General features: G+C 67.8%; 40 protein-coding genes (1 of these 40 cut by a window edge). 25 read left to right on the top strand and 15 right to left on the bottom strand.

What is annotated here, in order from left to right; translation table 11 throughout:
- Window positions 1-392: the 3' portion of an exodeoxyribonuclease III gene (xth, locus tag JHD77_RS23740; RefSeq protein ID WP_003101332.1), read on the top strand. It extends 409 nt beyond the left edge of the window; the window shows 392 of its 801 coding nt (coding positions 410-801); its start codon lies beyond the left edge, outside the window; its stop codon occupies window positions 390-392.
- A gap of 31 nt (window positions 393-423) precedes the next feature.
- On the opposite strand, the gene JHD77_RS23745 is transcribed toward xth, so the two are convergent.
- Window positions 424-822, bottom strand: coding sequence for a RidA family protein (locus tag JHD77_RS23745; protein WP_003101334.1), 399 nt, complete (start codon window positions 820-822; stop codon window positions 424-426).
- 139 nt (window positions 823-961) lie between these two features.
- On the opposite strand from JHD77_RS23745, the gene JHD77_RS23750 reads away from it, so the two are divergent.
- Both JHD77_RS23750 and piv read left to right on the top strand, forming a co-directional pair.
- Window positions 962-1,885 carry a LysR family transcriptional regulator gene (locus tag JHD77_RS23750; protein ID WP_003101343.1) on the top strand — a complete coding sequence of 308 codons (924 nt, stop codon included), beginning with the start codon at window positions 962-964 and terminating at the stop codon, window positions 1,883-1,885.
- Window positions 1,886-2,419: 534 nt separating this feature from the next.
- Window positions 2,420-3,808 carry a protease IV gene (piv, locus tag JHD77_RS23755; RefSeq protein WP_003101348.1) on the top strand — a complete coding sequence of 463 codons (1,389 nt, stop codon included), beginning with the start codon at window positions 2,420-2,422 and terminating at the stop codon, window positions 3,806-3,808.
- Between the two features lie 218 nt (window positions 3,809-4,026).
- On the opposite strand, the gene JHD77_RS23760 is transcribed toward piv, so the two are convergent.
- Complete coding sequence (locus JHD77_RS23760; protein WP_003101349.1) at window positions 4,027-4,308, bottom strand: peptidylprolyl isomerase; 282 nt, start codon at window positions 4,306-4,308, stop codon at window positions 4,027-4,029.
- A gap of 142 nt (window positions 4,309-4,450) precedes the next feature.
- Here JHD77_RS23760 and JHD77_RS23765 point away from each other — a divergent pair, with 142 nt between their 5' ends.
- The 3 genes from JHD77_RS23765 (at window position 4,451) to JHD77_RS23775 (ending at window position 7,227) form a co-directional block, all read left to right on the top strand.
- Complete coding sequence (locus tag JHD77_RS23765) at window positions 4,451-4,852, top strand: GFA family protein (RefSeq protein WP_003101352.1); 402 nt, start codon at window positions 4,451-4,453, stop codon at window positions 4,850-4,852.
- Between the two features lie 99 nt (window positions 4,853-4,951).
- Entirely contained in the window at window positions 4,952-5,695 is a 744-nt protein-coding gene (gene eftM / locus JHD77_RS23770; protein ID WP_003101353.1) for a class I SAM-dependent methyltransferase EftM, read from the top strand.
- A 236-nt stretch (window positions 5,696-5,931) separates the two neighbouring features.
- Window positions 5,932-7,227, top strand: coding sequence for an OprD family porin (locus JHD77_RS23775; RefSeq protein ID WP_023085907.1), 1,296 nt, complete (start codon window positions 5,932-5,934; stop codon window positions 7,225-7,227).
- A gap of 42 nt (window positions 7,228-7,269) precedes the next feature.
- Here the strand turns inward: JHD77_RS23775 and JHD77_RS23780 are convergent, their stop codons facing one another.
- The gene (locus JHD77_RS23780; protein WP_003101357.1) at window positions 7,270-8,913 is read right to left on the bottom strand and encodes an acetolactate synthase large subunit; all 1,644 of its coding nucleotides are present in this window, start codon (window positions 8,911-8,913) and stop codon (window positions 7,270-7,272) included.
- A 284-nt stretch (window positions 8,914-9,197) separates the two neighbouring features.
- Here JHD77_RS23780 and JHD77_RS23785 point away from each other — a divergent pair, with 284 nt between their 5' ends.
- Both JHD77_RS23785 and JHD77_RS23790 read left to right on the top strand, forming a co-directional pair.
- Window positions 9,198-9,917, top strand: a complete 720-nt coding sequence (locus JHD77_RS23785) for a B3/B4 domain-containing protein (RefSeq protein WP_003101358.1) — start codon at window positions 9,198-9,200, stop codon at window positions 9,915-9,917.
- A 27-nt stretch (window positions 9,918-9,944) separates the two neighbouring features.
- On the top strand, window positions 9,945-10,583 hold the full coding sequence (locus JHD77_RS23790; protein ID WP_003101360.1) for an FMN-binding negative transcriptional regulator: 639 nt from the start codon (window positions 9,945-9,947) through the stop codon (window positions 10,581-10,583).
- Window positions 10,584-10,586: 3 nt separating this feature from the next.
- Here JHD77_RS23790 and JHD77_RS23795 read toward each other — a convergent pair whose 3' ends face one another.
- Entirely contained in the window at window positions 10,587-11,054 is a 468-nt protein-coding gene (locus tag JHD77_RS23795; protein ID WP_020989250.1) for a VOC family protein, read from the bottom strand.
- 25 nt (window positions 11,055-11,079) lie between these two features.
- Complete coding sequence (locus JHD77_RS23800) at window positions 11,080-12,102, bottom strand: GlxA family transcriptional regulator (protein ID WP_003118991.1); 1,023 nt, start codon at window positions 12,100-12,102, stop codon at window positions 11,080-11,082.
- 306 nt (window positions 12,103-12,408) lie between these two features.
- Here JHD77_RS23800 and JHD77_RS23805 point away from each other — a divergent pair, with 306 nt between their 5' ends.
- From JHD77_RS23805 to pqsL, 6 genes are all read left to right on the top strand, one after another.
- A complete protein-coding gene (locus JHD77_RS23805) occupies window positions 12,409-13,137 on the top strand; it encodes a GntR family transcriptional regulator (RefSeq protein ID WP_003101372.1) in 729 nt (242 codons plus the stop codon).
- Window positions 13,138-13,229: 92 nt separating this feature from the next.
- On the top strand, window positions 13,230-14,549 hold the full coding sequence (locus tag JHD77_RS23810) for an NAD(P)/FAD-dependent oxidoreductase (protein ID WP_003454371.1): 1,320 nt from the start codon (window positions 13,230-13,232) through the stop codon (window positions 14,547-14,549).
- 135 nt (window positions 14,550-14,684) lie between these two features.
- A complete protein-coding gene (locus tag JHD77_RS23815; protein WP_003101374.1) occupies window positions 14,685-16,013 on the top strand; it encodes an MFS transporter in 1,329 nt (442 codons plus the stop codon).
- 64 nt (window positions 16,014-16,077) lie between these two features.
- Entirely contained in the window at window positions 16,078-16,989 is a 912-nt protein-coding gene (locus JHD77_RS23820) for a dihydrodipicolinate synthase family protein (RefSeq protein ID WP_023132415.1), read from the top strand.
- Complete coding sequence (locus JHD77_RS23825; RefSeq protein ID WP_031756508.1) at window positions 16,982-18,472, top strand: aldehyde dehydrogenase; 1,491 nt, start codon at window positions 16,982-16,984, stop codon at window positions 18,470-18,472. The genes JHD77_RS23820 and JHD77_RS23825 overlap by 8 nt, the downstream gene beginning before the upstream one ends.
- 167 nt (window positions 18,473-18,639) lie before the next feature.
- Window positions 18,640-19,836 carry an FAD-dependent monooxygenase PqsL gene (pqsL, locus tag JHD77_RS23830; RefSeq protein ID WP_003101379.1) on the top strand — a complete coding sequence of 399 codons (1,197 nt, stop codon included), beginning with the start codon at window positions 18,640-18,642 and terminating at the stop codon, window positions 19,834-19,836.
- Window positions 19,837-19,876: 40 nt separating this feature from the next.
- On the opposite strand, the gene JHD77_RS23835 is transcribed toward pqsL, so the two are convergent.
- The 7 genes from JHD77_RS23835 to bfiS all read right to left on the bottom strand — a co-directional run bounded on the left by JHD77_RS23835 (window position 19,877) and on the right by bfiS (window position 27,023).
- Window positions 19,877-20,881, bottom strand: coding sequence for an isopenicillin N synthase family dioxygenase (locus JHD77_RS23835; RefSeq protein WP_003101381.1), 1,005 nt, complete (start codon window positions 20,879-20,881; stop codon window positions 19,877-19,879).
- A gap of 8 nt (window positions 20,882-20,889) precedes the next feature.
- Window positions 20,890-21,633, bottom strand: a complete 744-nt coding sequence (locus JHD77_RS23840; RefSeq protein WP_003101384.1) for an amino acid ABC transporter ATP-binding protein — start codon at window positions 21,631-21,633, stop codon at window positions 20,890-20,892.
- Window positions 21,630-22,334 carry an amino acid ABC transporter permease gene (locus JHD77_RS23845; protein WP_003101386.1) on the bottom strand — a complete coding sequence of 235 codons (705 nt, stop codon included), beginning with the start codon at window positions 22,332-22,334 and terminating at the stop codon, window positions 21,630-21,632. The genes JHD77_RS23840 and JHD77_RS23845 overlap by 4 nt, the downstream gene beginning before the upstream one ends.
- Window positions 22,331-23,029 carry an amino acid ABC transporter permease gene (locus tag JHD77_RS23850; protein WP_003101388.1) on the bottom strand — a complete coding sequence of 233 codons (699 nt, stop codon included), beginning with the start codon at window positions 23,027-23,029 and terminating at the stop codon, window positions 22,331-22,333. Before JHD77_RS23850 ends, JHD77_RS23845 begins: the two co-directional genes overlap by 4 nt.
- Window positions 23,030-23,113: 84 nt before the next feature.
- Entirely contained in the window at window positions 23,114-23,944 is an 831-nt protein-coding gene (locus JHD77_RS23855) for an ABC transporter substrate-binding protein (protein WP_003118170.1), read from the bottom strand.
- Window positions 23,945-24,099: 155 nt separating this feature from the next.
- Window positions 24,100-24,744 (bottom strand): two-component system response regulator BfiR, encoded by a 645-nt coding sequence (gene bfiR, locus JHD77_RS23860; protein WP_003101391.1) that lies wholly within the window; start codon window positions 24,742-24,744, stop codon window positions 24,100-24,102.
- A 2-nt stretch (window positions 24,745-24,746) separates the two neighbouring features.
- Window positions 24,747-27,023: a two-component system sensor histidine kinase BfiS gene (gene bfiS / locus JHD77_RS23865; protein ID WP_003123960.1), complete on the bottom strand. Its 2,277-nt coding sequence runs from the start codon at window positions 27,021-27,023 to the stop codon at window positions 24,747-24,749.
- A gap of 245 nt (window positions 27,024-27,268) precedes the next feature.
- Between bfiS and JHD77_RS23870 the strand changes: the two genes are divergently transcribed.
- The 3 genes from JHD77_RS23870 to JHD77_RS23880 all read left to right on the top strand — a co-directional run bounded on the left by JHD77_RS23870 (window position 27,269) and on the right by JHD77_RS23880 (window position 31,854).
- Entirely contained in the window at window positions 27,269-28,891 is a 1,623-nt protein-coding gene (locus JHD77_RS23870; protein ID WP_003093598.1) for an acyl-CoA synthetase, read from the top strand.
- A 117-nt stretch (window positions 28,892-29,008) separates the two neighbouring features.
- On the top strand, window positions 29,009-30,790 hold the full coding sequence (locus JHD77_RS23875; RefSeq protein ID WP_003159276.1) for an acyl-CoA dehydrogenase C-terminal domain-containing protein: 1,782 nt from the start codon (window positions 29,009-29,011) through the stop codon (window positions 30,788-30,790).
- Between the two features lie 197 nt (window positions 30,791-30,987).
- The gene (locus tag JHD77_RS23880; RefSeq protein WP_003093600.1) at window positions 30,988-31,854 is read left to right on the top strand and encodes an MBL fold metallo-hydrolase; all 867 of its coding nucleotides are present in this window, start codon (window positions 30,988-30,990) and stop codon (window positions 31,852-31,854) included.
- A 39-nt stretch (window positions 31,855-31,893) separates the two neighbouring features.
- Here JHD77_RS23880 and JHD77_RS23885 read toward each other — a convergent pair whose 3' ends face one another.
- Together JHD77_RS23885 and nmoA are read right to left on the bottom strand one after the other, a co-directional pair.
- Window positions 31,894-32,934, bottom strand: a complete 1,041-nt coding sequence (locus JHD77_RS23885) for a D-alanine--D-alanine ligase (protein WP_003118978.1) — start codon at window positions 32,932-32,934, stop codon at window positions 31,894-31,896.
- 95 nt (window positions 32,935-33,029) lie between these two features.
- Window positions 33,030-34,085, bottom strand: coding sequence for a nitronate monooxygenase (gene nmoA / locus JHD77_RS23890; protein WP_003111998.1), 1,056 nt, complete (start codon window positions 34,083-34,085; stop codon window positions 33,030-33,032).
- A 107-nt stretch (window positions 34,086-34,192) separates the two neighbouring features.
- On the opposite strand from nmoA, the gene nmoR reads away from it, so the two are divergent.
- From nmoR to opmD, 6 genes are all read left to right on the top strand, one after another.
- Window positions 34,193-35,047, top strand: coding sequence for a LysR family transcriptional regulator NmoR (nmoR, locus tag JHD77_RS23895; RefSeq protein ID WP_003104733.1), 855 nt, complete (start codon window positions 34,193-34,195; stop codon window positions 35,045-35,047).
- Window positions 35,048-35,126: 79 nt separating this feature from the next.
- The gene (gene ppgL, locus JHD77_RS23900; RefSeq protein ID WP_031756505.1) at window positions 35,127-36,293 is read left to right on the top strand and encodes a gluconolactonase PpgL; all 1,167 of its coding nucleotides are present in this window, start codon (window positions 35,127-35,129) and stop codon (window positions 36,291-36,293) included.
- A gap of 650 nt (window positions 36,294-36,943) precedes the next feature.
- Complete coding sequence (gene mexG / locus JHD77_RS23905; RefSeq protein ID WP_003093607.1) at window positions 36,944-37,390, top strand: multidrug efflux RND transporter inhibitory subunit MexG; 447 nt, start codon at window positions 36,944-36,946, stop codon at window positions 37,388-37,390.
- 7 nt (window positions 37,391-37,397) lie between these two features.
- Window positions 37,398-38,510, top strand: a complete 1,113-nt coding sequence (mexH, locus tag JHD77_RS23910) for a multidrug efflux RND transporter periplasmic adaptor MexH (protein ID WP_003104731.1) — start codon at window positions 37,398-37,400, stop codon at window positions 38,508-38,510.
- Window positions 38,511-38,522: 12 nt separating this feature from the next.
- Window positions 38,523-41,612: a multidrug efflux RND transporter permease MexI gene (mexI, locus tag JHD77_RS23915; protein WP_003114727.1), complete on the top strand. Its 3,090-nt coding sequence runs from the start codon at window positions 38,523-38,525 to the stop codon at window positions 41,610-41,612.
- Window positions 41,609-43,072 (top strand): multidrug efflux transporter outer membrane subunit OpmD, encoded by a 1,464-nt coding sequence (gene opmD, locus JHD77_RS23920; protein ID WP_003104727.1) that lies wholly within the window; start codon window positions 41,609-41,611, stop codon window positions 43,070-43,072. Before mexI ends, opmD begins: the two co-directional genes overlap by 4 nt.
- Window positions 43,073-43,082: 10 nt before the next feature.
- Here the strand turns inward: opmD and phzM are convergent, their stop codons facing one another.
- Window positions 43,083-44,087 carry a phenazine-1-carboxylate N-methyltransferase PhzM gene (gene phzM, locus JHD77_RS23925; protein WP_016852432.1) on the bottom strand — a complete coding sequence of 335 codons (1,005 nt, stop codon included), beginning with the start codon at window positions 44,085-44,087 and terminating at the stop codon, window positions 43,083-43,085.
- Window positions 44,088-44,783: 696 nt separating this feature from the next.
- Between phzM and phzA the strand changes: the two genes are divergently transcribed.
- Both phzA and phzB read left to right on the top strand, forming a co-directional pair.
- Window positions 44,784-45,272: a phenazine biosynthesis protein PhzA gene (gene phzA / locus JHD77_RS23930; RefSeq protein WP_003118957.1), complete on the top strand. Its 489-nt coding sequence runs from the start codon at window positions 44,784-44,786 to the stop codon at window positions 45,270-45,272.
- Window positions 45,273-45,301: 29 nt separating this feature from the next.
- Complete coding sequence (phzB, locus tag JHD77_RS23935; RefSeq protein ID WP_003123955.1) at window positions 45,302-45,790, top strand: phenazine biosynthesis protein PhzB; 489 nt, start codon at window positions 45,302-45,304, stop codon at window positions 45,788-45,790.
- The last annotated feature ends 57 nt before the right edge of the window (window positions 45,791-45,847 follow it).

Here is a 45,847-nt window from a genome sequence, read left to right on the forward strand (position 1 = left end):
AGCTGATGGAGAGCGGCCATCCGGTGGTGCTGGCCGGCGACTTCAACGTGGTGCCCAGCGACTTCGATATCTACGACACCCGCTCCTGGAAAAAGGACGCCCTGCTCCAGCCGGAGTCCCGCGAGTGCTTCGAGCGCCTCCTGCGGCAGGGCTGGGTGGACGCGCTACGCCAGCGTTTCCCCGACCGGCGCCTCTATACCTTCTGGGACTACTTCCGCCAGCACTGGCAACGCGACGCCGGGCTGCGCATCGACCACCTGCTGCTCAGCGCCAGCCTGGCGGACCACCTGGAAGACGCCGGGGTGGATCGCTGGGTGCGCGGCGAGGAGCACGCCAGCGACCACGCGCCGGCCTGGGTAAGCCTGCGGCGTCCCTCAGAGCCCCGGCGCTAGCCGAGCTGGCCCCGGCACTGCGCATCGGCTCTCACCGCCCCTCCGGCAACCTCGCCACCACCTTGATCTCGAAGCTGAAGCCATACAGCCAGTTCACCCCCACCGCCGTCAGCGTGGGGTACGGCGCCTCGCCCCAGTACTCCGGGACGATCTTCCAGATGCGCTCGAAGTTGGCCTCGGCGTCGACCATGAACACGGTGACGTCGAGCACATCGTCGAACCCGCAACCGGCCGCGGCGAGCACCGCATTCAGATTGTCGAAGGCGCGGCGGACCTGGGTCTCCAGCTCGGGTTCGGGAGAGCCGTCGTCGCGGCTGCCGACCTGGCCGGAGACGAACAGCAGGCCGTCGCTGCGGACCGCCGGGGAATAGCGGTTGCGCTCGTAGAGGGCCTGGCGGCCGGCGGGGAAAACCACGTCGCGTACAGTCATGCGATACCTCCATCCTGGGGCTCCGGCCCCGTCATCGTCGATGGAAGAACGGTAAGGTCGTGCGCGCCGTGGATAAACGCGCAACCCTGGCCATGACTGTTTGTAGAATCCAAACAATCCCCGACGACCCGGAGTCCCGATGGACCGTTTCGATGCGATGCAGGCCTTTGCCCGTGTGGTGGATACCGGCAGCTTCACCAAGGCGGCGGAGACGCTGCACATGAGCCGCACCAGCGTCACCCAGTTGGTCCAGCAACTGGAAGCGCGGCTGCGGGTACGCCTGCTCAACCGCACCACGCGCAAGCTCAACCTGACCGCCGACGGCGCCGCCTACTACGAGCGGGTGGTACGTCTGCTGGCGGAACTGGACGATGCCGAGACCAGCCTCTCCAGCGCCGCCCTGGCGCCCCGCGGGCGTCTCCGGATCGACGTACCGAGCCCGCTGGCGCGGCTGCTGCTGATCCCGGCGTTGCCCGAGTTCCATGCGCGCTATCCGGAGATCCAGATCGACCTGGGCGTGAGCGATCGGCTCGTCGACCTGATCGACGAGAACGTCGATTGCGTCATCCGCGGCGGCGAACTGCGCGACCAGTCGCTGATGGCGCGGCGGGTCGGCGACCTGCAACTGGGGGTCTACGCGGCACCGGCCTACTTGCAGCGCGCCGGCGTGCCGAGCCACCCGCGCGAACTGGAGGACAGCCACCAGCGTATCGTCGGCTTCCTCTGGGCGCGCACCGGCAAGGCCCTGCCCTACGCCATGCGCAGGGGCGAGGAATGCCTGCGGGTGGCGGGCCGTCATGTGCTGGCGGTGGACGACGGCAACGCCTACCTGGCGGCCGGGCTGGCCGGCCTGGGCATCCTCTGGCTGCCGCACTACATGGCGCGCGAGCCCCTCGCCCGCGGCGAGCTGCTGCCGCTGTTCGAGGACTGGAGCCTGGAGCCGATGCCGCTGTACCTGGCGTTCCCGCCGAACCGCCACGTCAGCGGCAAGCTGCGGGTGTTCATCGAGTGGGTCGCCGAACTGATCGCGCGGCATGCGCCGCCGTTGCATCCGCCGCTCTGAAACAAGGGCGGCGGCGTATCCTGGAAAACCCTGGAGTAATGGTAAGCGGCCAGGGCTCTATATATGCCCCGCGATTATAGAGATGACTTATACGACCATAAGCCGGATATCCTGGAATTCAACCAAGCCAACATCGGAACGGTTTCCGAGCGGTGAATGGAAGATTCACCCAGCCTTATATTCGGCAGTGGTCAAACCGGATAACTTGAAAATCAGGATTTCGTTAACCCGATCACATCGACAGCTGCACCAGTAAAGCACTCATGCACTACATCCTGCACCTCTCTGAAGCAAACCGAAGGCTCTGCAGAGCCACTCCAGACCAAACTTTAGTTGGTAGAGAGAGCAATCCAACATCAATGGCAAGTGAAGGAAATAGCTATCTATTCTGCTATCCACAAACGCTTCTTCATATTTAATAGCTAGCAGAAACGAATATAAAAAATATTTGAACGACTCCGTCACACCTGCATATCTTTCGCCACGCGAACGATTGAGGAAGTTGCCCTCCCAAAAAACTGAAGGAGTCGATTCATGCATAAGAGAACGTACCTGAATGCATGCCTGGTTCTGGCGTTGGCTGCCGGCGCGAGCCAGGCCTTGGCGGCGCCCGGTGCGAGCGAGATGGCTGGCGACGTCGCCGTGCTCCAGGCCTCCCCGGCGAGCACCGGTCACGCCCGCTTCGCCAACCCCAACGCGGCGATCTCGGCGGCCGGCATCCACTTCGCCGCGCCCCCCGCCCGCCGCGTGGCCCGCGCCGCGCCGCTGGCGCCGAAACCGGGTACGCCGCTGCAAGTGGGCGTGGGCCTGAAAACGGCGACTCCGGAAATCGACCTGACAACCCTCGAATGGATCGACACTCCGGACGGGCGCCACACCGCGCGCTTCCCGATCAGCGCTGCGGGTGCCGCCAGCCTGCGCGCCGCGATTCGCCTGGAAACCCGCAGCGGCTCGCTGCCCGACGACGTGCTGCTGCACTTCGCCGGCGCCGGCAAGGAAATATTCGAGGCCAGCGGCAAGGACCTCTCGGTCAACCGTCCCTACTGGAGCCCGGTCATCGAGGGCGATACCCTGACCGTCGAACTGGTGCTGCCGGCCAACCTGCAACCGGGCGACCTGCGCCTGTCGGTACCCCAGGTATCGTATTTCGCCGACTCCCTGTACAAGGCCGGCTACCGCGACGGCTTCGGCGCCAGCGGCAGCTGCGAGGTGGATGCGGTCTGCGCGACCCAGAGCGGCACACGGGCCTACGACAACGCCACCGCAGCGGTGGCGAAGATGGTCTTCACCAGCTCGGCGGACGGCGGCAGCTACATCTGCACCGGCACCCTGCTGAACAACGGCAACTCGCCCAAGCGCCAGTTGTTCTGGTCGGCCGCGCACTGCATCGAGGACCAGGCCACCGCCGCGACGCTGCAGACCATCTGGTTCTACAACACCACCCAGTGCTACGGCGACGCCTCGACCATCAACCAGAGCGTCACCGTGCTGACCGGCGGGGCGAATATCCTGCACCGCGACGCAAAGCGCGACACCCTGCTGCTGGAACTCAAGCGCACTCCGCCGGCCGGCGTGTTCTACCAGGGCTGGAGCGCCACGCCGATCGCCAACGGCTCGCTCGGCCATGACATCCACCATCCGCGCGGCGACGCCAAGAAGTACTCGCAGGGCAACGTATCGGCAGTGGGCGTCACCTACGACGGGCATACCGCCCTGACCCGCGTCGACTGGCCGTCGGCGGTGGTCGAAGGCGGCTCGTCCGGCTCGGGCCTGCTGACCGTCGCCGGCGACGGCTCCTACCAGCTGCGCGGTGGTCTGTACGGCGGCCCCTCGTACTGCGGCGCGCCCACCTCACAGCGCAATGACTACTTCTCCGATTTCAGCGGCGTCTATTCGCAGATCTCCCGCTACTTCGCGCCCTGAGGCCAGCCAGGCTATCGATCGCGCACCGGCGGATAACCGCGCAGCGGTTATTCGCCCTACGTCCGGATTGGCACCTGGAAGTGCGGCTTCTTTCGTCGTCCGGGACAGGTAGGGCGCATAACGCCAACGGCGTTATCCGCCGTCTATCCCGCGCAGCGGTTATTCGCCCCACGCCTGGATCGGCGCGTGGAAGAGGGGCGTTATGCGCCGCCGTACGTTCAGTCCTGGCGGCTGGTGACTTCCAGCAGGTGGTAGCCGAACTGGGTCTTCACCGGCCCCTGAACCACGTTCAGCGGCGCACTGAAGACCACCTGGTCGAACTCGCGGACCATCTGGCCGGGGCCGAACGAGCCCAGGTTGCCGCCGTCGCGGCCGGAGGGGCAGGAGGAATGCTCGCGGGCGACTTCGGCGAAGTCGGCACCGCCTTCGATGGCGGTCTTCAGTTCGTTGCACTTGGCTTCGCTGGAAACCAGGATATGGCGGGCAGTGGCTCGGGCCATGGGGAAATACTCCTAGGGTGAAACGGCAGAGCCTAGCAGACATCGACGCCCGCACCGACAGCCCGCGACCGGAGGAGGCGCTCGACAAGCGTGGCGAGGGTTGCTTGACTCGCCGCCTTTGCGAATCCGGGAACGCCCTCCGATGAGCCAGACCTTCCACGGCAGTTGCCTGTGCGGCGCGCTGCACTACCGACTGTCCTCGCCCCCGCGCGCACTCTCTCACTGCCACTGCGGCCAGTGTCGCAAGGCCCATGGCGCGGCATTCGCCAGCTATGGCAGCGTCCCCGTCGCGGACCTGCACATCGACCGCGGCGCCGACCTGCTCGCCGCGTTCCGCTCCTCACCCGCCGTGCTCCGGCGCTTCTGCTCGCGCTGCGGCTCGCCGCTGTTCTGGTCGAGGAGCGAAGGCGAGTTCGCCGACTGGGTATCGGTCGCCCTCGGCAGCCTGGACACGCCCTTCCCGGCGGCGAAACAGAAGCATGTCCAGGTCGCATCGATGGCCTGCTGGTGCAGGATCGCCGACGACTGGCCGCGTTTCGACTGAAGTCCGCCCGCGATCCGCCGGCCGGTGCCTGTTTTTTCGCCGGCAAGGCCCGGGCCTGGGGTACCATGCCGCGCCCTTCGCCGCCGGTCCTTGCCGCCCATGTCCGCCACCGCGCTGTACACCGACCTGTCCCACTATTACGACCTGATGTGCGCCGACATCGACTACCAGGCGCAGAGCCACTGCGTGCGTCGCCTGCACCAGTTGTTCGGCAACCAGGGCCGGCGGCACCTGGACCTGGCCTGCGGTACCGGCCCTCACGTGCGGCACTTCCTCGATTTCGGCTATCGCAGCGCCGGCCTGGACATCAACCAGCCGATGCTCGACCTCGCCCGACAGCGCTGTCCCGAAGCGCACTTCAGCCGGCAGGACATGGCCGGCTTCCAGGTGGACGAGCCGCTGGACCTGATCACCTGTTTCCTCTATTCCATCCACTACAACGCAGGGCTGGAGCGCTTGCGCGCATGCCTGGCCAGCGTGCATGGCGCACTGGCGGATGGCGGCGTGTTCTGTTTCAACACGGTGGACAAGGGGCAGATCGACAATCGCGCGTTCGTCCGCCATTCCGTGGAGCATCGAGGCAGCCGCTTCACCTTCGGTTCCGGCTGGTACTACAGCGGCGAGGGCGAGCGCCAGGCGCTGCGCCTCGGTATCGAGAAAACCACGGACGGAACGACCCAGACCTGGGAGGACGAACACCCCATGGTCGCCCTCGGCTTCGCCGAGCTGCAGCACCTGTTGCAGACGCATTTCGAGGTGCAGGTCTTCGAACACGACTACGAACGGATCACGCCCTGGGCCGGCAGCTCCGGGAATGCCCTGTTCGTCTGCGTGAAGCGCTAGCCTCCGGATATCCTGGCGCAAACGTGACGATCAGGCTGGCACGGGCGGGGCAGCGTTTCACAGGGGGCTGCGGAGGATTCTTCGTCGCTTTCGGCACGCTGCGTCCGACCCGCTAGAGGCCTGCCTGGCCGACGATCCGTGCGCGCCTTCTCGGCTAGACCAAGGTCGCAAAGACCCCGCCGGCCATCTGTGACACCTTCGCGCGCTTTTTTACCCCCGCTGTCGAGAGTCACCGCATGTCCTCCCCGTTTTCCCCCCGTTCGCCCCGCACCCTTCGCGGCCTGGGCGCCCTCGCCCTGTGCGGCGGATTCGTCGCCCCGGCCCCTGCCGCCTTCCTCGAGGACGGCAGCGCGCGCCTGGAAGCGCGCACCGTCTACTTCAACCGCGACTTCCGCGACGGCAGCTCGGCCAACCCGCAGGGCGCCTCCAAGCGCGAGGAAGCCGCGCAGGGCTTCATCCTCGACCTGCGCTCGGGCTATACCGAGGGCGCGCTGGGCTTCGGCGTGGATACCCTGGCGATGCTCGGGATCAAGCTCGACTCCAGCCCCGCGGACAGCAACAGCGGCCTGCTGCCTTCCAGCGGCCACGATCCGCGTCGCTCGGTCGACGAGTACGCCAAGGCCGGCGTTGCCGGCAAGATGCGCTTCTCGCAGACACAGTTCAGGTACGGGGCGATGCTGCCGGACATGCCGTTGCTGAAATACAACGACGGACGCCTGCTGCCGACCCTGTTCCACGGCGCCCAGCTGACCAGCGAGGAGATCGCCGGGCTCAGGTTCTCCGCCACCCGCCTGGAGCGCTACACCGCGCGGGACTCCAGCGACGCCCAGGACATCCGCCTGCACTGCAAGAACAAACGCTACGCCTGCGACACCACCGGCAACCGCTTCGACGCCTACCAACTCGACTACCAGGTCAACGACGGCCTGCTGCTGCAATACGCCCAGGGCGGCCTGCGCAACGTCTATCGCCAGCGCTACCTCGGTGCCGTGGGCAAGCGGCAGCTCGGCGCCGGCAAGCTGAGCGCCGACCTGCGCTGGTTCGACAGCGAGGACGCCGGCGCGGCCCGCGCCGGCAAGATCGACAACCGCGCCCTCAGCCTGCTGCTCGCCTACGCCCAGGGCGGCCACACGCTCAGCGCCGGCTGGCAGCGGATGAACGGCGCCAGCTCGATGCCCTACCTCGACGGCAGCAATCCGTACCTGGCCAACTACCTGCAGGTGAACGACTTCGCCAACCCCGAGGAACGCTCCTGGCAACTGCGCTACGACTTCGACCTGCGCAGCGTCGGCGTGCCCGGCCTGAGCTTCATGACCCGCTACGTCAACGGCGACCATATCCGCCTGGCCAACGGCGACGAGGGCAAGGAATGGGAGCGCGACATCGAGCTGAAGTACATCGTGCAGAGCGGCCGCTTCAAGGACCTCAGCCTGCGCCTGCGCAACGCCACCTACCGCACCGACTTCGAGCGCTCGGCGCGCGACGTGGACGAGGTGCGCCTGATCGCCAGCTACAACCTGTCGCTGTTCTGAGCCGTCGCGCCGGAACGCACGCCGGCGCGACGCTCCGGCGGTTCAGACCGCCAGGGCGCGTTCGCGCAGCTCGACGTTGAGGATGCGGTCGTTCTCCGAGTAATCCACCGGGCAATCGATCACATGCACCCCAGGCGTGCCCAGGCAGCGCTCCAGCAGCGGCAGGAAGCCCTCGGCACTGTCGACCCGGTGGCCGTGGGCGCCGTAGGCCTCGGCGTAGTGCACGAAGTCCGGGTTGCCGTAGTCCAGCCCGAAGTCGGCGAAGCCCATGTTCGATTGCTTCCAGCGGATCATCCCGTAGCCGTTGTCGCGCAGGATGATCACCGTCAGGTTCATCTTCAGCCGCACCGCGGTTTCCAGTTCCTGGCTGTTCATCATGAAGCCGCCATCGCCGCACACCGCGACGATCGGCCGGTCCGGGTAGACCAGGTGCGCGGCCATCGCCGAGGGCAGGCCGGCGCCCATGGTGGCGAGGGCGTTGTCCAGCAGCACGGTGTTGGGCATGTGTGCCTTGTAGTTGCGGGCGAACCAGATCTTGTACATGCCGTTGTCCAGGGCGACGATGCCCTGCGACGGCAACGCCCGGCGCACGTCGGCCACCAGGCGCTGCGGATAGAGCGGGAAGCGCGGGTCGTCGGCGCCTTCGGCGACCTGCGCCTCGTTGGCCTCGCGAATCGCCAGCAGGCGGGTGAAGTCCCAGTGCGCGGTATCGTCCAGCGCCTCGCCGATCTGCCAGATGGCGTTGGCGATGTCGCCCACCACTTCGATCTGCGGGAAATACACCGGGTCCACCTCGGCGGAACGGAAGTTCACGTGGATCACCTCGGTACCGCCGCGAACCATGAAGAACGGCGGCTTCTCGATCACGTCGTGGCCGACGTTGACGATCAGGTCGGCCGCCTCCACCGCGCGATGCACGAAGTCGCCGGCGGACAGCGCGGCGTTGCCGAGGAAGCGCGGGTGACGCTCGTCGACCACGCCCTTGCCCATCTGGGTGGTGACGAAGGGAATGCCGGTCTTGTCGATCAGTTGCTTGAGGACCTTGGCGGTCATCTTGCGGTTGGCCCCGGCGCCGATCACCAGGATCGGGCTGCGCGCGGCGCGCAGCTTCTCCACCGCGGCGCAGATCGCCTTGTATTCCGCCAGCGGCCGGCGGCTCAGGCTCGGCGGGATGGGCAGGCTGTCGGTCTGCTCGGCGGCGATGTCCTCCGGCAGCTCCAGGTGCACCGCGCCGGGCTTCTCTTCCTCGGCCAGGCGGAACGCCTCGCGGACCCGCGAGGGAATGTTGTCGGCGGAGGCCAGTTGGTGGGTGTACTTGGTCAGCGGCTGCATCATGCCGACCACGTCGAGGATCTGGAAGCGGCCCTGCTTGGACTTCTTGATCGGCTTCTGCCCGGTGATCATCAGCATCGGCATGCCGCCCAGGTAGGCGTAGGCGCCGGCGGTGACCAGGTTGGTGGCGCCCGGGCCGAGGGTCGACAGGCTGACCCCGGTCTTGCCGGTGAGGCGCCCGTAGGTGGCGGCCATGAAGCCGGCCGATTGTTCGTGGCGGGTGAGCACCAGCCGGATCTGCGACTTGCGCAGGGACTCCAGCAGGTCGAGATTCTCCTCGCCGGGAATTCCGAAGACGTACTGCACGCCCTCGTTTTCCAGGCATTGCACAACCACATCGGCTGCCTTGGCCATCTGCGTTCTACCTCGGGTGGTGGCGGTTCTGACCGCTCGAACACTGCGCCCCTCGCGTCTCGCTGTCCAGCCCCTCCCGGCCGGCGGAAGGCTCTGGCGCCGGCTTCGCCGGCAAGCGAACGTCGCTCCCGCCATTAGCGCAGCTGAACCCGACCACCCGATCATCAGCACAGCTAATAATTCATTCGCTGATTTCATGGTGAGGGCGGAGCCCGGATGGTAGAAATCCACCTACCGCTTTACGCGCCCCGCCCCCTCCATCTCACCGAACCCTGAAGACGACCATGCCCGAGCACGCCCCGATCCTCCCCGTCATCGCCGCCGAAGTGGCCGCCCTCGTCCCCGGTTTCCGCGCCCTGAGCCTCACCGTCGAGGCGGCGCCGATCGTTCGTCCGGAAATCGCCGGCCGCGCCGTAGAGCGCGCCTGCCAGGCGCTGGCGCGTGGCGAACCGGACTGGGCCGAGGCGCACCTGGCAGCCTGGGCCGAGGCGTTCCGCCGCTTCGGCGCCAAGCCGCAGCGTACCCCCTGCTCCGCCGAAGCCCTGCGCAAACGCGCGCTGCGCGACGGCGGGCTGCCGAGCATCGACCCGGTGGTGGACCTGTACAACGCCATCAGCGTGCAATTCGCCATTCCGGTAGGCGGCGAGAATCTCGCCGCCTATGCCGGCCCGCCGCGCCTGGTGGTCGCCGACGGCAGCGAGACCTTCGACACCCTGAAGAACGGCGAGGCGGTCGACGAATCCCCCGACCCCGGCGAGGTGGTCTGGCGCGACGACCTCGGCGTCACCTGCCGCCGCTGGAACTGGCGCCAGGGCGTGCGCACCCGCCTGGATGCCAGCGCCCGGCGCATGTGGTTCATCCTCGAGAGCCTGCCGGAAATGCCGCTGGCGGCCCTGCACGAAGCGGGCGGCCTGCTGCTCGACGAATTGCGCCTGATGATGCCCGGCATGCGCGCCGACTCGCGCCTGCTGTGCGTGGCGACGGAACCCACCGACAGCGTATAAGGGCCGAGTCCCCGAGGAGAACAGAACATGTACCTGCCTTCGCATTTCGAAGAGTCCGACCCGCAGGCGCTGCACGCGCTGATCCGGGACTATCCGCTGGGCCTGCTGGTCAGCCACGGCGAAGCGGGCCTGGACGCCAACCACCTGCCGTTCGAGCTGAGCCCGGAAAAGGGCGCGCAAGGCACCCTGGAAGCCCATGTCGCGCGCAACAACCCGGTTTGGAGCGAGCTGCGCGACGGCGACGAGGTGCTGGTGGTGTTCCGCGCCGGCGATGCCTACATCTCGCCGCAGTGGTACCCGAGCAAGCAGGAGCACCACCGCCAGGTGCCGACCTGGAACTACCGGGTGGTCCACGCCCACGGCCGGGTGCGGATCCGCGACGACGAACGCTATGTGCGCGGACTGGTGGCGCGCCTGACCCGCACCCACGAGGCGACCCAGGAAACGCCCTGGAAAATGACCGACGGCCCCGCCGACTACATCGACGAGATGCTCCGGCTGATCGTCGGCATCGAAATCGAGATCACCCGCCTGGTCGGCAAGTTCAAGCTCAGCCAGAACAAGGAAGCCCGCGATATCCGCGGCGCCAGCGCAGCGCTGCTGGCGCGCGGCGAACAGGCGATCGGCGCGGCCATGGACGATTGCGCCGCCCGGCGCGACGGCTGAGGTTCAGGCCTCGCCCGGCTGCGGCCGGTGGTGGACGAACTCGACCACCGTGCCGTCCGGCAGCAGCGCATTGAAGCAGGCGCCGGTGGGCGCGCGCGCCGGCCCGAAGATGATCTGCGCGCCGGCAGCCAGCAACCGCCGGTGATAGGGCTCGATGTCGTCCACCAGCAGGGTGCCAGTGGTGCTGCGGAACGGCGCCAGCGCCTCGTCGCTGCCCTCCAGCAGGAGGAAGGCGCCGACCGCGGCGAGTGTCAGGCGTTTCTCGGGAAAGTCGAAGCGCATGTCGTGGGCGACGCCCTGCAGGTCTTCGTAGAAAGCGATGGCCGCATCGATGCTGCCCGGTTCCAGGTAGACACGGATGAACACCCGCGGCTCGGCGAAACCGGACGAGTCGTTGATGCGACGCCAGAGAAAAGGCTGGGACATGGCGCAGGACCTCCGCAGGCCAGGGCGAAAGGTCCGTTCTAGCATGCCGGCCGCGTCCGGCGAAACGCCCTCATTTCGTCGAGCGGACGTTGCCGTAGCGCACTTCTTTCGACGGTGGGTAGCCGTAGAAGGCGGTGTAGCACTTGCTGAAGTGGCTGGGCGAGACGAAGCCGCAGGCGACCAGGACCTCCAGCATGGTCAGGTCGGAATGTTGCAGCAGGCGCCGGCACTCGGTGATCCGCAACTCCAGGTAGTAGCGCACCGGCGTGGTTCCGAGCTGCTGCTGGAACAATCGCTCGATCTGCCGCCGCGAGCGCCCCACGTAGTGGGCGAGCTGCTCCTGGCTGAGCGGTTCCTCGATATTCGCCGCCATCAGGTTGATCACTTCGCGCAGCGGCTCGCTCATCTTCTCGTGCAGGGCGGGGCGCACCCGCCGGTAGCGCGACTCCTCGAAGGCGAGGATATCCACCACCGCCTCCACCAGGTCGCGCCCGTGGCGCCGGGCGATCCACTCCAGCGCCAGGTTGAAGGCGCCGGTGGGGCTGGCCGCGGTCAGGCGGTCGCGGTCGACCATATAGCTGTCGCTGGTCACCTGGCTGTTGCGGGCGATCTCGGCGAGGGCGGCGCGGTGCTCGGGATGGATGCAGCAGCGGTAGCCATCCAGCAGGCCGGCGTCGCCGAGGAACCAGGCACCGTTCCACAGCCCGGCCAGGGCGACGCCGCGCGACGCCACGTCCTGCAACGCTTCCCGCAGCGCGGCGGACGAGCGCAGGGGCGTGCGCAAACCGCCGCAGACCACCAGCAGGTCGAGTCCTTGCAACGCCGCCGAGGCGAGCGCCAGGTCCGGGCAGATCAGCAACCCGAGGTCGCTGGTCACCGGCTCGCCGCTCAGGCTGAAGTTGCTCACCGCGAAGGACTCGCTGCGGATCAGGTTGGCGGTCACCAGGGTGTCCAGCGCCTGGGTGAAGGCCGGCAGGGAAAAGTGTTCGAGCAGCAGGAAGCCCACCCGCGCCCGTGCCGAGCCCCCCTCCCCGGCCCCGGTGAACCTGAGGTTCTGCCCTTGCAGGGCGGCGCTGAAACGCCTTCTTTCCATCGATTCGTGCCTCTTGTTCTTCTTGTTCCCGGCCAGCGGGCCGCGACGCCTGCCGTCACGGCGAAAACCCCGGGCGCTCCATCATATGCGCAAGCCATGTGACTTGGCGCCTCCCTGGCGCGCCAGGGGAATGTGCTCAAATACGCCCTCGGGGGGCTGCCCCTTTCACACGCCACGGCGTCAGCGGAAACAGCGCGGACGAACGGTGCGGAGACGCCCCGAAAACCTGTAGACATACTGTCTAACAGAACCCTATAGTCATTATACAAACTGTAGACAAAGCCCATGACAAGTAGAAAGGCCTCCATGAAAGCCCAACCCGACGTCGACTCGAACAGCGCCGATGCCCCCTTCGACCGCAAGGCGGTGCTGGGCGATGCGCTGCGCCGGCGGATCCTGAGCATGGAACTGGCGCCCGGCGCGGTCGTCGACGAACTCGCCCTGTGCGACGAGTTCGGCCTCTCGCGCCCGCCGGTGCGCGAACTGCTGCGGCAGATCGCCGCCGAGGGCTACATCGAACTGGAAGCCAACCGTGCGCCGCGCGTCGCGGCCATGAGCCACGACTCGCTGCACGCCTTCTTTCTCGCCGCGCCGCTGATCTACATCGCCACCACGCAACTGGCGGCCACCCATGCCAGCGAAGCGGAGATCGAGACGCTCAAGGCGATCCAGGAAGATTTCCGCAAGGCCATCGAAGAGAAGCATGTGGAAAACCGCGTCATCCACAACGACGCCTTCCACCTGGAGATCGGCAGGATGGCCCACAACGACTACCTCATGCCGAGCCTGCGCCGCTTGCTGATCGACCATGCGCGGCTGGGCAAGATCTTCTACCGCCATCCGACCACCGACGACATGCAACGCGACCTGGAACTCGCCTGCGACCAGCACGACCAGATCGTCGATGCCATCCAGCGGCGCGATCCGGATGCGGCGGCGGACATCGTCCGTGCGCATTTCGAGCTGTCGCGCCGGCGCATGGCCGAGTACGCGGCACCGGCCGGAGTGGAGGTGGCGCTGGTCTACGAGGGTTAGCGAGCCCCCGCGCCACGGCCCCGCCCGAGAAGCGGAGGCGGTCACGCAGGGGATGGTTACCGGGTTCCAATAACAAGAGTCAGGTCCCTGCGATGACGAAAGTAACCCACCTTCCGGCCGACGACCGTTCCTGCGGCTGGTATCACCTCAGCCCGCCGCGGCGGCCGAAGCCGGCCCACTACGGCAGGAGCGCCGCCCGTTGGGTGGTGGTCGGCGCCGGCTTCACCGGCCTCGCCGCCGCGCGCCAGCTGGCGCTGCATTTTCCCGACGAGGAGATCGTCCTGGTCGAGGCCCAGGAAGTCGGCTTCGGTACCGCCGGGCGCAACGCCGGCTTCGCCATCGACCTGCCCCACGACATCGGCGCCGACGACTACATCGGCGACATAGCGACCGCCCGGATCGGCCTGAAGCTCAATCTCGCCGGCCAGTCGCTGCTCCGCGAACAGGTGCAGCGCCATGCCATCGACTGCCAGATGAAGGCCTGCGGCAAGTACCAGGCGGCCGTCGAGGCGCGCGGCGTGGCTGTGCTCGACGCCTACCGGCGCGGCCTCGATCGGCTCGGCCAGGCCTACGAGGTGATCGAGGCGGACGACCTCCCGGGACACATCGGCACCGCTTTCTATCGCAAGGCCCTGTTCACCCCCGGTACCCTGCTGGTGCAGCCCTCGGCCCTGGTCAAGGGCCTGGCCGACAGCCTGCCGGGCAACGTCAGCCTCTACGAACACACACCGATCACCGCCGTGGAATATGGCGACAGGACCCTGCTGAGCCATCCCCACGGCAGCATCCTGGCCGACCGCCTGGTCCTCGCCAACAACGCCTTCGGCATGAGCTTCGGCTTCCTCCAGGGGCGGATGCTGCCGATCTTCACCTACGCCAGCCTGACCCGGCCGCTCGATGCCGAGGAGCAGGCCCGCCTCGGCGGGTGCCCCTACTGGGGCCTGATCCCGGCCGACCCTTACGGCACCACGGTGAGGCGTACCCCGGACAACCGCCTGCTGATCCGCAACAGCTTCAGCTTCAACCCTGACGGACGCAGCGCCGGGAAGTACCTTGAGCGCTTCGCCGTACGCCATCGCGCCTCGTTCCGCCAGCGCTTCCCGATGCTCCCGGAAGTCGGCTTCGACTACACCTGGGGCGGCTCGCTGGCGCTGTCGAGGAACCACATGGGGCACTTCGGCGAGCTGGCGCCCAACGTCTATGGCGCCCTGTGCTGCAACGGCCTGGGGGTAACCCGCGGGACCGTCACCGGGAAGCTGCTGGCCGACTGGCTGGCGGGCGAACGCAACGAGCTGATCGACTTCCTGCTGCGCGCGCCCGGTCCCAGCGGCAATCCACCCGAACCACTCCTTTCCCTTGGCGTGAACCTCAACCTGAGGTGGGGGCAGTATCGAGCAGGTAGAGAAAGCTAGGCATCCCTAGGAACGCGCCCGCGGGCGCCGACTTCGATTCAGACGGCCATTGAAGACCGGAGCTGGAGAGCGTTCCAGCCTCGCGGATTCGCTCGGCCCGAATTCACCGGCAGCGGTTAGAACCAGGAGACAATAATGACAAATCCTACGACCTCGATCGAAGACGTACCCCTCAACGCCTTCCACCGGCTGTTGACCCTGCGCTCCGGCGGCGGCTCCTTCGTCGACGGCTACGTGCTGAGCATCATCGGCGTGGCGATGCTGCAGATGACCGCGGCATTGCAACTGAGCAGTTTCTGGCAGGGCATGATCGCCGCCTCGGCGCTGGTCGGCATCTTCTTCGGCGGTTTCCTCGGCGGCTGGCTGACCGACCGCCTGGGCCGCCGCAGGCTGTTCTTCGTCGGCCCCAGCCTGTTCGTCCTCGCTTCCCTGGCGCAGTACGGGGTCGACTCGGCGGCGGCGCTGTTCGTCCTGCGCTTCCTGATCGGCGTGGCGGTGGGCATCGAGTACCCGGTCGCCACCGCCTTGCTGGTGGAGTTCCTGCCGAAGAAGTATCGCGGACCGCGCCTGGCCACCCTGACCATCCTCTGGTTCGCCGGCGCCGCCTTCGCCTACCTGGTCGGCGACCTGATCCTGCGCAGCGGCGGCGAGGACGCCTGGCGCCTGGTACTGGCCAGCACCGCGGCGATCGGTGCCGTGCTGTTCCTGCTACGCATCGGCACCCCCGAGTCGCCGCGCTGGCTGCTGAGCAAGGGCCGCGACGCGGACGCAGAGCGGGTCATCCGCCAGGTCTACGGAGAAGCCTTCTCGCTGGAGAACCTGCCCGAACAGGCGCTGGAACGGAAGGTCACCATCTGGCACCTGCTCTACGCCGGCTACGGCAAGCGCATGCTCTTCGTCACCCTGTTCTGGACCTGCTCGGTGATCCCCGTGTTCGCCGTCTACGCCTTCGCGCCCAAGGTGCTGCTGGCGCTGAACCTGAAGGGCGACTGGGCCTCCTACGGTTCGGTGGCGATCACCCTGCTGTTCGTCATCGGCTGCATCATCGCCACCCGCCTGATCAACCGCATCGGCCGGCGCTGCATGCTGCTGCACAGCTTCCTCTGGTCCGGCCTGGCGCTGCTCGGGCTGGGCGTCTTCCACGCCGGCTCGGAGGCGACCATCCTCGGCCTGTTCGGTGCCTACGCGCTGTTCATCGGCGGCGCCCAGGTGCTGCAACTGGTCTACCCGAACGAACTGTTCCCCACCGAGATCCGCGCCTTCGCGGTCGGCGTCGGCACCTCGTTATCGCGCGTCGGCGCCGCGGTGGGCACCTACCTGGTGCCGCTTTCCCTGGAAACCCTGGGTACCGCCCAGACCATGTACGCCGCCGCGCTGGTGACCCTGCTCGGGCTGCTCGTGACCTGGGCCCTGGCGCCGGAAACCCGTTCGCTGAACCTGCAGCAGGCGGCTTCGCTCACCTGAACCACCCGCCGCGGCAGCGTCCGCCGGGTGCGCCGCGGCCCAGCATCCCACAGGAGGAAACCCCGTGAAATTCGAAGGTATCTATACCCCCGCCATCACCCCGCTGAGCGCCGACGGCAGCATCGACACCCAAGCCTTCGCCGAGGTCCTGGAGTTTCTCGTCGAGTCGAAGGTGCACGGCATCGTGATCGGCGGCTCCACCGGCGAGTACTACGCGCACACCGCCGAGGAACGCCTGGCCCTCGCCGCCCACGCCAGCGAAGTCATCGCCGGGCGCCTGCCGCTGGTGGTGGGAACCGGCGCGATCCGCACCGAGGACTCGCTGGCCTACGCCGAAGCCGCCCGCGCCATCGGCGCCGACGCCATCCTGGTCGGCTCGCCGCCCTACGCGCTGCCGACCTCGCGGGAGATCGCCGAGCACGTGCTGGCGGTGGATCGCGCCGCCGGCCTGCCGATCATGCTCTACAACTATCCGGCGCGGATGGGCGTGGAGATGGACGAGGCGTTCTTCGCCGCCGTCGCCGGCTGCCGCAACATCGTCGCGATCAAGGAAAGCTCCGGCTCCACCGCGCAATTGCACCGCCTGGCCTGCCGCCACCCGCGGATCACCTTGTCCTGCGGCTGGGACGACCAGGCCCTGGAGTTCTTCGCCTGGGGCGCGCGCAGTTGGGTCTGCGCCGGCTCCAACTTCATCCCTGGCGAACACCTCGCCCTGTACCAGGCCTGCGTGGTCGAGAACGACTTCGCCAAGGGCCGGCGCATCATGGCGGCGATGATGCCGCTGATGGACTTTCTCGAAAGCGGTCACTTCGTCCAGTCGATCAAGCACGGCTGCGAACTGGCCGGCCTGCGCGCCGGCGGCGTACGTGCGCCGCTGAAGGCGCTGGACGAGGCCGGCAAGGCGGCACTGGCGGAGATCGTCGCCAGGCTCAAGGGCGAGGTCGCGCGGATCGTCGAGGGTGGCCGCCATGACTGAGCTGCTGAGCCGGGAGGAATACGCGGCCATCGCCGCGACGCTGGACCTTCCCCAGCGCGCCTTCATCGACGGAGGGTTCCGCGATGCCTGCGGCGGCCGCACCTTCGCCTCGACCAACCCGGCCACCGGCGAGCTGCTGGCGCAGGTCGCCGCCTGCGACGCGGAGGACGTCGGGCACGCCGTGGCCAGCGCGCGGCGGGCGTTCGAGGACGGCCGCTGGCGCTCGCGCACGCCCGCCGAGCGCAAGGCGGCGCTGCTGCGCCTGGCCGAGCTGCTGGAAGAGCACCTGCTGGAACTGGCGGTGATGGAGAGCCTCGACAGCGGCAAGCCGATCCGCGAATGCCAGCACACCGACCTGCCGGAAACCATCAATACCCTGCGCTGGCATGCCGAACTGATCGACAAGATCTACGACAGCACCGCCCCGGTCGGTTCAGCGGCGCTGGCCATGGTGGTGCGCGAGCCGATCGGCGTGGTCGGCCTGGTGCTGCCGTGGAACTTCCCGCTGCTGATGCTCGCCTGGAAGATCGGCCCGGCGCTGGCGGCAGGCTGCTCCGTAGTGGTCAAGCCGGCCCCCGAGACCAGCCTGACCGCCCTGCGCGTCGCCGAACTGGCCAGCCAGGCGGGGATCCCCGCCGGGGTGTTCAACGTGGTCCCCGGCGGCGGCCGCGAGGCCGGCGAACCGCTGGGCCGCCCCCCGGACGTGGCGATGGTCAGCTTCACCGGCTCCACCGCGACCGGCCGCCTGTTCCTCAAGTACGCCGCCGAGTCCAACCTCAAGCGGGTGGTACTGGAGTGCGGCGGCAAGAACCCGGCGGTGGTGATGAACGATGTCGAGGACCTCGACCTGGTGGCGCAACACGTGGTCAACGGCGCGTTCTGGAACATGGGCGAGAACTGCTCGGCGTCCTCGCGGCTGATCGTCCACGCCGAGGTCCGCGAGGCGCTGCTCGAACGCATCGGCGCGCAGCTCCGCGAGTGGCGCATGGGCGACCCGCTGGATCCGCGTAATCGCCTCGGCGCGCTGGTCAGCCCGGCGCACTTCGAGAAGGTCCGCGCGTACCTCGACCAGGCCAGGACGGAGCGGTTGGCGGTGCGCTTCGGCGGCGCCACCGAGGCTGGCATCTTCGTCGAGCCGACCGTGGTCGATGGCGTCTCGCCGCACAGCCGGCTGTTCCGCGAGGAAATCTTCGGCCCGCTGCTCTCGGTCACCTCTTTCGACGACATCGACGAAGCCATCGCCCTGGCCAACGACACCGTCTACGGCCTCGCCGCCTCGGCCTACACCGGCAGCCTGCGCCACGCACTGCGCCTGTCGCGGGAGATCCGCGCGGGGATCGTCACCGTCAACTGCTTCGGCGAGGGCGACGCCTCGACGCCCTTCGGCGGCTACAAGGAGTCAGGCTTCGGCGGTCGCGACAAGTCGGTCTGGGCACACGACCAGTACACAGAGTTGAAGACCATCTGGATCGACGCTTCCTGAAGCTGTCCGGCCCGCAAGGGCCGGCACTCCCGCCTGGCGGCGAGACCGGACAACCGGGCCGGACAGGCGACCAAGTGCAGACAACACCCATTCTGCATAACGTTCCGTCGCTATGCTGCTGCCTCCACCCTTCCCTTTTCCGCCAGGAACGACACGGAGACTCATCCATGACGGACAACCATATCGATGTACTGATCAACGGCTGCGGCATCGGCGGGGCGATGCTCGCCTACCTGCTCGGCCGCCAGGGCCACCGCGTGGTGGTAGTGGAGCAGGCACGGCGCGAACGCGCGATCAACGGCGCCGACCTGCTCAAGCCGGCCGGCATCCGGGTGGTCGAGGCGGCCGGGTTGTTGGCCGAGGTGACCCGTCGCGGTGGGCGGGTCCGCCATGAGCTGGAGGTCTATCACGACGGCGAGCTGCTTCGCTATTTCAACTATTCCAGCGTCGACGCGCGCGGCTATTTCATCCTCATGCCCTGCGAGTCGCTGCGCCGCCTGGTACTGGAAAAGATCGACGGCGAAGCGACCGTCGAGATGCTGTTCGAGACCCGCATCGAAGCGGTGCAGCGCGACGAGCGCCACGCGATCGACCAGGTGCGCCTGAACGACGGCCGCGTGCTGCGTCCGCGGGTGGTGGTGGGAGCCGACGGTATCGCCTCCTACGTGCGCCGCCGGCTGCTCGATATCGATGTGGAACGCCGCCCCTACCCGTCGCCGATGCTGGTCGGCACCTTCGCCCTGGCGCCCTGCGTGGCCGAGCGCAACCGCCTGTACGTGGACTCGCAGGGCGGGCTGGCCTACTTCTATCCGATCGGTTTCGACCGCGCGCGACTGGTGGTGAGCTTCCCCAGGGAAGAGGCGCGCGAGCTGATGGCCGACACCCGCGGCGAGTCGCTGCGCCGACGCTTGCAACGCTTCGTCGGCGACGAGAGCGCCGAGGCGATCGCCGCCGTCACCGGCACTTCGCGCTTCAAGGGCATCCCCATCGGCTACCTGAACCTGGACCGCTACTGGGCGGACAACGTGGCGATGCTCGGCGACGCCATCCACAACGTGCATCCGATCACCGGCCAAGGCATGAACCTGGCCATCGAGGACGCCAGCGCCCTGGCCGACGCCCTCGACCTGGCCTTGCGCGACGCCTGCGCGCTGGAGGATGCCCTGGCCGGCTACCAGGCCGAGCGCTTCCCGGTGAACCAGGCGATCGTCTCCTATGGCCATGCGCTGGCCACCAGCCTGGAGGATCGCCAGCGCTTCGCCGGGGTCTTCGACACCGCCCTGCAGGGCAGCAGCCGTACGCCGGAAGCCCTGGGCGGCGAGCGCTCCTACCAGCCGGTGCGGTCGCCGGCGCCGCTCGGCTGAACCCGCCAGCGCGGCCGGAGCGTAGCGTCCGGCCGCGCGCCTAGAGCAGGTCGCGGCGCAACTGCGGGAATACCTTGGCCACCTTGTTCAGCAGGTAGTCGCCGTACTCGCCGTGGAAAGCGTGGACGTTGGCCTGGTCCCAGCGACGGGCGCTGTCATCCTGTTCCGGCACCTCGGGCAGCCCTTCGATGGGCTGCACGCGGGCATGGAAGTTCGGATCGAAGAACAGCGGGAACGACAGGCGGTCGCGCCCCGAAGTGTTGCGTGCCACCCGGTGCGGCGTGCTGCGGTAGAGGCCGCCGGTCATGCGTTCGAGCATGTCTCCGAGGTTGCAGACGAACGAGCCCGGTATCGGCGGAGCCTCCAGCCAACCCTGTGGGGTGCGCACCTGCAGGCCGCCGATGGCGTCCTGGTGGAGCAGCGTGAGCAGGCCGTAGTCGGTGTGTTCGCCGACGCCCCACTGCACGTCGAGGCCCTCCGGCACTGGCTGGCTCGGGTAATTGAACAGGCGGAAGAGGATCAGCGGATCGCCGGTATAGCGCGCGGCGAAGTAGTCGGCTTCCAGTCCCAGACCGAGGGCGATGCCCTCCATCAGCCGGTGGCCGACGCGGGTGGTTGCGTCCAGGTACTCCAGCAGCGTCTCGCGCAGGCCGGGCACCTCGGGGAACAGGTTGGCGCCATGCAGCGGCGTCCCGGCGCGCACTTCGGGATGCTCAGCGTCCAGTTCGCTGCCCAGGTACAAGCCTTCCTTCCAGTCCGGGCGGTTGGAGGTCAGTTCGCCGCCAAGAGGGAAATAGCCGCGCCAGGCGCGCCCGCCAAGCTCCATGCGCCAGCGCAGCTTGCTCGTCTCGTCGAGGGCGAAGAACTGCCGCGCCAGGCGCTCCAGGCGCTCGACCAGTTGCGCCTCGACGCCGTGCCCGACCACGTAGAAGAAGCCCTGCTCGCGGCAGGCGCGGTCGATTCGCACGGCGACCGACCGTCGCGCCGCCGGGTCGCTGCCGGCAAGGGCGGCGATATCGATGATCGGCAGACTCGGAGTGCTCATGGCGTTCCTCACAGGGGTTGGGCGAAGGGGGTGCGGATGTCGGCGAGGAACTTCCGCGCACGCGGGTGCTGCGGGCGGTTGAAGAAATCGTCGGGGCTGGCGCGCTCCAGCACCCGGCCGGCGTCCATGAACAGCACGCGGTCGGCGACGTCGTGGGCGAAGCCCATCTCATGCGTTACCACCACCATGGTCATGCCGTCGCGGGCCAGGTCGCGCATCACCAGCAGCACCTCGCCGACCATCTCCGGGTCGAGGGCGCTGGTCGGTTCGTCGAACAGCATCAGCGGCGGCTCCATCGCCAGCGCGCGGGCGATCGCCACGCGCTGCTGCTGGCCGCCGGAAAGCCGCGCGGGGAACGCCGCCGCTTTGTCCGCCAGGCCGACCCGCTCCAGCAGCGCCATGGCCTGGCTGCGCGCCTCCGCGGGTTTCAGGCCGCGCAAACGGAGCGGCGCCAGGGTGCAGTTGTCCAGCACGTTCAGGTGCGGGAACAGATTGAACTGCTGGAACACGAAGCCGATGTGCGAGCGGAAGCGATTGAGGTCCAGGCCGGGAGCGTGGATGTCCTGGCCATCGATCAGGATGCGCCCGCCCTGGATCGGTTCCAGGCGGTTCAGGGTACGGATCAGGGTGGATTTTCCGGAGCCCGAGGGTCCGCAGACCACCACCACCTCACCGCGGCCGACCTGTTCGTCGACATCCGCCAGGGCGTGGTAGGCGCCGTACCATTTGTTGACCTTTTCCAGCCGGATCATCGGGCCTCCTTGGGATTGCCACGCTGCGCCTGGCGGCGTTCGAGCCAGAAGGCGAAACGCGACAGTCCGAAGCACAGGATGAAATAGGTGAGGCCGAGGATCAGGTAGACCTGGGTCGGCAGGGTGAACACCTGGGTATTGATCTGCGAGGCGATGAAGCTGACTTCGGCCAGGCCGATGATGTAGCCCAGGGAGGTCTCCTTGATCGTCGAGACGAATTGGTTGACCAACGACGGCAGCATGTTGCGCAGCGCCTGCGGGAGGATCACCAGGCGCATGCTCGCCAGGTAGCCCAGGCCGAGCGAACGCGCCGCCTCGAACTGGCCACGGTCGAGGCCCTGGATGCCGGCGCGGACGATCTCGGCCAGGTACACCGCGTCGAACAGCACAAGCGCCAGCAGCATGGTGGTGAACTGGTCGGTGCGCTGGCCGGTGAGGGTCGGCAGGAAGAAATAGGCCCAGAAGATCACCATCAGCAACGGCACCCCGCGCACCACGAAGACCAGCGCGGTGATCGGCCAGCGCAGCCAGCGCCAGGGGCTGACCCGCGCCAGGCCGAGCAGGATGCCCAGTGGCAGCGCCAGCAGCAGCGCCAGCGAGGCCAGGACCAGGGTCAGGGCCAGCCCGCCCAACGGCCCGTTGGGGTACTGGCCGACGAGGAAGTACAGCCAGTAGCTATCGATCAGTTCCAGGGTGGTCATCGCCGTTCGACTCCCGGATAGCGCTGCTGGTACCAGGCGGCGGCGCCGGTGATCAGCAGCGATACGCTGAGATAGGCCGCGGTGGCGAAGGCAAAGGACTCGAAGCTGCGGAAGGTCGAACTCTCCACCTGGCCGGCCTGGTACATCAGCTCGGCGACGCCGATCACCGTGGCGATGCTGGTGTTCTTCCACAGGTTGAGGGTTTGCGAGATAAGCGGCGGTACGGTGATCCGCAAGGCCTGCGGGAGGATCACCAGTCGCATGCTCGCCAGGTAGCCGAAGCCCAGCGCGCGGGCGGCCTCCAGTTGCACCGTGGGCACCGCGCGGATGCCGCTGCGCATGTCCTCGCTCATGAACGCGGCGGTGTACAGGGTCAGCGCGACGATAGCGCTGGCGGCCTCGATGTTGCCGGCGTAGAGCCAGGCCTTGAGGTCCTCGGGTAGCCATTCCGGCGCGGCGAAGTACCAGAACAGCATGTGCGCCAGCAGCGGTACGTTGCGGATGCTCTCGACATAGGCGAAACCGAGCCATTGCAGGGCGCGGAACGGCGCCAGGCGCAGCAGCGCCACCAGCATCGCCAGCGGCACGGCGAAGACCAGGGTGACGGCGGCCAGCTTCAGCGACAGCAGCAGGCCGGCGACCAGCATCTCATGGTACTGGCCGCGCAGCAGCAGGGAGAAATCGAACTCGAACATGGGAAAGGCGCACGCTGTCCGCGAGGACTCACAGGGGACGGGCGGCGACGCGCATGGTCGCCGTCACGCAGAGACGTCAGGCGCTCACTCGGGGATCCGGTCGGAATCGATCTTGAAGTGGCGCTCGCTGAGGTTGGACTTGGTGCCCGGCCCGTACCACTTGAGGTACAGCTGCTCCGCCGCGCCGCTGCGCTCCAGGCCGGCGAGGGTCGAGTCGACCAGTTGCTTGAGTTGCGGATTGCCCTTGCGGAAGGCGATGGCCAGGGCCTCGGTACTCAGGTTCTCCGGCAGGATGGCGTAGCCGCCGGCCGCCGCGCCGAGCTTGCCGAAATCGTTGACCAGTGCCGACTCGTCGTCGACGAAGGCCTGACCCTTGCCCTGCTGCAACGCCAGCAGCGCCTGCTGGCTGGTCTCGAAGGTGACCACCTGGGCGTTGGGCAACGCCTTGCGGATGTTCGGCTCCTGGGTGCCGCCCTTGACCGTCAGCACCTTCTTGCCGTCGAGGTCATGCAGCGAGGCGAAGCCGGCGTTCTTCTTCACCAGGGCCTTCTGCCCGGTGACGATGATCGAATAGGAGAAATCCACCAGCGCCTCGCGCTCCTTGTTGTGGGTCAGCGAGGCGGCGAGCAGGTCCACGTGGCCCTGCTGCAACTCCGGGATACGCGCCGCCACGGAAATCTGCTTGAACACCGGCTTGACCCCGATGGCCTTGGCGATCTCGGTACCAAGATCGACCTCGTAGCCGATGATCTGACGGGTCTTCGGGTCGATGAAGCTGTTCGGCTCGTCGGTGCCAAGGGTGCCGATGACGATCTCGCCCTTTTTGCGGATGTCGGCCAGGTCGTCGGCATGGGCAGCGCTGCCGATCAGGGTGAACACAGCCGCCACGGCTGCGCCAAGCAGGCGAATCTTCATGATGGGTATCTCGCGGAGGAATGGGGTTCGACGTCGGGCGCCGGGTGGGCCGCAGTCTATTAATAACCAAACATCCGGTGAAATATGGTTTTCATATAACCATATGAGATATCAAACTATGCCACTTCCCGCCCTGCGCCAGGGCCCGCGCGCGCTCAGGTGCCCTCGCGCAAGCGCAGCGGGTCCACCAGCCCGGCGGCGATGGCCATGCCCACCAGCTCCGGCAGGGTCTGGGCCTGCATGCGCTTCATCACCCGCGCGCGGTAGAGGTCGACGGTCTTCACGCTGACTTCCAGTTGCTCGGCCACCTCGCGGCTGGTATAGCCGCGCACCAGCGGCAAGAGCACGTCGCGCTCGCGCGGGGTGAGGCTGTCCAGGCGTTCGCGCAACCCGGCGTCGAGATCGCGGTGCCGGCGCCGACGGGCGTGGCGATCGAGGGCCTGCTGCACGCTGTCGAGCAGCAATTGTTCGTTGTAGGGTTTCTCGATGAAATCCACCGCACCGGCCTTGAAGGCGCGCACCACGATGGGCACGTCGGCATGGCCGCTGACGAAGATCACCGGCAGGTCGATGCCGCGCGCCAGCAGTTCGTCCTGCACGTTCAGCCCGCCCATGCCGGGCATCCGCACGTCGAGCAGGACGCAGGCATGGCGGCCGCCCTCGCAGGCATCGAGGAAGTCCCGACCCTGGGTGAAGGGCCGTGCCTTGAGGCCGACCGATTCCAGCAGCCAGACCGTCGATTCGAGCATGCCCTGGTCGTCGTCGACCACGTAGACCAGCGCTTCGTCAGGCATAGCCATCGTTACCCTCCCGTGGCGCCGGCGGCGAGCGGCAGCCGGCAGTTCATGAGCAACCCGCCATCCGCCGGCAGCTCGGCTTCGAGGGTGCCGCCGAAGCCCTCGACGATGCTGCGGCTCATCGACAGGCCCAGGCCCAGCCCTTCCGGCTTGCTGGTGTGGAACGGCGTGAAAATGTGTTCCAGCTGATCCGCCGGCACTCCCGGTCCCTGGTCGCGAACCCACAGGCAGAGCAGCCCGCCGGGCTCGACGCGGCTACCGATGACGACCCGCGACGGCGAGCCGGGATGCGCCTCGCGGTTGGCTTCGATGGCGTTGCGCAGCAGATTGAGGAACACCTGTTCGAGCAGCACGCGGTCGGCATACAGCGGCGGCGGATTGTCGGTCATCGCCTCTTCCACCGCCACTTGCCAGTGCCCGGCTTCCCACGCGCAGAGGCCGATGGCCTCGCGTGCCACCTGGTTGAGGTCGAGCGCCTGCAGGCGCCGCTGGCCCTTGCGCAGGAAGGCGCGCAGGCGCTTGATCACCTCCGCCGCGTGGCCGGCGTGCTCGCCGATCCGCGCCAGCCCCTCGGCCACCCGCCCGGCGGCCTCGGGCTGGCTGCCGAGGACGGCCAGGTAACGCTGGCTGGCGCTGGCGTAGTTCATCACCGCCGCCAGCGGCTGGTTGATCTCGTGGGCGATGCCCGAGGCCAGTTCGCCGAGAGTGACCAGCCGCGCAGTGTGCGCCAGTTCGTCCTGGTGACGGCGCTGCTGGGCCTCGCGCAGTTCGCGTTCGGTCATGTCGCGGGCCACCAGCGAGTAATAGCGCTCCTCGCCGCGGCCGCGATGGGCCAGCAACACCAGCGAGACTGGCAGCGACGGACGTCCGTCCTGCGGTTGCAGGCGCCCCTCGCGGCTCCAAACGCCGCCATCGCGCGCCTGTCGCCAACCCTCTTCGGCCAGCCGCGCCGGAGTGTCGCCGGCCAGCAGGCGTTCCAGCGCCGGCGCCTCCTGCCCGTCGGCGATGCCGAGGGCGGCACGTGCCGAAGGATTGAGGTAGGTGACGCGGCCGCCATGCTCGACGAACAGCACCAGGTCGGTGTTCGCCTCGACCACTTCGGCCAGGCGCCGGCGGTTCTCCTCCGCCTCGACCCGCCGGGTGACATCGCGGGACACGCTGACCACCTCCACCACCGCCCCGGTGTAGGTCTCGCGGATCGCCCGGCTGGCGGTCTCGAACCAGCGGTAGCGGCCGTCGCGGTGGCGGATACGGTAGGTGATGGTCAGGTAGCCGTCCTGCTCCAGCGCTTCGCGCGCGCGCAGCGCCACCTGGCCGCGGTCCTGGGGGTGGAACAACGCCTGCGCCGGACGCCCGCGCAGTTCCTCCGGCCAGTAGCCGAGCAGGGTCCAGGAAGCCGGCGAGGCGTCGAGGAAAATGCCGTCGAGGGTATGCCGGGAAATCAGGTCGGTGGTGTTCTCGGTGATCAGCCGGTACAGCCGGCTGGCCCGCGCCGCCTCGCGCTCGCCGCGCAGGCTGGCGGTGGCGTCGCGGCAGCGCGCCAGCACCCGGGCCTCGGCGCTGTCGGGAATGAACTGCCAGAGCAGGATGCGTCCGTCGCACTCCGCCTCCACCTCGCCGAGGGCCCGCGCCTGCCCCAGGCTGGCGCGCACCAGTTGCCCATGGTTGGCCGGGAGGTAAGCGCGCCAGGCCTCGCGCGGCCGCTCGCCAAGCAAGGCAAGGAAGGCCTGGTTGAATTCCACCGCCTGCGCCTCGCCGTCGAGCAGCAGCGCCGGCTGCGGGTCGGCCGCGAGGAACGGCGCAGCGCGGGTGACGCCACGGGCGGCGGCGAGCAACGGTGCGAGGAGCAGGCCGAGCCAGTCCAGCGCAGCGCTCTGCGGCGTATCGCTGGCCACCAGCAGCAGGCCTTCGTCGCCGGCCTGCAGGTCGAGGGCGAAGGCCATGCCATGCTCCACGCCGGCACGCCGCAAGCGCGCGCCGAGCCAGGAGGCGGAACGCCGCAATTCGTCCAGAGCCAGCCGGCCGTCGCGCACCAGCCGCTCGCGCAACGCCAGGTCGCTGGCCCGGTTCGGCTCGCCGGCGCCCGGCGGCAGCGCCGGCGACGGCGGCACCGGGGTATAGGTCTGCGCCTGCGGCTGCCAGGCCAGGTACCAGGCCTGGCGCGTGCCCGGATGTTCGAGCAGCAAACGGCGCAGCGCACCGACCCGCTCGACCAGCGGCGCGCCCTCGCGCAGCAGGCGCAGGAGGCTGTTGAGTGCAGGCGAAGCGGGAAGCGGACTCATGGGCGGAAGATGATCCTGGGAACTTATATGGTATTTATACTATAAGCTTATGGTTTAACTTCCATATATTTTTCATCGTTGCTATAAATCGCCCCAACCCAAGGAGCGCTTCGCCTGGTCCTTGGAAGCTGTTCACGATCTGCCGAGCCAGAGAAACCAGCCGTTTTCGACGCAGTCTCTCCGCGCGCGGCAGATCGTGACCCTTACCCAGAACAGAGCTAACAATCAGCCACGGGGTACTCTTCATGTCGATCTTCGAACAGGGTCTCGCGCCCGCCGCCGTCAACCACATCGCCCTGACGCCGCTGAGCTTCATCGAGCGCACCGCCAGCGTCTATCCGCACTACCCCGCGGTGATCCACGGCAACATCCGCCGCGACTGGGCGCAGACCTACCAACGCTGCCGACGCCTGGCCTCGGCCCTGGCCGGGCGCGGCATCGGCCAGGGCGACACGGTGGCGGTGATGCTGCCGAACATCCCCGAGATGCTCGAGGCGCACTATGGCGTGCCGATGATCGGCGCGGTGCTGAACACCCTCAACGTACGCCTCGACGCCGAAGCCATCGCCTTCATGCTGCAACACGGCGAAGCCAAGGTGCTGATCACCGACTACGAATTCCACGAGGTGATCCATGCCGCCATCGGTATGCTCGACCACCCGCCGCTGGTGGTCGACGTCAACGACCCCGAGTATGGCGAAGGCCGCCCGGTTGGCGAACTGGACTACGAGGCGCTGCTCGCCGAGGGCGACCCGCAGTTCGCCTGGGAATGGCCCCGGGACGAGTGGCAGGCGATCTCGCTGAACTACACCTCGGGCACCACCGGCAACCCCAAGGGCGTGGTCTACCATCACCGCGGCGCCTACCTGAACGCGCTGGGCAACCAGATGACCTGGTCCATGGGCCAGCACCCGGTGTACCTCTGGACCCTGCCGATGTTCCACTGCAACGGCTGGTGCTATCCGTGGACGGTGACCGCGCTGGCCGGCGTCCACGTCTGCCTGCGGCGGGTCGATCCGCAAAAGGTCCTCACCCTGATCCGCGAGCACCAGGTCAGCCACCTGTGCGGCGCGCCCATCGTGCTCAACGCCCTGATCAACATGCCCGACTCGGCCAAGGCCGCCATCGACCACCCGGTGCATGCCATGGTCGCCGGCGCCGCGCCACCGGCCAAGGTGATCGGCGCGGTGGAAGAGATGGGCATCCGCGTCACCCATGTCTACGGCCTCACCGAGGTCTACGGCCCGGTCACGGTCTGCGCCTGGCACGGCGAGTGGGACGACCTGCCGCTGGAGCGACGCGCCGCGATCAAGTCGCGCCAGGGCGTGCGCTACCCGACCCTCGAAGGGGTGATGGTGGCCGACCCGAAGACCCTCGAGCCGGTGCCGCGCGACGGCCAGTCCATCGGCGAGATATTCATGCGCGGCAATACCGTGATGAAGGGCTACCTGAAGAATCCCAGCGCCACCGAGGAAGCCTTCGCCGGCGGCTGGTTCCATACCGGCGACCTGGCGGTCTGCCATCCGGACGGCTACATCGAGATCCGCGACCGGCTCAAGGACATCATCATCTCCGGCGGCGAAAACATCTCCACCATCGAACTGGAGGGCGTGCTCTACCGCCACCCGGCGGTGCTGGAGGCGGCGGTGGTGGCGCGGCCCGACGAAAAGTGGGGGGAAACGCCCTGTGCGTTCATTACCCTGAAGAGCGATCATCAGGGGCTCGCCGAGAGCGAGATCGTCGCGTTCTGTCGCGAACACCTGGCCGCGTTCAAGATTCCGCGTACCGTGGTGTTCTCGGAACTGCCGAAGACCTCCACCGGCAAGATCCAGAAATACGTGCTGCGCGAGTGGGCCGCCGCCCTCTGAGCGCCGCCAGCCGAATTGCCCGTGCAGCGGCCGTGCCACGGCGGCCGTAGGCAGGATGCGCACGGGCAACCCTGTACCTGCGGCCGTCCCGCCGGCCGTTCACCGACGAGGTGTGCAATGCCTGAATACAACGCCCCGCTGCGCGACATGCGCTTCCTGCTCAACGACGTGTTCGACGCCCCCGCCCTGTGGCAGCGCCTGCCGCGACTGGCCGAGCGGATCGACGCCGACACCGCCGACGCCATCCTCGAGGAAGCGGCCAAGGTCACCGGCGGCCTGCTCGCGCCGCTCAACCGCAGTGGCGACGAAGAAGGCGCGCAGTGGCAGGACGGCGCCGTGCGCACCCCGGCCGGCTTCCGCGAGGCCTACGCGACCTACGCCGAGGGCGGTTGGGTCGGCCTCACCGGCAATCCGGCCCATGGCGGCATGGGCATGCCGAAGATGCTGGCAGTGCAGTTCGAGGAGATGATGTACGCGGCCAACGCCAGCTTCAGCCTCTACTCGACCCTTTCCGCCGGCGCCTGCCTGGCCCTCGATGCACACGGCAGCGAGGAGCTGAAGAACAGGTACCTGCCGAACATGTACGCCGGCACCTGGGCCGGCTCCATGTGCCTGACCGAACCGCACGCCGGCACCGACCTGGGCATCATCCGCACCAAGGCCGAGCCGCAGGCCGACGGTTCATACAGGATCAGCGGGACGAAGATCTTCATCACCGGCGGCGAGCAGGACCTCACCGAGAACATCATCCACCTGGTGCTGGCCAAGCTGCCCGACGCGCCGGCCGGTTCGCGCGGCATCTCGCTGTTCCTGGTGCCGAAGTTCCTGGTCGGCGACGACGGCGCGCTCGGCGCACGCAACGCGGTGCACTGCGGCTCCATCGAGCACAAGATGGGGATCAAGGCCTCGGCCACCTGCGTGATGAACTTCGACGGCGCCAGCGGCTGGCTGGTCGGCGAAGTCAACAAGGGCCTGGCGGCGATGTTCACCATGATGAACTACGAGCGCCTGTCCATCGGCATCCAGGGCATCGGCTGCGCCGAGATGTCCTACCAGAGCGCCGTCGCCTACGCCCGCGAGCGCCTGCAAAGCCGCGCGCCGACCGGCCCGGTGGCCAGGGACAAGGCCGCCGACCCGATCATCGTGCACCCCGACGTGCGCCGCATGCTGCTCACCATGAAGGCGCTGACCGAGGGCGGCCGCGCCTTTTCCACCTATGTCGGGCAGCAGCTCGACCTGGCCAAGTACGCCGAGGACCAGGAAGAACGCAGCCAGGCCGAAGCCCTGGTGGCCCTGTTGACCCCGGTGGCCAAGGCCTTCTTCACCGATACCGGCCTGGAGAGCTGCGTGCTCGGCCAGCAGGTGTTCGGCGGCCACGGCTACATCCGCGAATGGGGCCAGGAGCAACTGGTGCGCGACGTACGCATCGCGCAGATCTACGAAGGCACCAACGGCATCCAGGCGCTCGACCTGATGGGCCGCAAGGTGGTCGCCAACGGCGGGCTGTTCCTCTCCATCTTCAGCCGCGAGGTGCGAGCCTTCGCCGCCGGCGCCAACGCCGAACTGGCGGAGTTCGTCACCCCGCTGCTGACCGCCCTGGACCTGCTGGACAACCTCACCCAGGGCATCGTCGCCCGCGCCGGCAACGACCCGCGCGAGATCGGCGCAGCCTCGGTGGAATACCTGCATCTGTTCGGCTATACCGCCTACGCCTACCTCTGGGCGCGCATGGCCGCCGCCGCGCTGCGCCAGCGCGAGGTCGACCCGGCGTTCCACGACGGCAAGCTGGCCACCGCGCGCTTCTACTTCGCCCGCATCCTGCCCCGCGTGCACTCCCTCGCCGCCGCCGTCGAAGCCGGCAGCGAAAGCCTGTACGGCCTGGAGGCGGAACAGTTCTGAAGCTTCCGTCGCGCGGCCCGTGGGCCGCGTGTTTTTTCCGGGACAGCATGCAACGCGCTGTCCGCCGACAGCCCGCGATAACGGCGGATAACCGCGAAGCGGTTATTCGCCCTACGACGCCCGGGAAGCCGGCCAGGCATTCTTGAAAAACGACGCAACCGCCGGTTATTCGCTAGACCAGGAACAAGGACATATCCATGCGAACCCTCACCACCCTCCTCGGCAACAGCCAGAAACTCGACGGCGGCGCCATGTTCGGCAATGCCCCGCGCGCGCTCTGGTCACGCTGGATGCAGCCCGATGCGGAGAACCGCATCGACCTCGGCTGCCGTGCCCTGCTGGTGCGCGACGGCGAGCGCAACGTACTGGTGGAGACCGGCATCGGCGCGTTCTTCCCGCCCGCCCTGCGCCAGCGCTACGGCGTCCAGGAAGAGCGCCACGTACTGCTCGACAGCCTCGCCGCGGTCGGCCTGGACGACGCCGACATCGACGTGGTGCTGCTCACCCACCTGCACTTCGACCACGCCGGCGGCCTGCTCGCCGCCTGGGAAGAAGGCCAGCCGGCGCGCCTGCTGTTCCCCAACGCGCATTTCGTCAGCGGCCGCCGCCACTGGCAGCGCGCGCGCCAGCCGCACCCGCGCGACCGAGCCTCGTTCGTGCCGGAACTGCTCGACCTGCTGCAGGCCAGCGGACGCCTGGAGCTGCTCGACGACGGCGAGCGCTCGGCGCATCTGGGCGAGGGCTGGCGTTTCCATTTCAGCGAAGGCCATACCCCGGGCCAGATGCTCCCGGAGATCGCCATGCCCGACGGCCCGGTGGTATTCAGCGGCGACCTGATCCCCGGCGCACCCTGGGTACACCTACCGCTGACCATGGGCTACGACCGCTTCCCGGAAGGCCTGATCGAGGAAAAGGAACGCCTGCTGGACAGCCTCATCGCCCGCAACGGCCGACTGGTCTTCACCCATGATCCGTGCGTCGCCATGGGCCGGGTGCGACGCGACGAACAGGAGCGCTACAGCCTCTACGACACCCTCGAGCGGGTCGAGAACCTCGAGGCCTGAGCGAAAGGCGCGGCCCGCCCCGGCGGCGGGCCGCGGGAATCAGGAACGCGCCTTGCGCGCGCCCTTGCAGCGCTCGATGCCGAGCCGGCAGATCCGCTCGCAGAGTTCGGCGAAACCGATCCCGGCCGCCGCCGCGGCCTGCGGCAGCAGGCTGGTGGCAGTCATGCCCGGCAGGGTATTGACCTCCAGGCACCAGAGCCGGCCCTGTTCGTCGAGGCGGAAGTCGGTGCGGCTGTAGCCGCTCAGCTTCAGCGCCCGGTGTACCTTCAGCGCCAGACGCTGGGCCTCGGCGGCGATCGCCGGCGGCAGGTCGGCGGGAAACACCTCGCGCACCGCGCCGGCCTGGTACTTGTGCTCGTAGTCGAAGACCTCCTGGCCGCCGAGGAGAATCTCGCCCACCGGCAGCGCCTGGTCGTCGAGCACCCCGACGGTGACCTCGCGGCCGGCGACGAAGCGCTCCAGCATCACCTCGTCGCCATAGCGCCCGGCCAGCTCGATGGCCGGCTGCAATTCGGCCTGGGAATGCACGATGGACAGCCCCACGGTGGAGCCCTGGCTGTTCGGCTTGACCACCAGGGGGAAGCCCAGTTGCTCGCGCACCGCCTCTTCCGAGGCCGGCGCCATCAGCCAACTGGCGGTCTCCACCCCGGCGGCGAGGAACAGGCGCTTGGCCACGTCCTTGTCCATCGCCATGGCGCTGGCCAGGTGGCCGCTGCCGGTATAGGCGAAACCACCGGCATCCAGCAGCGCCTGCAGGGTGCCGTCCTCGCCGGTGCCGCCGTGCAGGGCGAGGAAGAACACGTCGACCCCAGCCAGTTCGCCGGCGCTCAGCAGGCTCTGCTTGCCGCTGCGGATGATCGCCAGCGAGTCGGAGTCCGGCGGGACCTCCTTGACCTTGCTCGCCAGCAGGTGGCGCTCTTCCTCCGCGCCGAGCAGGCCGCTGGCGGTATCCACCGCCAGCACCTGGTGGCCGGCGCTGCGCAACGCCTGGATCACCTGCGCGCCGCTGGCGATGGAGACGTCCCGTTCCTCACTGCTGCCGCCGAAGAGAACGGCGACCTTCAACTTGTCCTGTCCCATGTTCCACCTGTCGTTCCAGTGCTGGAGGCAGAAAAGCACAACACAGGGGTAACTGAACAGAGACAGTCATCGTCGCGCGCAGCGAACGGCCTCCCTCAGCCGCGCAGTTCCTCGACCAGCGTGCGCAGCAGTTCGGCGGCCGGCAGCTCCCGCGCCAGCGCCGCGCCCTGGCCGGCCCACTGGGCGGCGAAATCATGGTTGCCGCGAGCCAGAGCGGCGGTCTGCAACGCTTTGGTCGCGTCGTAGACGAACGGATAGTCCGGCAAGGGCGGCACTCCAGGCGCGGCGGCATCGAAGAACATCCGGTTGGGCAGGCCGCGGGCGCTGCGCCCGGACATGGTCACGGTCAGCGCGGTGCGCGCCGCGCGCGGCCCCTTCAGCGCCTCGCGGTAGGCGGCGTTGGCCGAGGACTCCGGACAGAGGACGAAGGCGGTGCCCATCTGCACGGCGCTCGCGCCCAGCTCCAGGGCGGCGCGGATGCCCCGTCCGTCCATGATCCCGCCGGCAGCCACCACCGGTAGCGAACCGCGCGCCGCCAGCAGGCGGACCAGCGCCAGGGTGCCGATGGCGGCGTCGCCGCGCTCCGGCTCGAACACCCCGCGATGGCCACCGGCCTCGATGCCCTGGGCGACCACCGCATCGGCGCCGGCGGCCTCCACCAGAGCCGCTTCCTCCGGCGTGGTGGCACTGACCAGTACGCGGATGCCCGCCGCCTGCAACGCGCGAACCTGGTCGCGGGGCGGCGCGCCGAAATGGAAGCTGACCGCCGCCGGCCGCTCTTCCAGCAGCATCGGCAGCAGAGTCGGGTCTTCGAGGAAGCTCAGGTAGATGTTGTTCAGGCGCGCCGGCGGCTCGGCGCCGAACTCGGCGAACAGCGGCTTCAGGTAGTCCAGCCAGGCGCGCTCGCGGGCCGGGTCGGCCTGCCCCGGGCGGTGGCAGAACAGGTTGACGTTGAACGGCTTGTCGGTCAGCCCGCGCACCTCGCGGATCAGCGCCCGGCCCTTCTCGGCGGCGCTACCGGTGATGGCGATCGAACCGAGCCCGCCGGCGTTGGATACGGCGGCGGCCAGCGCCGGCGTGGAGACGCCGAGCATGGGTGCCTGGATGATCGGCTGCTGGATGCCGAGCAGGCGCGTGAAGCGGTCAGTCATGGCGATTCCCTCTCCCGGTCGGACGACACCGCGTCGGCCGACGCTTGACCAATATATCTTCATAAAAGAATATTTTTAACAATTCATTCTCATAAAGAGATAGATCGATGGACCTTTCCTCCCTCGAAATCTTCCGCGCGGTCGCCCACGAGGCCAGCGTCACCCGCGCCGCTCAGCAGTTGCAGCGAGCGCAGTCGAACGTCACCACGCGGATCCGCCAGCTCGAGGAGGACCTGGGCGTCGAACTGTTCCTGCGCGACGGCAAGCGCATGAGCCTGACCGAACGCGGCAGCGAATTCCTCGCCTACGCCGAGCAGTTGCTGGCTCTCGCCGACGAGGCGCGTCAGTCGATGCATCCCGCCGAGCCCGGCGGGCGCCTGCGCCTGGGCAGCATGGAAAGCACCGCGGCCAGCCGCCTGCCGGCGCTGCTGGCGAGCTATCACAAGGCCTGTCCGCGGGTCGCCCTGGAAGTCTCCACCGGCACCAGTCGCGCGTTGTTCGATGGGGTGCGGGCGCGGCGCCTGGACTGCGCGCTGGTGGCCGCCGGCCCGGGCTGGGCCGGCGAACTCGATGGCAGCGGCCTGCGCGGCGAGCCGCTGTTCCGCGAGGAACTGCTGATGATCCTGCCGGCCGAACACCCGCCGGTCCACGACGTCGCCGAGGTGCGCCTGCGCACCCTGGCCGGCTTCGCCCGTGGCTGCACCTACCGGCAACTGGCCGAGGACAGCCTGGGCACGCCGCTGACGGTGCAGGAAGTCGGCTCCTACCATGCGATCCTCGCCTGCGTCGCCGCCGGCGCCTGTGTCGGCGTGCTGCCGCGCTCGGTGCTGCAACTGCTCGGCACGCCGCCGCTGCGCAGCCTGCCCCTTGCCGAAGTAGACACCTGGCTGGTCTGGCGCGAAGGCTACGCGACCGCCGCCTTCGAACGCTGGCGCGGCGTGCTGGGCCAGGCCGGCGACTGAGCGGCCAGGGGCGAACCCAACGGCCTGGCTCCGGTCCAACCCCGAGCCATCAGAACAATAGCGAGCCAAGGAGTTGCCCATGAGAAGACTGCCCACCCTCTGCCTGCTGGCCCTCGCGCCGCTCACCGGCGTGGCGCCCCAGGCCCAGGCCGCCAGCCTCTACAACCTGCTGGTGGGGACCTATACCGAAGGCTCCAGCGAGGGCATCCAGGTATACCGCTTCGACGGCGCCGACGGCTCGGTGAAAGGCCCGCTGCGCGTGGCCCATACCAGCAACCCCTCGTACCTGACCTTCGCCCCGGACCAACGCACTCTGTTCGTGGTCAACGAGAACGGACGGGGCGGCAAGGGCGATACCGTCGGTCGCGCCACGTCCTACCGTTTCGATCCGATCAGCGGCCGCCTGCAACAGATCAGCCAGGTCCAGACCCTCGGCGATCATCCGACCTACAGCAGCCTCAGCCACGACGGTCGCTACCTGTTCGTCGCCAACTACTCGGTACAGCCGGAAGGCTCGGTGGCGGTACTGCCGGTGCGCGCGGACGGCTCGCTGGCGCCGGTGGTGCAGGTGGAGTCGCACCAGGCCAGCAAGGTGCATCCGCGCCAGGTTTCCGGTCATGTGCACTCGGTGGTGTCCTCGCCCGACGGCCAGTACCTGTTCGCCCCCGACCTCGGCGCCGACAAGGTATTCGTCTACCGCTACGCCCCGGAACAGGCCGAACGTCCGCTGCAGGCGGCCGATCCGGCATTCGTCCCGACCCCGCCCGGCAGCGGCCCGCGCCATCTGATCTTCAGCGCCGACGGGCGTTTCGCCTACCTGACCCTGGAACTGAGCGGCCAGGTGATGGTGTTCGCCCATGAGGGCAATGGCCGCCTGCGTCAGTTGCAGACCCACGACCTGGCGCCTGCCGGCTTCCAGGGCAAAGTCGGCGCCGGCGCCCTGCACCTGTCCGCCGACGGCCGCTTCCTCGGCGTGCTCAATCGCGGCGACGACAACCAACTGGTGACCTTCGCCGTCGACCCGGCCGGCGGCCAGTTGCGTTTCGTCGAACGGCGCTCGGTGGAAGGCACCGAGCCGCGCGAATTCGCCTTCTCGCCCGGCGGGCGCTTCGTCCTCGTGGCCAACCAGAACAGCGACCAGTTGCGGGTGTTCGCCCGCGATCCGCAGAGCGGCCAGGTGGGCAAGACGCTGCAAAGCGTCGAGGTGGGGTCGCCGAGCGATCTGCGCTTCGTGGCGGTGCCGTGACCTTGCACTCGGCCATCCGCCGATACGCCGCTGGGCCGGCGGATCGGCGCTAAGCGGTCATCCGCACCACGGAGCCAGACCCGAAGCCCGCCCTGGCTCCAAGGCCCACAGGCATGGAGCTTCCGCCCACATACGGCAAGTCCTGTAGGGCGAATAACGCGAGGGGCGTTATCCGCCGCTGTCCCGGAGAACCGGCGGATAACCGCAAGCGGTTATTCGCCCTACGGAACCAGGATCCGCCACGTAGAGGTTTGCCATGCTTGCCCTCCAGACGATGGGGTAGCTAACTCGCCCCGGCAGGAGGTCGAATCGTCGCGCAGCGGGTCGAGCGACAGTGATGCCGCGAAGGCGTCTCGCTCCAGGGGGAACCGTCGCGACGGGTTGCCCGCAAGCTACACCCAGGCCCTCCCCCAATAGTCCCCGCGACCAATCGTCAGCCCCTCATCCCACCGTCCCGCGACACCAACGAATCCACCTGCAACCCACGCCCAGCAAGGCCTATAGCGCTAATCACAGACGCCCTTGACCTCAACTTAACTTGAGGTTTTATAGTCCCCGCTGCGGTCATACCGCCCCGTTTCCCCAGGACCACGAACCGCCCCCACGGCCGCTTCGCGGCGCCGGATGGCGACCAGCACAAGGAACGACCCATGCAGCGCTTCATCGATAACTCGCTCGAAAGCAACTGGCTCTGGCTGACCGCCCGGATCTGCCTGGCCCTGATGTTCGTCGCCTCGGGACTGGCGAAGCTGTTCGACTATCAGGCCAGCCTGGAGGAAATGCGCGCCGCCGGCCTGGAGCCGGCCTGGCTGTTCAACATCGCCACCGCCGTGACCCTGCTGGCCGGCTCCGCGCTGGTCCTGCTGGACCGCAAGCTATGGCTCGGCGCCGGGGCGCTGGCGGTGTTCCTGCTGCTGACCATCCTCATCGTCCACACCTTCTGGAGCAAGACCGGCGTCGAAGCCAAGCTGGCGATGTTCTTCGCCCTCGAACACATCGCGGTGATCGGCGGCCTGATCGCCACGGCCATCGCCAGCGCGCAACGCCAGCGGCTGCGCCAGGACGTCTCCGTGGCCGCCACCTACCAGAAGGCCTGAGGCGATCATGCAGAAACCCGTCCTGATCGCCAGTGCCGCGCTCATCTGCGCGGCGGTTATCGGCATCGCCGTCTACGCCACCGGCTCGGCGAAGAAAGACGCCGGCGGTTTCGCCGGCTACCCGCCGGTAAAGGTCGCCCTCGCCTCGGTGGAGCGGCGGGTGGTGCCGCGCGTCTTCGATGGCGTCGGCGAGCTGGAGGCCGGTCGCCAGGTCCAGGTGGCCGCCGAAGCGGCAGGACGGATCACCCGCATCGCCTTCGAATCGGGCCAGCAGGTGCAGCAAGGGCAGTTGCTGGTGCAACTCAACGACGCGGTGGAACAGGCCGAGCTGATCCGTCTCAAGGCGCAGTTGCGCAATGCCGAGATCCTCCATGCCCGTGCGCGCAAGCTGGTAGAGCGCAACGTCGCCTCGCAGGAACAGCTGGACAACGCCGTCGCCGCCCGCGACATGGCGCTCGGCGCGGTGCGCCAGACCCAGGCGCTGATCGACCAGAAGGCGATCCGCGCGCCCTTCTCCGGCCAGCTCGGCATCCGCCGCGTGCACCTCGGCCAGTACCTCGGCGTCGCCGAGCCGGTGGCCAGCCTGGTGGATGCGCGGACCCTGAAAAGCAATTTCTCCCTGGACGAAAGCACCAGTCCCGAGCTGAAGCTCGGCCAGCCCCTCGAGGTCCTGGTCGACGCCTATCCGGGGCGCAGCTTCCCGGCGCGCATCAGCGCCATCGACCCGCTGATCGGCAAGTCGCGCACGGTGCAGGTCCAGGCCTTGCTGGACAACCCCGAAGGCCTGCTCGCCGCCGGCATGTTCGCCAGCATCCGGGTCTCGCGCAAAGCCGACGCGCCGTCGCTGAGCGTGCCGGAAACCGCGGTCACCTATACCGCCTACGGCGACACCGTGTTCGTCGCCCACCAGGACGGCGACCGGCCGCTCAGCGCCAAGCGCGTCTCGGTGCGGATCGGCGAGCGCTGGGACGGTCGCGTGGAAATCCTCCAGGGCCTCGCCGAGGGCGACCGGGTAGTGACTTCCGGACAGATCAACCTGAGCGACGGGATGGCCGTGGAACCGGTCAAGGAAGACACCCTGAGCAGTGCCGCGCCCCCCGTGCCGGTCGCAGGCCGCTGAAGGAACCCCGCGATGACCTTTACCGACCTGTTCGTCCGCCGGCCGGTGCTGGCGCTGGTGGTCAGCACGCTGATCCTGCTGCTCGGCCTGTTCTCCCTGGGCAAGCTGCCGATCCGCCAGTACCCGCTGCTGGAAAGCTCGACCATCACCGTCACCACCGAGTACCCCGGCGCCTCCGCCGATCTCATGCAAGGCTTCGTCACCCAGCCGATCGCCCAGGCGGTGTCGTCGGTGGAGGGCATCGACTACCTTTCCTCGACCTCGGTGCAGGGGCGTAGCGTGGTGACCATCCGCATGCTGCTCAACCGCGATTCGACCCAGGCGATGACCGAGACCATGGCCAAGGTCAACTCGGTGCGCTACAAGCTGCCCGAGCGTGCCTACGACTCGGTGATCGAACGCTCTTCCGGCGAGACCACCGCGGTAGCCTACGTCGGCTTTTCCAGCAAGACCCTGCCGATCCCGGCGTTGACCGACTACCTGTCGCGGGTGGTCGAGCCGATGTTCTCTTCCATCGACGGCGTGGCCAAGGTCCAGACCTTTGGCGGCCAGCGCCTGGCCATGCGCCTCTGGCTCGACGCCGACCGCCTCGCCGGGCGCGGCCTGACCGCCTCCGACGTGGCCGAGGCGATCCGCCGCAACAACTACCAGGCGGCGCCGGGGATGGTGAAGGGGCAGTACGTGCTGTCCAACGTGCGGGTCAACACCGACCTGACCAACGTCGACGACTTCCGCGAGATGGTCATCCGCAACGATGGCAACGGCCTGGTGCGCCTGCGCGACGTCGGTACCGTCGAACTGGGCGCCGCGGCCACCGAGACCAGCGCACTGATGGACGGCGACCCGGCGGTGCACCTGGGGTTGTTCCCGACGCCCACCGGCAACCCGCTGGTGATCGTCGACGGCATCCGCAAGCTGCTGCCGGAGATCCAGAAGACCCTGCCGCCGGATGTCCGCGTCGACCTCGCCTACGAGACTTCGCGCTTCATCCAGGCCTCCATCGACGAGGTGGTGCGGACCCTGGTGGAAGCGCTGCTGATCGTGGTGCTGGTGATCTACCTCTGCCTCGGCTCGCTGCGCAGCGTGCTGATCCCGGTGGCGACCATTCCCCTGTCGATGCTCGGCGCCGCCGCGCTGATGCTGGCCTTCGGCTTCAGCGTCAACCTGCTGACCCTGCTGGCGATGGTGCTGGCCATCGGGCTGGTGGTGGACGACGCCATCGTGGTGGTGGAGAACGTCCACCGCCACATCGAGGAAGGCAAGTCGCCGGTGGCGGCGGCGCTGATCGGCGCCCGCGAAGTGGCCGGCCCGGTGATCGCCATGACCATCACCCTGGCCGCCGTGTACACCCCCATCGGCCTGATGGGCGGCCTCACCGGCGCGCTGTTCCGCGAGTTCGCCCTGACCCTGGCGGGCGCGGTGATCGTGTCCGGGGTGGTGGCGCTGACCCTGTCGCCGGTGATGAGTTCGCTGCTGCTCCAGGCGCACCAGAACGAGGGGCGCATGGGCCGCGCCGCCGAGTGGTTCTTCGGCGGCCTGACGCGGCGCTACGGGCAGGTCCTGGAGTTCTCCCTGGGCCACCGCTGGCTGACCGGCGGCCTGGCATTGCTGGTGTGCATCAGCCTGCCGCTGCTGTATTCGATGCCCAAGCGCGAACTGGCGCCGACCGAGGACCAGGCCGCGGTGCTCACCGCGATCAAGGCGCCGCAGCACGCCAACCTCGACTATGTCGAACTGTTCGCGCGCAAGCTCGACCAGGTCTACACCAGCATCCCGGAAACCGTGAGCACCTGGATCATCAACGGCACCGACGGACCGGCGGCGAGCTTCGGCGGGATCAACCTGGCGGCCTGGGAAAAACGCGAGCGCGACGCCTCGGCGATCCAGTCCGAGCTGCAAGGCAAGGTCGGCGATGTCGAGGGCAGCAGCATCTTCGCCTTCCAGTTGGCCGCCCTGCCCGGCTCCACCGGCGGCCTGCCGGTGCAGATGGTGCTGCGCAGCCCGCAGGACTACCCGGTGCTCTACCGGACCATGGAAGAGATCAAGCAGAAGGCCCGACAGAGCGGGCTGTTCGTGGTGGTCGACAGCGACCTCGACTACAACAACCCGGTGGTCCAGGTCCGCATCGACCGCGCCAAGGCCAACAGCCTGGGCATCCGCATGCAGGACATCGGCGAGTCGCTGGCGGTGCTGGTGGGCGAGAACTACGTCAACCGCTTCGGCATGGAGGGCCGCTCCTACGACGTGATCCCACAGAGCCTGCGCGACCAGCGTTTCACTCCGCAAGCGCTGGCACGACAGTTCGTGCGCACCCAGGACGGCAACCTGGTGCCGCTGTCGACGGTGGTCCGGGTGGCGCTTCAGGTCGAACCGAACAAGCTGATCCAGTTCGACCAGCAGAACGCCGCGACCCTCCAGGCGATCCCCGCGCCCGGCGTCTCCATGGGCCAGGCGGTGGCCTTCCTCGACGACGTGGCGCGCGGCCTGCCGGCCGGCTTCAGCCACGACTGGCAATCCGACTCGCGGCAATACACCCAGGAAGGCAACACCCTGGTGTTCGCCTTCCTCGCCGCCCTGGTGGTGATCTACCTGGTGCTCGCCGCGCAGTACGAGAGCCTGGCCGACCCGCTGATCATCCTGATCACCGTGCCGCTGTCGATCTGCGGCGCGCTGCTGCCGCTGGCGCTGGGCTACGCGACGATGAACATCTATACGCAGATCGGCCTGGTCACCCTGATCGGCCTGATCAGCAAGCACGGCATCCTCATGGTCGAGTTCGCCAACGAACTGCAACTCCACGAGCGCCTCGACCGCCGCGCGGCGATCCTGCGCGCCGCGCAGATCCGCCTGCGGCCGGTGCTGATGACCACCGCGGCAATGGTCTTCGGCCTGGTGCCGCTGCTCTTCGCCAGCGGCGCCGGCGCCGCCAGCCGCTTCGGCCTGGGCGTGGTGATCGTCTCCGGGATGCTGGTCGGCACCCTCTTCACCCTGTTCGTGCTGCCCACCGTCTATACCCTGCTGGCGCGCAACCACGCGGAAGTCGACAAGAGCCCGCGCAGCCGGCAACTGGCCGAGGCCGATCTGCTGGTGAACAAGGCATGAAGCGCTCCTACCCGAACCTTTCGCGCCTGGCGCTGGCCCTGGCGGTCGGCACCGGCCTGGCCGCCTGCAGCGTCGGCCCCGACTACCAGCGTCCGCAGTCGCCGCCGCCACGCGTCGCCAGCGAGCACCTCGGCGAGTTCTCCGGCGAGCGGCGGGAAGCGCCCTGGTGGAGCTTCTTCGACGATCCGCAACTGGTGCGCCTGGTCGACCAGGCGCTGGCGCGCAACCACGACATCCGCGAGGCCCGCGCCAACCTGCGCAGCGCCCGCGCGCTGTTCGACGACCGCTGGCTCGACCAGTTGCCGCAGGTCACCAGCCAGGCCGGCTACAGCCGCAGCATCGAACAACAGCTGGACTACGACGGCGAGCCGCGCCGGCGCCTGGCGGAGAGCTACCGCGCCGGCTTCGACGCGCAGTGGGAAATCGACCTGTTCGGTCGCCTCGGCCGACTTTCCGACGCCGCCCTGGCCCGCGCCGAAGCGGCCGACGCCGACCTCCGGCTGGTACGCCTGAGCATCGCCGCCGACACCGCCCGCGCCTACTTCGAGATCCAGGGCTACCAGCGCCGACTGGACGTGGCGCGCGCCCAGGTGCGCAGTTGGCGCGACACCCTGGAGCTGACCCGCAGCAGCCTGCAACTGGGCAGCGGCCTGCCGGAGGACGTGGAGAACGCCCAGGCCAACCTGCTGCGCAGCGAAGCGGCGATTCCGCCACTGACGACCGCGCTGGAGAGCGCCCGCTATCGCCTCGACGTGCTGCGCGGCGAGGCACCCGGCAGCGGCGCGCCGATCCTCGACGGCGGCGCCGCCGCGCCATTGGCGAAGAACCTGCCGCTGGGCGACGTCGACCGCCTGATCCTCCAGCGCCCCGACGTAGTCAGCGCCGAGCGGCAACTGGCAGCGAGCACCGAAGACGTCGGCGCGGCCACCGCCGAACTCTATCCGCGCCTCGACCTGGGCGGCTTCATCGGTTTCTTCGCCCTGCGCAGCGGCGACCTCGGCAGCGCCTCGCGCGCCTTCGAACTGGCGCCCAGCGTCAGTTGGCCGGCGTTCCGCCTGGGCAACGTGCGGGCCCGCCTGCGCGCCGTCGAGGCGCAGTCCGACGCCGCGCTGGCGCGCTACCAGCGCTCCCTGCTGCTGGCCCAGGAGGACGTCGGCAACGCGCTCAACCAACTGGCCGAACACCAGCGTCGGCTGGTCGCCCTGTTCCAGTCCGCGACCCATGGCGCGAACGCCCTGGAGATCGCCAACGAACGCTACCGCGCCGGCGCCGGCAGCTACCTGGCGGTGCTGGAGAACCAGCGCGCGCTGTACCAGATCCGCGAGGAACTGGCGCAGGCGGAGACCGCCTCGTTCGTCAACGTCATCGCCCTCTACAAGGCGCTCGGCTGGGGCAGCGGCGACCTGGCGCCGGGCGCCGGCCAACTGGCCGCCGGCGAAACCGCCGGGGCCAACCGTTGAGAGTTCCGATTCAGGCCCTGGCAGCGACGATCATGCGGGTTTCCATCGGCAGGTCGACGATCCGCTCCACCGCGAAGCCGCCGCGCCCGAGCAGGTCGACCACCTCCTCGGTGGTGCGGTGACGGCCAGCGCAGGCCATGAACAGGTGCACGTCCCAGAGCACCGACATCGGCGACGGCTCGCTGGCCGAGATGGTCCGCTCGATCACCACCACCCGGCCGTCGCCGGCCATCGCCTCGCGGCAATTGCCGAGCAACCGCAGGCTGGCGGCTTCGTCCAGATCGCCGATGATCCGCGACAGCAGGTAGATATCGCCGTTGGACGGCACCTCTTGCAGCATGTCGCCGCCCACCAGGCTGACGCGCTCCCCTGCCAACAGGCTGGAGAGGTTGTCGCGGGCCACGCCGAGGGAACCCTCGCGGTCGAGCATCACGCCCCGGGCGCTGGGCTCGGCCTGCAGGATGGCCTTGGTCAATTCGCCGGAACCGCCACCGACGTCGACGAAGTTACGCCCGCGGAAATCCAGGAGCCTGGGGATCTCGTGGAAGGCCAGGTTGCTCGCCTTCATCGCCAGCAGGAAGCGCCGGCCGGCATCCGGGCAGCGCTTCAGGTAGCTGTAGAAGTCTTCGCCGAACGCCAGCTCGAAGCCTGGGGTACCGCTGAGCAGCGCCTCGCAGGCGGGCGTCCAGGCGGCGTGGAACTCCTCGCCGTAGAACAGCACCATGTCGCGGAAGGAGCCCTCGACATCCCTCAGCAGGTGGCTGGTGGGGGTATTGGCGTAGCCGTCGCGGGTATCGCCCTGGAAGATCTCGAAGGCCACCAGCAGGCGCATCAGTCGATGGATGCGCTCGGCATCGGAACCGACCGCGGCGGCCAGCGTCTCGTCGCTGTCGATCCCGCTCTCGATCAGATCGGCCAGCCCGAGGCGCGTAGCGACGTAGACGCAACGGGACTTCCATTCCCCGGTAACAACTTGTATCAAATTACGCGCAGCAGCAAGATTCGAATTATTCATCTTTTATTCTCTCTCGTTACACATTTCCGTAACCCGAGAAGTACCCAAGCGCTCTATTTCGCACTTCTTGCCCGCTCGGCGAGAAATACCGCAGAACACCCCGGTTCATTCGGAACTTTGAGAAAAAATGCGCTCATCCCCCGGATCAGCGCTCCCTGGATCTCGTTGCGGAAACAACCCTGGAACTTTCCAACTGCCTGTTCCAGAGCCTTTTCCTGCGTACCGAAAGAATAAAATTACAACTTGGCTACAACCTCCGGCATTGCAGGAAGCATCAGCTTAGCAATCCCGCATACCCTGTCTGGCACCTACCAGATCTTGTAGTTGAGCCGGTACGAGCGTTCTGTGTTTTATGCAATCCACATCAGCGACCAGGGATGCTGGCTATTTGAAACACTTCACGGAATGACGCTGAAAGTCTTCGCGACCTCGTCTGTCGCACCTTAACGAAAGCATTGCGAATCCATTACCGACAGGTTTCCAAAAGAAACCCGGGATGAAACTCCTATTGCCTTTCGAAAATTGGAAACGACAGGCGAACATATGTAACGCGAAATTTCACCCTACGTATAAACAATGCGCCCAGCGAATATCGCTCCCTTACCGAGCGACGAACTCCTGCGCGCCAGCGAATAACCGATGCCGCGAGGGAAAAATTTCTCCGGCATACCTGCAGAGCCCTCTCGGAGGCGGCGCATGAACGGTCAGCGGCACAGGGAAACACCCCTCGACATCGAGCGTCTGCGGCGCCTGAATCGCGCCACGGTGGAGCGCTACATGGCAATGAAGGGGGCCGAACGGTTACAGCGGCACAGCCTGTTCGTCGAGGACGGCTGCGCCGGCAACTGGACCACGGAAAGCGGCGAACCCCTGGTTTTCCGGGGCCATGAGAGCCTCAGGCGGCTCGCCGAGTGGCTCGAGCGCTGCTTCCCCGACTGGGAGTGGCACAACGTGCGGATCTTCGAGACCGAGGATCCGAACCACTTCTGGGTCGAGTGCGACGGGCGCGGCAAGGCGCTGGTCCCGGGGTATCCGCAGGGCTATTGCGAGAACCACTACATCCATTCCTTCGAACTCGAGAACGGCCGGATAAAACGCAATCGCGAGTTCATGAACCCGATACAGAAACTGCGTGCATTGGGAATAGCCGTTCCGCAAATAAAACGTGACGGTATTCCCACTTGAATGACATCTACCGCCAAGGAGCATTGACGATGCCTGATACGACAAATCCAATCGGTTTCACCGATGCCAACGAACTTCGCGAAAAGAATCGCGCCACCGTCGAGAAGTACATGAATACCAAAGGCCAGGATCGCCTGCGCCGCCATGAACTTTTCGTCGAGGACGGCTGTGGCGGTTTATGGACCACCGATACCGGCTCGCCCATCGTCATTCGTGGCAAAGACAAACTTGCGGAACATGCCGTCTGGTCATTGAAGTGCTTTCCCGATTGGGAGTGGTACAACATAAATATATTCGGAACCGACGACCCCAATCATTTCTGGGTCGAATGCGACGGTCACGGCAAGATTCTTTTCCCCGGATATCCCGAAGGTTATTACGAAAACCACTTCCTGCATTCCTTCGAACTTGAAGACGGCAAGATCAAGCGCAACCGCGAATTCATGAACGTCTTCCAGCAATTGCGCGCCTTGAGCATTCCGGTCCCGGAAATAAAACGCGAAGGCATTCCCACTTGATCGAAACGATATCTCCTGCCGAAGGGGGACCCACCATGGACGATCTATTGCAACGCG

It is taken from the genome of Pseudomonas sp. P20 (assembly GCF_016463925.1).
GTDB classification, from domain to species: Bacteria; Pseudomonadota; Gammaproteobacteria; order Pseudomonadales; family Pseudomonadaceae; genus Pseudomonas; species Pseudomonas aeruginosa.

Bases quoted from the DNA above. Each gene is read 5' to 3' on its own strand.
- JHD77_RS23745 (WP_003101334.1), bottom strand. From the start codon at position 822: ATGACTGTACGCGACGTGGTTTTCCCCGCCGGCCGCCAGGCCCTCTAC.
- JHD77_RS23750 (WP_003101343.1), top strand. From the start codon at position 962: ATGGACCGTTTCGATGCGATGCAGGCCTTTGCCCGTGTGGTGGATACC.
- piv (WP_003101348.1), top strand. From the start codon at position 2,420: ATGCATAAGAGAACGTACCTGAATGCATGCCTGGTTCTGGCGTTGGCT.
- JHD77_RS23760 (WP_003101349.1), bottom strand. From the start codon at position 4,308: ATGGCCCGAGCCACTGCCCGCCATATCCTGGTTTCCAGCGAAGCCAAG.
- JHD77_RS23765 (WP_003101352.1), top strand. From the start codon at position 4,451: ATGAGCCAGACCTTCCACGGCAGTTGCCTGTGCGGCGCGCTGCACTAC.
- eftM (WP_003101353.1), top strand. From the start codon at position 4,952: ATGTCCGCCACCGCGCTGTACACCGACCTGTCCCACTATTACGACCTG.
- JHD77_RS23775 (WP_023085907.1), top strand. From the start codon at position 5,932: ATGTCCTCCCCGTTTTCCCCCCGTTCGCCCCGCACCCTTCGCGGCCTG.
- JHD77_RS23780 (WP_003101357.1), bottom strand. From the start codon at position 8,913: ATGGCCAAGGCAGCCGATGTGGTTGTGCAATGCCTGGAAAACGAGGGC.
- JHD77_RS23785 (WP_003101358.1), top strand. From the start codon at position 9,198: ATGCCCGAGCACGCCCCGATCCTCCCCGTCATCGCCGCCGAAGTGGCC.
- JHD77_RS23790 (WP_003101360.1), top strand. From the start codon at position 9,945: ATGTACCTGCCTTCGCATTTCGAAGAGTCCGACCCGCAGGCGCTGCAC.
- JHD77_RS23795 (WP_020989250.1), bottom strand. From the start codon at position 11,054: ATGCTAGAACGGACCTTTCGCCCTGGCCTGCGGAGGTCCTGCGCCATG.
- JHD77_RS23800 (WP_003118991.1), bottom strand. From the start codon at position 12,102: ATGGAAAGAAGGCGTTTCAGCGCCGCCCTGCAAGGGCAGAACCTCAGG.
- JHD77_RS23805 (WP_003101372.1), top strand. From the start codon at position 12,409: ATGAAAGCCCAACCCGACGTCGACTCGAACAGCGCCGATGCCCCCTTC.
- JHD77_RS23810 (WP_003454371.1), top strand. From the start codon at position 13,230: ATGACGAAAGTAACCCACCTTCCGGCCGACGACCGTTCCTGCGGCTGG.
- JHD77_RS23815 (WP_003101374.1), top strand. From the start codon at position 14,685: ATGACAAATCCTACGACCTCGATCGAAGACGTACCCCTCAACGCCTTC.
- JHD77_RS23825 (WP_031756508.1), top strand. From the start codon at position 16,982: ATGACTGAGCTGCTGAGCCGGGAGGAATACGCGGCCATCGCCGCGACG.
- pqsL (WP_003101379.1), top strand. From the start codon at position 18,640: ATGACGGACAACCATATCGATGTACTGATCAACGGCTGCGGCATCGGC.
- JHD77_RS23835 (WP_003101381.1), bottom strand. From the start codon at position 20,881: ATGAGCACTCCGAGTCTGCCGATCATCGATATCGCCGCCCTTGCCGGC.
- JHD77_RS23840 (WP_003101384.1), bottom strand. From the start codon at position 21,633: ATGATCCGGCTGGAAAAGGTCAACAAATGGTACGGCGCCTACCACGCC.
- JHD77_RS23845 (WP_003101386.1), bottom strand. From the start codon at position 22,334: ATGACCACCCTGGAACTGATCGATAGCTACTGGCTGTACTTCCTCGTC.
- JHD77_RS23850 (WP_003101388.1), bottom strand. From the start codon at position 23,029: ATGTTCGAGTTCGATTTCTCCCTGCTGCTGCGCGGCCAGTACCATGAG.
- JHD77_RS23855 (WP_003118170.1), bottom strand. From the start codon at position 23,944: ATGAAGATTCGCCTGCTTGGCGCAGCCGTGGCGGCTGTGTTCACCCTG.
- bfiR (WP_003101391.1), bottom strand. From the start codon at position 24,744: ATGGCTATGCCTGACGAAGCGCTGGTCTACGTGGTCGACGACGACCAG.
- bfiS (WP_003123960.1), bottom strand. From the start codon at position 27,023: ATGAGTCCGCTTCCCGCTTCGCCTGCACTCAACAGCCTCCTGCGCCTG.
- JHD77_RS23870 (WP_003093598.1), top strand. From the start codon at position 27,269: ATGTCGATCTTCGAACAGGGTCTCGCGCCCGCCGCCGTCAACCACATC.
- JHD77_RS23875 (WP_003159276.1), top strand. From the start codon at position 29,009: ATGCCTGAATACAACGCCCCGCTGCGCGACATGCGCTTCCTGCTCAAC.
- JHD77_RS23880 (WP_003093600.1), top strand. From the start codon at position 30,988: ATGCGAACCCTCACCACCCTCCTCGGCAACAGCCAGAAACTCGACGGC.
- JHD77_RS23885 (WP_003118978.1), bottom strand. From the start codon at position 32,934: ATGGGACAGGACAAGTTGAAGGTCGCCGTTCTCTTCGGCGGCAGCAGT.
- nmoA (WP_003111998.1), bottom strand. From the start codon at position 34,085: ATGACTGACCGCTTCACGCGCCTGCTCGGCATCCAGCAGCCGATCATC.
- nmoR (WP_003104733.1), top strand. From the start codon at position 34,193: ATGGACCTTTCCTCCCTCGAAATCTTCCGCGCGGTCGCCCACGAGGCC.
- ppgL (WP_031756505.1), top strand. From the start codon at position 35,127: ATGAGAAGACTGCCCACCCTCTGCCTGCTGGCCCTCGCGCCGCTCACC.
- mexG (WP_003093607.1), top strand. From the start codon at position 36,944: ATGCAGCGCTTCATCGATAACTCGCTCGAAAGCAACTGGCTCTGGCTG.
- mexH (WP_003104731.1), top strand. From the start codon at position 37,398: ATGCAGAAACCCGTCCTGATCGCCAGTGCCGCGCTCATCTGCGCGGCG.
- mexI (WP_003114727.1), top strand. From the start codon at position 38,523: ATGACCTTTACCGACCTGTTCGTCCGCCGGCCGGTGCTGGCGCTGGTG.
- opmD (WP_003104727.1), top strand. From the start codon at position 41,609: ATGAAGCGCTCCTACCCGAACCTTTCGCGCCTGGCGCTGGCCCTGGCG.
- phzM (WP_016852432.1), bottom strand. From the start codon at position 44,087: ATGAATAATTCGAATCTTGCTGCTGCGCGTAATTTGATACAAGTTGTT.
- phzA (WP_003118957.1), top strand. From the start codon at position 44,784: ATGAACGGTCAGCGGCACAGGGAAACACCCCTCGACATCGAGCGTCTG.
- phzB (WP_003123955.1), top strand. From the start codon at position 45,302: ATGCCTGATACGACAAATCCAATCGGTTTCACCGATGCCAACGAACTT.